Genomic DNA, 53,751 nt, shown 5'->3' with positions numbered 1-53,751 from the left:
GCCCCTCCCCCACCGGCATCCGCACCGGCCTCGCGACGGGCCTCACCCTCGTCCTCCTGCTCCTCGCCCTCCGCGCCGCCTCCCCGGCGCTCGGCGACGGCCTGCTGCCCGACCGGATCCAGGACCTCGTCACCCTCTCCGTGAGCGTCATCGTCGAGTCGCTGCCGTTCGTGATCCTCGGCATCGTGCTGTCGATCGTCGTGCAGGTGTGGGTGCCGCCCGGCGTCATCGAGCGCCGCCTGCCGCGGAACCCGTTCGCGCGCCGCGCCTGCATCTCGTTCCTCGGCATGGCCCTGCCCGTCTGCGAGTGCGGCAACGTGCCGCTCGCGCGCGGCCTCGTGGTGCGCGGCTTCACGGTGCCGGAGTCGATCACGTTCCTGCTGGCGGCGCCGATCCTCAACCCGATCACCATCATCACGACGCACGCGGCCTTCGGCTGGGACGGCTGGATCCTCGTGGCCCGCCTCGTCGGCGGCTTCCTCATCGCGAACGTCGTCGGCTGGCTGTTCAGCCTCCACCCCGAGCCCGACCGCCTCCTCACTGACGAGTTCCGCGCCGAGTGCGCCCTGCCGGATCCGCACGCCCACGCCGGCGGGCGCGTCCGGAAGTCGATCTCGCTGTTCGGCCGCGAGGCGACGACGATCATGCCGGCGCTCGTCGTCGGATCCCTGCTGGCCGGCCTCATCCAGGTCGCGGTGCCCCGCGAGGTGCTCGTCACGCTCGGCGGCAGCCCGATCCTCTCGGTGCTCGCGCTGATGCTCCTGGCGTTCGTCGTCTCGGTCTGCTCCAACGTCGACGCGTTCTTCGTGCTCTCGTTCGGATCCGTGTTCCTGCCCGGCGGCATCGTCGCCTTCCTCGTGTTCGGGCCGGTCATCGACGTCAAGATGCTCGCGCTCATGCGCACCACCTACTCGACCCGCACGCTCGTGATGATCACCTCGGTCGTCGCGCTGATCAGCCTCGCGCTGGGATGGGGTGTCAATGCGATCGCCTGACGACCGTGAGCCGCGCGACCGGGAGCTCCGCGACCCGCAACCCCGCGACCGCGCCGCGAGCCCGCTCCGCCTGGCCATCCGCCGACTGGCCGCGGGCGGCCGCGCCTCCTCCACCGTGGGGCTCGTGCTGCTCGCGGCCTGCATCGTCTCCACGCTGTGGCTCGCGGTCACCGGCCAGCTCGGCCTCTACATCCACCCGCGCTACTTCGTCTTCACGGGGATCATGGCGGTCATCGGCCTCGTCGCGACGGTCGCCGGCTTCGCGCTCCGCCCCGCCGACGCCGCGGAGGAGCACGACCACGACCACGGATCCGCCGAGCCGGCGCCCGGCCGCGCCTCCCTCCGCGCCCGCGCCTCCCGCGTCGCGATCGCGGGCGTCGTGACCGCCACGGTCGTCGCCGTCCTCGTCCTCCCGCCGCGCACGCTCACCACGAGCACCGTGACGCAGCGCGCCCTCAACTCGAGCACGGTCGCCTCCGACGCGGCGCCCGACGAGGAGCTCCTCGGCACGAGCGACTTCTCCACGCTGGGCGTCCGGGACTGGTCGCAGCTGCTCGCGCAGACCACGGATCCGACGTTCTTCACCTCGAAGTCCGTCGACATCACGGGCTTCGTCAGCGCCGACCCGGACGACCCCGACGACGTCTTCTACGTGACCCGCTTCGTCGTCACGTGCTGCGCCGTCGACGCCCAGCCCGTCGGCGTGCCCGTGTACCAGCCCGGCTGGAGCTCGACGCTCGAGACGGACGAGTGGGTGCGCGTCCAGGGCCCGTTCGCGTCCAATCCGAGCGCGAGGAGCCGGCAGCCGCTCGCGGTGATGCCGCAGGGCGTCCAGCAGGTCGACCAGCCCGCCGACCCCTACGTCTACTGAGCCGACCGTGACGAGCACCGCCGCCTCCCCGCGCGCCTTCCGCCGGGCGTTCACCGCCGTGATCCTCGTGCTCGTGCTGGCGTGCGGCGCCCTGCTCGCGATCGCCGGCAGCCAGGGGCCGCGGCTCGTGCGCACGGACGTGGATCCGCTCGCCGTCGTGCAGCAGTCCCGGCAGCGGCTCGTGCTGGCCGCGAACCGGCCGATCCAGGCCGTCGACGCGTCGCGCATACGGATGGAGCCCGGCGCCGACTTCACCGTCGACACGCAGGCCGACCGCATCATCATCGACTTCACCCGCCCGCTCGCGTACGACGCCGAGTACTCGGTCGCGATCGACGGCGTGCAGGGCGTCGGCGGCGGCCCCGCGTCCGACCTCCGCACCTCCTTCCGCACCGGCGATCCCGGCATGTACGTGCTCGTGCGCGGCGGCGAGCAGCAGGCCGACCGGATCCTGCGGCAGAGCGTGGCCGGCACGGGCGACGGCGCCAGCGGCGTGGTGTTCCAGGCCACGAGGATCCAGGAGTACGCGGTCGTCGGGAACTCGCTCGTCGTGGCGACCCTGCAGGACGACGGCACGAACGGCCTCGTGCTCGCGGCGCTCGACGGGAACGGCCAGGTCGACCTGCCGCTCCCCGGGGCCGGCACGCTGCAGGACCTGCACGCGGAGGACACGGGCACCACGGTCGGCTTCCGCTTCACGAGCGCCGACGGCGGACCCTACGCCGACACGCTCATGGTCGACGACGTGGCGGCCGGCGCCGCGCCCACGCCCGTGGTCGGGCTCGACGGGAGGGAGCTGAGCGTCCTCGCCTGGGGGTTCGTGCCCGGCCGCCCGCAGCTCGTCGCGCAGGAACAGGACGGCGACCTCTACCTCGTGACGGTCGACGGATCCGCTCCCATCGTCCCGCTCGGCCGGCACGGCACGCTCGGCCCGTTCTCGGCCGACGGCACCCGGCTCGCGGTCACCGATCCCGGCTCGACGATCGAGATCGACCTGCGCACGGCCCAGCAGACGGCGCTGCCCACCGAGGCAGGCGGCGCCGACCTCCGGTACGACGGCGCGATCTCGTTCGTGCCGGGCGATGACGGCGCGGTGCTCCGCGTGCGCACGACGCTGGATCCCGCGACCGGCACCGCGACGCAGCGCCTCATCGTGGCGCGCGACGGGACAGCGAGCGACGTCTACGTGCCCGCGGACCCGGCGACCCGCATCACGGGCCTCTCGGTCACCCCGAACGGCCGCTTCGCGCTGCTGGAGACGGTGCCGGATCCCGCCCGCGGCGCGAGCGACGGCTACCCGCGGGACCCGCACGACACCACGGCGACCACGCTCCTCGTCGAGCTCGCCACCGGCACGGTGACCCGCAGCGTCGCGGGCGTCGAGGTCACGATCGGCTGACGCGCGTGCGCTGACCCGTCGCCGCCCGCGTGGCGGAGGATGGGCGCATGACGCATCCCGCCGTGACCGACATCGCCGCCGAACTCCGCGAGGTGACCGCGCACTGGACGCCCCGGGTCGTCGGGCGGGTGAACGACCAGTACGTGAAGGTCGCGAAGCTGCTCGGTGAGCTCACGTGGCACGCGCACGACGCCGAGGACGAGATGTTCCTGGTCGTCTCCGGCCGGCTCCGGATCCAGCTGCCCGACGACCAGGAGGTCGTGCTCGGGCCCGGCCAGTTCCACGTCGTGCCGCGGGGCGTTCCGCACAACCCGGTCGCGGACGAGGAGGTGGAGATCGTCCTGGTCGAGACCGTCACGACCGCCCACACGGGCGACGTGATCGTGCCGGGCACCGTGCCGCTGGAGCGCCAGGTGGGCGACTTCCGCTGAGGCGAGGGGCGTCGGGCGACCACGACCGACCGGCACCCGACCCCGGACGCGCCGACGGCCCCGGCTCCCGGAGAGGGAGACGAGGCCGTCGATGCGTTCCGCTGTGATCGCAGGTGGTGCGTCCCGGCTGGGCCGGGTGGGTGCTACTTGGTGTTGACGGTGATCTTGGCGATGCCGACGACGAGCTGGTCGGTGACCGCGTCGGTGCCGAAGGTGCTGTTGAGCAGGGCGGCGGCGTCGGGGCTGACCTTGACGGTGGTGCCCTCGAGGACGGCGTTGTCGCCCTCCATCTGGAGGGGCTTCAGGGTCGTGCCGTCGAGGTTGAAGATGTAGACGTCGTTCATGACCGCGCCGTCGCCGACCTGGACCGAGCCGGTGAGGCGGCTGGTGCCGGGGTCGATGACGAAGTCGGTGAGCTTCACGACGGTGTCGCCGGCGGTGAGGCTGATGCCGGAGCCGGCGTGGTCGATCTCGCCCTGGACGTAGGGGCGGTAGGACTGCTCGGGGTCGAAGTACTTCACGTTGCCGCCGGTGATGGGGAACGCGAGGGTGCCGGTGGCGCCGTCGAGGGTCGCGCCGCCGATGACGCCGGGGGTCAGGCCGAGCGTCGTGAGGGCGCCGGTGAAGCCGGAGTCGAGGGTGACCTGCGTGTTCACGCCGGTGAGGGTCGGGATCGTCGCGAGCGGCGTCGGGTTGGCCTCGGTCGTCGCGGTCGCCGACGGGGCGGAGGACGCGGAGGACGAGGGGGTCTCGGCGGGGGTCGAGCAGGCCGCGAGGCCGACGACGAGGAAGCCCGCGGTGGCGAGGCCGAAGACGGACTTGGTGAGGTTGCGCATGGGATTTCCTTCGCTGTGTGGACTGGGGATCCGCCCGGTTCCCCGGGCGACACAGGGACTTCGGCGCCGCGGCGGAACGGGTTGGGGCGGGTTCTCCTTTCCCAGGTGAACGCCAGGTTGAGGACCCGATCCCCCGGGATCACGGGGATCGACGGTGCGGCACGACGGATCCGCCTGTTGACATCCGACAGTCGCCGATATATCGTCGCTACATCGCGACAGAACGCCGCGATCCCCGACATCTCCCGACCGGAAGGAGCGCTCATGCGCACCCACGACCACGACGACCACCTGTCGTCCCCCTCCTCCGACGGCGTCCCCGCCGACAGCCACGAGCCCCGCATGCAGCACCACCGCGGCGGGCGCCCGCGCATCATGCCCGGCCACCCCCTGGCCCGCGGCTTCCGCCCCGGAGACGGCCCGGGCTTCCCCGGGTTCCCGGGCTTCCCCGGCATGGGCGGCTTCGGCGGCCCCGGCTTCGGCCCGGGTCGCGGACGCGGCGGACGGGGTCGCGCCCGCCGCGGCGACGTCCGCCTCGCGATCCTCTCCCTGCTCGCCGACGCGCCCTCGAACGGCTACGGCCTCATCACCGGCATCGCCGCGAAGACCGAGGGCGCCTGGCGGCCGAGCCCCGGATCCGTCTACCCCACGCTCCAGCAGCTCGTCGACGAGGACCTCATCGTCGCCGACGAGACGGGCGCCAAGAGCGTCTACTCCCTCACCGACCAGGGCCGCGCCCACGTCGAGGAGAACAAGGACGAGATCGACGCCGCCTGGGCCGCCACCACCGACAAGTCCGAGGGCGAGGACGCGTTCCAGACGAGCCTCATGAAGCTCATGGGCGTGGTGAAGCCCCTCATGCACGACGCGACCGACGCCCAGCGCCAGGCCGCGGCGGCGAAGCTCGACGAGACGCGGCGCGCGCTGTACGCGATCCTCGCCGACTGATCCGCGCCGGCCTGCAGGCCCCCGCACGACGACGGCCCCCGCTTCTGCGGGGGCCGTCGTCGTGCGTGCGGGTGGGTCAGCGGATCGCCGCTCCCGTGTCAAGGTCGTCGCCGGCCTCGAGGTCGGGGCCGTCCGACTCGGTGATGTCGATGCCGAGGCCGCCGTCCGCGTCGTCGCCGCCGTCGTCGACCGGGTCGTCGTCGAGCGGCACGACGCGCTCGGCGTCGACGGCCTCCGACGCGTCCCGGGTGTCGGCCCCGACGAGCTCCTCCTCGTCGACGCCGGTGTCGTCCAGGTCGCGGTCCGCGGGGTCGCGGGGGTTCTCGATGTCGCTCACGGTTCACTCCTTCGCTCGTCGATGCGGCGCGATCGCGCCGTCCCTCGACGGTACGCGCCCCGGCTCCGCGCGTGCTGGCCGGCGGCATCCGGAGGCCGACGCGAGCCCGGCGGTGATCAGCCGACGGAGACGCTGATGCGGTGCCAGCCCGTCGCGCCGTCGGGGGCGGGCGGCGCCTCGTCGGAGGTCTGCGTCGCGCCCGTCGTGTCGGTGGCGCGCACCTCGACGCTGTGGGATCCGCTCGCCGCGTCCCACGCGTACGACCACTGCCGCCAGGTGTCGCTGCCCACGCCGTCGCCCAGCGTCGCCTCGGCCCAGTCGCCTTCGTCGACGCGCACCTCCACCTTCTCGATGCCGGTGTGCTGCGCCCAGGCCATGCCGGCGATCGCGGTGCGTCCCGCGTCGACGCGCGCGCCCGAGCGCGGGGTGTCGATGCGCGAGCCGGTCTTGATGGGGCCGCGCTCGGTCCAGCCGCGGGTCGACCAGTAGGCGACGTCCTCGGCGAAGGTCGTGACCTTGAGCTCGGTGACCCATTTGGTCGCGGAGACGTAGCCGTAGAGGCCGGGCACGACCATCCGCACGGGGAAGCCGTGCTGCTGCGGCAGGGGCTCGCCGTTCATGCCGACCGCGAGGATCGACGCGCGGTCGGGATCCGTGAGCGCCTCGAGCGGCGTGCTCGCGGTCCAGCCGTCCTGGCTCGTGGAGAGCACCATGTCGGCGTCGGCGGTCGGACGGGCGCGCTCGAGCAGGAGCCGGATCGGGTAGCCGAGCCACAGCGCGTTGCCGATGAGGTCCCCGCCGACCTCGTTGGACACGCAGGTGAGGGTGGTCACGTGCTCCTCGAGCGGCAGGGCGAGCAGCTCCGCGAACGTGATCTCGACCTCCTCCTCGACCATGCCCGTGATGCGGAGGCGCCAGGAGGCCGCGTCGACCGACGGCACCTGCAGCGCGGTGTCGATGCGGTAGAAGTCGTCCGCGGGCGTGAGGAACGGCGCGAGGCCGGGCACGCCGAGCTCGGCGGAGGCGGGGATCGCGGCGGCCGGCGTCGCGGCGCGCGGGAGCACGAGCGTGCGGCGGAAGTCGTCCACCCGGGCGGCGGCGGCGTTGAGTCCGCGCGCCACGGATCCTGCGACGACGGAGGCGACTCCCGCGACCACCGTCATGAGCAGGAAGGTGCGGCGCTCGACCCGGGAGCCTGCGCCCGGGGTGAGCGGGGCGCGCACGGCCGGGCGGACGATGCCGCGCACGGGCTCGGCGACCGCGGCCGACGCGGACGCGGCGCGGTCGGCCGCGTCGCGCCAGTCGCGGAGGCGCTCGGCGCCGCGGTGGAGGATGAAGACGCCGGCGACCATGCCGACGATCGTGGGGATCGCCGCGGCGCCCGTGGCCCCGGCGCGCGTGGTGGCCGCGAGCACGGCGACGCCGGCGAAGAGCGCCAGCACCACCACGCCGAGCGGCGGGCGGCGCACCTGCAGGATCCCGGCGAGCGCGGCCGCCGCGAGCACCACGAGGCCGAGCACGACGAGGAGCGCGACCTTATCGCCCGTGCCGAACAGGGCGATCACGGCGTCCTTGACGCCCGCGGGCACGAGGTCGATGACGAGCGCGCCGACCGCGAGCACCGGGCTCGCCGCCGGGGCCACGAACGCCGCGGCGATCTCGGCGACGGCCAGCACGGCGAGCGCCGCCACCACCCCGAGGAACGCGGACCACCAGCGGAGGGCCGCGCGGGTCACGGGACGACCGGCTTGCTGTACGGGAGGATCACGTCGAAGCGGCAGCCGCCGTCGACGTTCTGGACGGTGACGTCGCCGTCGTGGGCGCGCACGATGCCGCGGACGATGGCGAGGCCGAGGCCCGCCCCGCCGCCACCCGACGCGTAGCCGCCGTCGTGCGTGCCCTCGGCCTGCACCTGGGGATCCGGCGGCGTCGCCTCGACGGGCGGGGCCGGGAAGTCGGGGCCGAGCGCGGCCTTCGCGGCGGCGCTCTTCCCGTAGGCGCGCGGGGTGCGGGATCCCGTCGAGCGCCAGCCCGCGTCGAACACGCGCGGCAGGTCGTCCTCGGGGATGCCGCCCGCGGTGTCCTCGACCGAGAGGACGGCGAGGTTCCCGGAGTCGCGGTGCGCGGAGATGACGATGCGGCCGCCCGGGAGCGACTGCTGGATGGCGTTCATGACGAGGTTGCCGACGACGCGCGAGAGCTCGCGCGGATCGCCCTGCACCACGAGGTCGTCGTGCGCGGTCGCGCCGCGGAGGTCGACCTGGCGCGCCTGCGCGACCGGCCCGAGCTCGGCGACGGTGTCGCTCACGACGTCGTAGAGGGAGACGCGCTCGACGGCGAGCTCGAGGCTGCCCGAGTTGATGCGCGACAGCTCGAACAGGTCGTCCACCATGCCGTTGAGGCGGTTCGCCTGCACGCGGATCTGGCGGAAGTAGCGGTGCTCGTCGTCGACCATGCCGTCCTCGAGGGACTCGGCCATGGCGCGGATCCCGGCGAGCGGCGTGCGCAGGTCGTGCGACATCCACGCGATGAGCTCCCGGCGGCTGCGCTCCTGCGCCTCCACGTGGTCGCGGGCGTCGGCGAGGCGGCGGTTGGCGGCGCTGAGCTCGCGGGCGAGCTGCGCGAACTCGGTGCTGGTGGGGCGTCCGGGCTCGACGGCGGCCTCCTCGCCCATGGACGCGGCGTAGCGGCCGAGCTCGCGGCTGCCGCGCACGAGGGTCATGCCGAGCATCGCGGCCATGACGAGCGAGACGAGCGCGGAGACGGCGGCGACGGAGAGGAAGGCGGTGAGGCCGGCATCGTCGACGAGCATGCTCGCGGTGACGGCGACCATGCCGCCCACGACCGAGAGGACGGCGGCGAGCGCGACCACGCAGATCTGCAGCACGAGCGAGCGGCGGCGGAGCAGGCGCAGCAGGACGCTCGCCCCGAGGCCGACGACGGCGGCGCAGACGAGCGCCGTCAGCACGACGATGAGGAAGGAGTCGGCGGTCACGCGTCGCCCCCGGCGGGCGGGGCGGCGGGCAGGTCGCCCTCGTCGCCGGAGGCGGACGCGGGCGCGGGCGCGGGCGCCTCCACGGGCGTCGCGGCATCCGGGTCGAAGCGGTAGCCCACGCCCCACACGGTGCCGAGGAGCACGGGGTGCGCGGGATCCGCCTCGATCTTCTCCCGCAGGCGCCGCACGTGGACGGTGACCGTGGAGAGGTCGCCGATCTCCCAGCCCCACACGGAGCGGAGCAGGTCGTCGCGCCCGAAGACACGGCGCGGGTTCCGCAGCAGGAAGGCGAGGAGGTCGAACTCGCGCGAGGTGAGCGACAGCATGGCGCCGGCCTGGTGGATCTCGCGCGCGCCGAGGTCGAGCACGAACGGCCCCGCGACGAAGGGCGGCTCGGGCACGGCCTCGGGCACCGTGCGGCGGAGCACGGCGCGGACCCGCAGCACGAGCTCCCGCGGGGAGAAGGGCTTGGCGAGGTAGTCGTCGGCGCCGGCGTCGAGGCCGTTCACGCGGTCCTCGCCCTGGCCGAGCGCGGTGAGCATCACGACGGGGACGGGCGACTCGGGGTGGTGGGCGCGGATCCGGCGGCACACCTCGAGGCCGTCGAGGCCGGGGAGCATGCGGTCGAGCACGACGAGGTCGGGCATGCGCTCGGTGGCGACGCGCACGGCCTCGAGGCCGTCCGCGACCGTCTCCACCTGGAAGCCCGAGGCCTTGAGGTAGCGGCAGACCACCTCGTTGACCGTGGGGTCGTCCTCGACCACGAGGATGCGGCGGCCGCGCAGCGGATCCGGCCGCGTCGGGTCGGGCCGCGCGGCATCGGGGCGTCCGGCGTCGGCGCGCGCGGGATCGTAGGTGGGGCTCACCCGGTCAGACTATGCGCGGTCCCTGGCGGGGAGCCGCGGGGTGTCCGGCTTGCGAGCGAGCCGTCACCCCTCGGGGCCGCGCGGGGCGGGTGGCGGACGCTTGCAGGCGGGGCCTCCTAGGCTCGACGGATGACGCCAGCGCTCGTGGACGTGGTCCTGCCCTGCCTCGACGAGGAGGAGGCCCTCCCCTGGGTGCTCGGCCGCCTGCCCGAGGGGTACCGCGCGATCGTCGTCGACAACGGCTCCACCGACCGCTCGGCCGAGGTCGCGCGCGCCCACGGCGCCCTCGTCGTCACGGAGTCGCGCCGCGGCTTCGGGGCGGCGGCGCACGCGGGCCTCGAGGCGGCGACCGCGCCGCTCGTGGCGTTCTGCGATGCCGACGCGTCGATGGATCCGGCGCTCCTCCCGCGCGTGGTCGACCCGGTCCGCGACGACGAGCGCGACCTCGTGCTCGGCCGCCGAGTCCCGTCGGCGCGCGGCGCGTGGCCGCTGCACGCGCGGATCGCGAACCTCGAGCTGGCCCGGCGGCTGCGGCGGATCACGGGCGTGCCGCTGCACGACCTGGGCCCGATGCGCTGCGGGCGGCGCACCGAGCTGCTCGACCTCGGCATCCTCGACCGGCGCAGCGGCTATCCGCTGGAGATGCTCCTGCGGGCATCGGCGGCCGAGTGGCGCATCCTGGAGGTGGAGATGCCGTACGCGCCGCGCGTGGGGCGGTCCAAGGTGACCGGCACCGTGCGCGGGACCGTCACGGCCGTGCGCGACATGTCGCGCGTGCTGGCCGAGGCGCGAGCGGCCGCGGCCGGCGCCGACCGCACCCCGGGAGGAGCCGCGTGACCGCCGTCGTCGTCATCGCCAAGGAGTGCATCCCGGGCCGCGTGAAGACGCGCCTGCACCCGCCGTTCACGCTCGAGGAGGCGGCCGAGCTCGCGTCCGCCGCCCTCGCCGACACGCTCGCCGCCGTCGACGACGCGGCCCCGGCGCGCCGCGTCCTCCTCTTCGACGGCGCCAACCCGCCCGCGGAGGCCGCCGGCTACGACGTGATCCCGCAGACGGCCGGCGACCTCGACGAGCGGCTCGCCGCCATGTTCGACGCGCTCGACGGCCCCGTCCTCCTCGTCGGCATGGACACGCCGCAGCTCACCGCCGACCTCCTCCGCCCCGTGCTCGACTCCTGGGCCGACGGCGCACGCGGCCCCGACGCCTGGTTCGGCCCCGCGAACGACGGCGGCTTCTGGGCGCTGGGCCTCCGGGATCCGGACGGCGCCCTCGTGCGCGGCGTGCCCATGTCCCGCGACGACACCGGTGCCGTGCAGCTGTCGCGCCTGATCGACGCCGGGCTCGACGTCGCGATGCTGCCCGAGCTCACCGACGTGGACACGGTCGACGACGCGCGGGAGGCCGCGCTCGCCGCGCCCGCCCATCGCTTCGCCGCCGCGCTCCGAACCCTGGACACCGGCGCGGGAACCCGCGCCGCCACCACCGCACCCGCGACATCGCAGAGGGACCCCGCATGAGCCTGGCCGTCGACCACCCCGAGGACCGCGCCTCCGCGCGCGTCCGCACCTTCGGATCCGGTGGCGGCGAGCCCTACGCCCGGGCCCTCCGCGACTCCGGCGAGGTCCTCTTCCTGTCGCTGTCGTCCGAGGACGACACCGACGAGGTCATCGACATCAGCCGGTGGAGCGCCGACGCCGACGCGGTCGACGCGAGCCTCCTCGCCGACGCCTCGGGGCCCGTGCTCGACATCGGCTGCGGCCCGGGCCGCATGGTCCGCGCGGCGATGGACGCCGGGCTCGGCGCCCTCGGGATCGACGTCTCCCCCACCGTGGTCGAGATGGCGGCGGGCCTCGGCCTCCCCGTCCTCCACCGCTCCGTCTTCGAGCGCCTGCCGCGCGAGGGCGGCTGGGGCACGCTCCTCCTCCTCGACGGCAACATCGGCATCGGCGGCGACGCGGCCGCGCTCCTCGCGCGCTGCGGCGACCTGCTCGACGACCAGGGCGCGCTCGTGGTCGAGACCCACCCGGATCCCGCCCGCGACCGCACCTTCGAGTGCACGGTCGAGGACGGCCAGGGCCACGCGAGCGACCCGTTCCCGTGGGCGCAGGTCGGCCGCGACGCCGTCGCGCGCATGGCCGCCGACGCCGGGCTCGACCTCGTTCAGTGCTGGGAGACCGAGGGCCGGTCCTTCTGCCGCCTCGTCCGCGCGTAGAGCGTCGCGACCACGGCCGTCGCCACCGCGGTGGCGACCCACATGAGCGCGAGGCGCGGCGCGTAGTCCGCGATGAGGATCGTCGGGTTCGCGTTGCCGATGGCCCGTGCGCGGATCTCGGGCACGACCACCAGGGTCATCACCGCCATCACGACCACGCCGGCCTGCACGATCACGAGCGACCCGGGCGGGAGGCGTCGCCCCGCCTTCCGCAACAGCAGGCCCGCGACGAAGACGACGGGCGACAGGATCGCGTCGTGCACGAGGATCGCGATCAGCAGGAACACGGCGACGCCGATCACCTGGTCCATGCGCTGGGTCTCGAGGAGCGTGCGCGCGCCGACCGCGAGGCCGACGACGCCGATCGCGACGAGCGCGATCCGCGCGGCGACCATGCCGCGCGTCACGCGGGTGCCGTCGCCGGACGCGGGGGTGCGGGTGCCGGACATCACATGACCTCCAGGGTCGAGAGCCACTTGGTCTGCAGCACGCCGGGACGCCCGGGCGCGATCATGCGCGCCGGGTAGCCGTGCTGGATGTCGAGGGGCGCGCCGTCGAGCTCGAGCGCGACGAGGGTGAGCGGGTCGCGCACGTACTCCGGCCCCATCTCGGTGCGCCGGAAGCCGCCGCTCTGCTCGAGGCTCGTGATCCGGAGCCGGGCGCCCGCGTCGGCGCCGACCTGGTCCATCAGGTCCATGAGGCGGACGCCGCGCCAGGTCGCCGACTGGCTCCAGCCCTCGACGCAGGAGATGGGGAGCGTCGCGGTGACGAGGCCCATGCCGCGGAGGTCGTCCATCGTGAAGGCGCGGGAGGAGGATCCGTTCGACACGGTGAGCGTCCACCCGGCGTCCATCGCGCTCTCGGTCACGCCCGCGGCCTCGGCCGTGCGGTTGACGGGCAGCGCCTGCGGGCCGGTGCCCATGGCGCGCGGGCCGAAGGCGTTGAACGGGGCGAGGATCCGGAACGACTGCCCCGCGGTGAGGCCCACGACCGCGGCGACGGACGCGCCGACCGCCACGAGGAAGCCGCGACGGGCGACCGGGGTGGGCGTGACCGGGGTGTCGTCGATCCAGGCGAGCACCCGGCCGGTGACGCCGCGGGGCGCGCGGGCCGGGGCGGAGGCGTCGGCGGCCGCGGCGGGCGCGTCCTCCACGATGGGCGACTCGTCCGCCTGCCCGCGCCGCCAGTGCCGCGCGATGGCGGGCAGCTTGACGCCGATGTGGATCGCGAGCGAGCCGATCACGACGAACGCCAGCGCGAAGTGCGTCTGCCGGAAGTAGAACGGGAACGGCACCCACTGGAAGGTGTTGAGGAGGCCCATGGCCACCTCGAGCAGCGAGGCCCCGACGAAGACGGCGATGGACGCGCGCTCGAGGAACGAGACGACCCCGGTGACGGGCGGGTACGTCAGCAGCTCGGGGAAGACGATCCAGAGCTTGGCGAGCAGCAGCGGCACGCACGCGATGCCCGCGGTGATGTGGATGCCCTGCGTCACCCGGTAGAGCGACACGGGCGCGGTCGGGAAGCGCATCCACGGCAGCGGGTCCTGCAGGAAGTGGCTGTAGAGGCCCGTCGCGAAGCAGACCAGGAAGGCGATGCCCAGGAGCCGGCCGATCACGACCGCCAGCCGGGTCGTGCGCGCGGGCGACGCGAGCCGTCGCCTCGCCTCGTGCATCAGCGTCCGCATGGGGAACGTCCTTCGTCCGGGGAACGGCGGGTCGGGGCCGGTCGGCGGCCGTCGAGGCGCTCGCCGCCATGATGGAGTGTGCGCACCGCCCTCACCGCCTTCGTCCTGCTCGTCTTGGCCGCGCTCACCGGGTGGTCGGTGGTCGCGTTCGATCTGTTCGGCGAGGCCGACGACGAGGCGTTCTTCCGTCGCGAGGGTGCCGCGCCGTTCTTCTGGCTCGTGGTCGTCATCTGGGTGGTGTTCGGAGCGGCGGTCCTCCTGGTGCGGAAGCTGCCGGCCCGATCCGCCGCTGCGCTCATCATCCTCGGATCCGTGGGGCTCGGCGCGGTCGCCATGGCCGGGCCGCCGAACACCAGCACCGACTCCGCGCGCTACGCGTGGGACGGCATCGTGCAGAACGCGGGCGAGTCGCCGTACCGCTACACGCCGGCCGACCCGGAGCTGCGCGACCTCCGGCCCGAGTGGCTCTACCCGGCGACGGTCGTGGGATCCGACGGGGCCGCGACCTGCGAGGGCAGGCGGATCATGGGCGTCCGCGAGGAGGGGACGCACGAGCCGATGTGCACGGCGCTCAACCGCCCCCAGGTCCCCACCATCTACCCGCCCATGGCCGAGCTGTTCTTCGCCGGCGTGCGCGCGGTCGTCCCGGTGACGGCGGAGTACTGGGCGTTCCAGGCCGCCGGGGTCCTGATGATGACGGCCGTGACGCTCCTGCTCCTCCGCGCGCTGCGGAAGCGCGGCAAGCCCGTGTGGTGGGCGGCGCTCTGGGCGTGGTGCCCGCTCGTCGCGAGCGAGGTGGTCACGAACTCCCACGTGGACGCGCTCGGGGCCCTGCTCGCGCTCGCGGCGTCGCTGCTCGTGGCCGGCGGGATGCGGTGGCGCGGCGGCATCGCGCTGGGAGCCGCCATCGCGACCAAGCTCATCCCGGTGATCGCGGCGCCCGCGCTGCTGCGCCGGCAGCCGTGGAAGGTGATCGTCGCGGCGGTCGTCACGTTCGCCCTGCTCTACGTGCCGTACGTCGTGAGCACGGGGATCGCGGTGCTCGGCTACCTGCCCGGCTACCTGCAGGAGGAGGGCTACGAGGACGGCGGGCGGTTCCCCCTCATGGAGCTCGTCGTGCCCGGGCGCCTCGGGCTGGTCGCGGTGGCGCTCGTCGTCGCGGTCACGGCGGCGCTGGTGTGGTGGAAGACGGATCCCGCGGATCCGTGGGTCGGCCAGGTCGTGATGATCGGCGTGACGCTGCTCGTCGTGAGCCCGCGGTACTCCTGGTACGCGCTGCTCCTCATCCCGTTCATCGCGATGAGCGGCCGGGGCGAGTGGTTCGCGGTCGTGGGGGCGCTCGCGCTGCGGCTCTTCGCGCCGGACGAGTGGGCGTGGCAGATCGCGCTCGTGACCGCGCTCGTGGTCGTCGTGGTCGCGTCGCTCGTGCGCCTCGGGCCGGACGGGCGGGCGCGGCTCGTGCCGGCGGCCGTGCGGCGGCGGCTCGCGCGGGATCCCGCGCGCGCGCCGGCGGACGGGCCCGGCGCCGGCTGATCAGCGCCCGCGCGGGATCCGCACGGTGAGGAGCTCGCCCGCGACCGGCCGGAGCGCGGCGAAGGACGCGGCGTCCAGCTCGGCGGTGACGTCGGCGCCCGGGTCGACGACGCCCGCCGACGGATCGCGCGCGCCGTCGGCCGGATCGGGGGCGACCACGCGCAGCGCGACGCGCACGCGGCCGGCCGCGCCCTCCACCCGCTGCACCGCGCCGGTCACGACGACGTCCCGGGCGTCGTCGCGGGCCTCCGGCCGGCCGGATCCGCGGGCCAGCCGCACGTCGGCCGGCGCGGCGATCAGCACGGTCGGCCGCCCCTCGGCATCCCGCCCGGTCAGCCGGTTCATGCCCACGAGCCGCGCCACGTAGGCGGTCGCGGGCCGGGCGGCGATCTCCTGGGGCGCGCCCTCCTGCACCTGGCGCCCGTCCTCGAGCACGTGGATCCGGTCGGCCAGCGCGAGCGCGTCGACGGGATCGTGCGTCACGAGCACGGCCGCGCCGCCGAAGCGCCGCAGCTCGTCGGCGAGGAGGTCGCGCACGTCGAGCCGAGTGCCCGCGTCGAGCGCCGCCATCGGCTCGTCGAGGAGGAGCAGCGCCGGCTCGAGCACGAGGGCGCGGGCGAGCGCGACGCGCTGCGACTGCCCGCCGGACAGGCGCGCGGGACGGCGGTCGGCGAGGTGCGCGATCCCGAGCCGGTCGAGGAGGGCGCGCGCCCGCTCCTCCGCGACGGCGCGCGCGACGCCGTGCGCCCGCGGGCCGAACGCGACGTTGGCGAGGGCGGACAGGTGCGGGAAGAGCAGGTGGTCCTGGAAGACGACGCCGATGCCGCGGCCCTCGGCGGGGACGCGCAGGTCCGCGGATCCGCCCGCCGGAGCCCCGCCGCCCCCGCCGCCCGCGCGCTCCAGCTCGCGGCCGTCGAGCGCGACGCGTCCGGCCGTGAGCGGCGCGAGCCCGGCGAGCGCGCGGAGCAGCGTGGACTTGCCGGCGCCGTTCGGCCCGACGACCGCGGTCGTGGATCCGGCCGGCACCCGGAGCGCGACGTCGAGCCGGAACGCGGCGCGCTCCACGACGACGCGCGCGTCCAGCCCGTCGGCCTCCTTCCCGCGGCCCGCCGACGCGCTCACGCGTGCACCCCCGACGCCCACCGGTCACGCAGGCTCACGAGCACGACCACCGAGACGGCGAGGAGCACGAGGCTCAGCACGACGGCGGCGTCCGGATCCGTCTGCAGCGCGAGGTAGGCGGACAGCGGCACGGTCTGCGTCACGCCCGGGAAGCTGCCCGCGAAGGTGAGCGTCGCGCCGAACTCGCCGAGGGCGCGGGCGAAGCAGAGGACCGCGCCCGCGCCGATCCCCGGCGCGACGAGCGGCAGGGTCACGCGTCGGAGCACGGTCCAGCGGCTCGCGCCGAGCGTCGCGGCGGCGTCCTCGAAGCGGCGGTCGGCGCCCCGCAGCGCGCCCTCCACCGCGAGCACGAGGAACGGCATGGCCACGAACGTCTCGGCGATCACCACGGCGGGCGTCGTGAAGGGGATCGTGATCCCCGTCAGCGCCTCGAGCGGTCCGCCGACGAGCCCGCGACGCCCGAGCAGGAGCAGCAGGGCCACGCCGCCGATCACGGGCGGTAGCACGAGCGGCACGGTCACGAGCGCGCGGAGGATCCGCTGCACCACGGGCGGCCGGCCCGCCGATCGCGAGAGCACGAACGCGAGCGGCACCCCGAGCACGAGGCTGAGGGCGGTCGCGCCGAGCGCGCTGCCGAGGGAGAGGCCGAGGGCGCGGGCGATGCCCGGATCCGCCAGCCGCTCCCCCAGCGTCGCCCACGGCGCGCGCACCACGAGCGCCGCCAGCGGCAGCACGAGGAACGCGAGGGCGACGCCGGCGGGGATCCAGAGGAGGGCGGGGACGCGGTCGGCGCGGTCGCCCGCATGGACGCGAGCGCGGACGGGGACGCGGCTGCGGTCGGCGCGCCGATCAGGGCGCACGGAACCCCGCGCCCCGGAACACGGCGCGGGCCTCGTCGCCGGCCACGTAGTCGGCGAACGCCGCGGCGGCCGCGGGCGACGCGGATCCGGCGAGCGGCGCCACGACGCAGTCCGTCGTCACGTTCACCCCGTCCGGCAGCGGCACGCCCTCGACCCGGTCGCCCGCGGCGCGCACGTCCGTCTCGTAGACGACCGCGGCATCCACCTCGCCGAGCTCGACCCGGGTGAGGGCGGCCCGCACGTCCTGCTCGAGCGAGTCCGGCTGCGGCGTGACGCCCGCCGTCGCGAACGCCTGCGCCGCCGCGGCGCCGCACGGCACCTCGGGCGCGCAGAGGGCGAGGGTGCGGCCCGCGTCGGCGAAGTCGCCGAGGCCGGTGACGCGTCCGGGATTCCCGGGCGGCACCGCGATCTCGAGGGCGTTGCGGGCGAACACGCGCGGATCCGCCGCGGTCTCCCCCGCGTCGACCACCGTCTCCATCGTCGCGTCGGAGGCGGACGCGAACACGTCGGCGGGCGCGCCCTGCACGATCTGCTGCGCGAGCGTCGAGCTGCCGCCGTAAGACACCGTGACCGTGACGCCGGGGTGCGCGGCCTCGAAGCCGCGGGCGACGTCGTCCATGCTGCCGGTGAGCGAGGCGGCGGCCTGCACGACCAGGGTGCCGGTGAGGTCGTCGGGTCCCGCGGCGCCCGGTGCGGAGGTGGCGGGCGCGGATCCGGCCGCGGAGCACCCGGCGAGGAGGCCCGCCGCGAGGGCGCCGACGACGGCGAGGCGCGCGCGGGACCCGGAGCGGGAGGACGCGCGGATCACGCCCGCCCTCCTGTCAGCGTCTCGGGCGCGAGCAGCTCCACGCCCACGTTCGTGGCCTTGACGGTCGCGGCGGCGGGCGCGCCCACCTCGAGCCCGAGCTCGTCGGCGGCCTCGCGGCTGATGAGCGACACCATCCGGAACGGCCCCGCCTGGATCTCGACCTGCGCCATGACCCCGTCGCGCACGACGCGCGTGACGATGCCGGGCATCCGGTTCCGCGCCGAGGCGGTCGGGCGCCGGGCCCCGCCGCTCGCGGCGAGCGTGCCGTCCGCCGCCAGCTCCGTCGCGAGGTGCGCGAGCTGCGCGCCGTCGACCTGGATCAGCCGGCCCTCGCCGCGCACGAGGTCGAGGCGACCGGCGTCGGCCCAGCGGCGGAGGGTGTCGTCGCTCACGCCCAGGAGCGCGGCGGCCTCGCTCACGCGGTAGCGGAAGGGCCCGGAGGCCGCCGCGGCGGCGAGGGGATCCTCGGCATCCGCGGCGCGCGGAGGCGTGCGGTCCCTGTTCTGCGTCATGGGACGATCCTAGGCACCGCAGGCGCGGCGCGGGCGGATCGGGCGGATCCGGGCGGCGTCGGCCCCGCTCCGACGCGCGCGTAGCCTGGACGCATGAGCACCTCGCTGGGGATGCCGGCGATGCCGCGTCCCGCCGCCGCGCCGGGCCCCGCCCGGCCGGACGACCCGGCGCTCCTCGACCCCTTCGGCCGCCGCGCGACCGACCTCCGCATCTCGCTCACCGACCGCTGCAACCTGCGCTGCACCTACTGCATGCCGGCCGAGGGCCTGCCCTTCACGCCCGACCGTCAGGCGCTGCAGCTCGCCGAGATCGAGCGCCTGGTGCGCATCGGCACGCGTGACCTCGGGGTCCGGCAGGTGCGGTTCACGGGCGGCGAGCCGCTGCTGCGCCGCGACCTCATCGAGATCATCGCCGCCTGCGCCGCGATCCCCGACCGGCCCGAGATCTCGCTCACCACCAACGCGATCGGCCTCTCCTCGCGCGCGCAGGCCCTCAAGGACGCGGGGCTCGACCGGATCAACGTCTCGCTCGACTCCGTGCACGCCGAGACGTTCCGCCTCATCACGCGCCGTCCGTTCCTCGACCGCGTGCTCGACGGCATCGACGCCGCCGCGGCCGCGGGGCTCACCCCCATCAAGATCAACGCGGTGCTCGTGCGCGGCGTCAACGACGACCAGGCGGCCGACCTCCTCGAATGGGCCGTCGCGGGCGGCCACCAGCTGCGCTTCATCGAGCAGATGCCGCTCGACGCCGACCACGCGTGGGACCGGGCCGAGATGATCACGGCCTCTGAGATCCGCGCGCGCCTCTCCGAGCGCTTCACGCTCGTGCCCGACGAGGAGCCGCGCGACGGATCCCCCGCCGAGCTCTGGCGCGTGCACTCCCGGGAGGGCGGGGCCGGCACCGCGATGCTCGGCCGCGTCGGCGTCATCGCGAGCGTCACCGAGCCGTTCTGCGCCGACTGCCGCCGCACCCGCCTCACCGCGACGGGGGGCGTGCGCAGCTGCCTGTTCTCGCACGAGGAGACCGACCTGCTCACGCCTCTCCGCTCCGGGGCCTCCGACGCCGAGATCGCCGACCTCTGGCGCGGGGCCATGTGGGCGAAGCCGAAGGGCCACGGCATGGACGACGCCGACTTCATCCAGCCCGCCCGCTCGATGAGCGCGATCGGGGGCTGAGGTGATCGTCCCCGTGGAGCTGTTCGCCGCCGCCGCGGCCGCGCTCGGCCGCACGACCGACGAGCTCGACCTGCCGGATCCCGCGACGCTCGGCGACCTGATGGACGCGCTCGGATCCCGTGCCGCCGCCTCGGAGGATCCCGCCAACGCGGCCGCCGTCCTCGCCCGCTGCACCTACCTCGTCGAGGGCGTCGCGACCACCGACCGTGACGCGCCCCTCACCACCGGCAGCACCGTGGACGTGCTGCCGCCGTTCTCGGGCGGCTGATCCGCCCGCCCGCGCCGCTCAGGCGGAGCGACGCCCCGCGAGCAGCCCTTCGAGGACCGCGGCCCCGCGATCCGCGTCCGCCACGGTGACCAGGCGCGCGCGCCCGCCTCTCAGGCGGACGACGAGTCCGGGCCCGGACCGCGTGACGTAGGCGAGGCCGCGGCCGGAGAGGCGGAGGCCCCAGCCGCCCCACTGCCCCGGGGACACGTCCTCCCAGCCGGCCGACTCGATGCGGGCGAGCGGGACGCGCATGATCGGGATCCCCGTCCACGCCGACACGACGCGGAACCCACGGCGGTCGGCCGTGACCACGACGCGCGCGAGCGCCAGCATCGCGAGGCCGGCGACGAGCAGCGGGATCCCGGCGAGCGCGGCCGCGCCGGCGTCCCCCGCGGGCGCGCTGGCCGTGGCGACGACCCCGAGCACCGCGACCACCGCGCCGATGCCCGCGAACCAGGCGCTCCCCGCGCGTCCGCGCCAGGCGACCCGCGCCGTGGCGGACATCTCGAGCGGCGCCACGTCGTGCGCGGGGAGGGGCCCCGCGGTGCGCACCAGGACGGCCGCGGGGATCGCGGCCGCCAGCGCGCCCACGCCGAGCAGCAGGACGCTCCACCCGACGGGGAAGGTGCCGTCGCCGACGACGGCGGACGCGGCGATCGCGATCCATCCGGTCGCGAGGATGCCCGCCACGAGGTTCGCGACGAGCAGCACGGTGGCCGCCGTGCGCCGGTCGCGCGCCCGCAGGGCGGCCACGGCCAGCGCCACGGCGACGAGCGCGAGGCCCACCGCGACCGCGAGCATCACCCAGGGCGAGCCCCACCCGTCGGGCGTCCCGTCGGCGGCGAAGTGCACGGCGATCCGGCCGGGGAGCGTGGGCGCGAGCAGCACGGCCGCGACGCCGAGCGCCATCGCGATGACCGCCGCGGGGGCGACGACCGCGACGCGCGCGCCGGTCGGCAGGGACGAGGGTGCTGCGGTCGTCATCGTGCTCCCTTGATCATGGTGAACAGGTCGTCCATCGGCACGCCGAGGGTCTCCGCCTGCTCGCGCAGCTCCTCGACGAGCGTCCGCAGGCGGTCGAACGAGGCGTTGCCCGAGCGGATCACCGTCGCGCCTCGTCCGCGACGCAGCTCGATGAGCCCGTCGTCCTGCAGGGCGGCGTACGCCCGGAGGACCGTGTGCATGTTCACGTCGACGGAGGCCGCGAGGTCGCGCGCCGACGGCAGCCGCTCCCCGCTCGCGAGCTCGCCGCGGGCGATGGCGTGGCGGATCTGCGTGGCCACCTGCTCGGCGAGCGAGGCCCGCGCGGCCGGATCCACCGTGATGAGCATGTTCGCATTCTATGCGAACAATGCCCGTCGCGGGAAGCGGCCGCGGGCATCGCTACGAGCCCATCTGCCAGGGCACGATCACGTCGATGATCCACGTCACGCCGAAGCGGTCGGTGAGCTTGCCGTACAGAGGCGAGAAAGACGCCGGGCCGAAGGGCACGTGGATCGTGGCGCCCTGCGAGGCCGCGAGCGCGCGGCCGAATCGCTCGATCAGCGACGCGTCCTCGCTCCGGAGCGAGAGGTAGAACGGGTTCTCGCCGGGCGAGTACGGCAGGGCGTCCTGGATGTCGTACGCCATCACGTGGAAGCCCTCCGGCGAGCGCACCTCGCCCCACGCGATCTGCTCCTCCTGCCCCGGCGACTGGCCGGCCTCGATCTCGCCGTACGGCACGGTGACGAGGTCGCCGCCGAACACCGACTGGTAGAAGGCCAGCGCCTCCGCCGCCTGGCCGTGGAAGTTGACGTGCAGGGTGGTGGTGATGCTCATGGGTCCTCCTGGATGCGTGCTCGGGTTCGAGCGCCGGTCGACGGCGGATCCGCCGTCGAGGACAGCCCATCGCGCGTACAGGTCCGCTTGCGTCCTGTACGCGCGTCAAGATGGGGCCATGCCCACCGGATCCGCCGCCCTCACCTCCCGCCGGCTGCTCGCGCTCCTCTCGCTGCTGCAGTCGCCGCGCGAGTGGCCGGGACCGGTCCTCGCCGAGCGCCTGGGCACGACGCCGCGCACCATACGGCGCGACGTGGAGCGCCTCCGCGAGCTCGGCTACGCGATCGACACGACGCGCGGGCCCCTGGGCGGCTACCGGCTCGGGTCAGGATCCGACCTGCCGCCCCTCCTCCTCGACGACGAGCAGGCGCTCGCGGTCGCCCTCGCGCTGCGGACGACGGCGCTCACCGGCACGGCCGTGGAGGAGGCGGCGGCGCGCGCCCTGCGCACCGTCACGCGCCTGATGCCCGACCGCCTGGCGACGCGCGTCGCCCGCCTCGAGGTCGAGGCCGCGGCGGATCCGTCGCGCGGAGCGGCCGTCCGCGTCGACCCCGAGGCGCTGCTGCGGATCGGCGACGCGATCCAGCGGCGGGAGGAGATCCGCTTCGACCTCCACCCGGCGTCCGGCGCCGCGGAGACGACCGCGGAGCCGCGGCCGCCGCGGCGCATCGAGCCGCACCACCTCGTCCTGCGCGCGGGTCGCTGGTACGTGATCGGCTGGTCGACCGAGCGCGACGACTGGCGCGTGCACCGCGTCGACCGGATGGAGCTGAAGTCGCACGGCGGCCGGCGGTTCGACCGGCGCGCGCTGCCGGGCGGCGACGCGGCGGGCTTCATGACGGCGCGCTTCCGGGGATCGACGTCGGCGGACGGCCGCTGGCCCTGCGTCGGCACGGTCCTGCTCGACCTGCCCGCCGCGGCCGTCGCGCCGTACGCGGTCGACGGCGCGGTGGTCGAGGACCTCGGGGGCGGCCGGTGCCGCTACGAGGCCGGATCCTGGTCGTGGCACGCCCTCGCCGCCGAGCTCGGTCGCTCGGGCGCCGACTTCGAGGTCGTGGGCCCGCCGGAGCTGCGCGACGCGTGCGCGGAGCTCGCCGGCCGGTACGCAAGCGCCGCGGCCGCCCCGGCGAGCTGAGACGGGCGTCGGCGCCGCGCGCCACCGCCCGGCGTCACCGCCCGTCGTACGCCGCCTGCAGATCGGCCACGACCAGCCGGCCCATGCCCATCATCGCGGCCATCGCCCGCGCGGCGCCCTCGGGGTCGGGCCCGCCGATCGTGCTGCCCATCTCCTCGGGCACCACCTGCCACCAGAACCCCCAGCGGTCGCGCACCCAGCCGCACCGGCCCTCGGTCCCGCCGTCCGCGGCGAAGGCGTCCCAGTAGCGGTCGACCTCCTCCTGCCCGACGACCGAGATCGAGAGCGACACCGCCTCGGTCGCCTCCATGCCCGCGCCGCCGTTGAGCAGGCGGTACGGCTGGCCGTCGAGCTCGAGGTCGACCACGAGGGCCGTGCCGCGCAAGGCCGGGTCGGGGAAGTCGTCCGGGTAGCGGGACGTGTCCATGATCCGCGAGCCGGGGAACAGGTCGACGTAGAACCGGGCCGCCTCCTCGATCTCCTCGCCGAACCACAGGGTGGGGGTGATGCGCGGCATGGCTGCTCCTCGGGTCCGACGGCGGCCTCGTCGCGCGCCGTCGGGGCCACGCTAGCCACCGGCGGCCGCGCGGGCCAGGGCCGGAGCGCGCGGATCAGCGGGCGGGCGTCAGAGCGCCGGGTCCCCGGGCGGCTGCTCGTCGGCGTTCCGGATGACCGTGAGGAGCAGCGCGTTCAGCTGCGCGCTCTCGGCGTCGCTCATCCCGTAGCCGCTGAGGTCGTTCGTCCCCGTCGCGATCTCCTGCGAGGCCGCGAGCGCGCGCTCGCCCGCCTCGGTGATGCGGACGGGATTGCGGCGGCCCTTCGACCGGACGCCGACCCGCTGCACGAGCCCGCGGCGCTCCATGCCGTCGAGCACCTCGGACATGCTCTGCGGCCGCACGAAGACGGCCCGGGCGATGTCGGCCGACGTCATCTGCGTGCCGCCCGCCAGGCAGGAGAGCACGCCGAACTGCACGAGGCTGATGTCGTGCGCGGCCAGCTCCGCCGTGATCCGGGCCCCGATGATGCGCGCGACCTTCACCGCGTTCCACCCGAGCACCGCCTCGAGCGCCCCGTCGTCGTTCCTGACCATGTGCCGATCCTCGCGCATGATCGCGCCCACCTGCACCAACAGGGTCCTGCTGGTGCGTAACATGCAGGTACCTGCTTCTGCAGGATCTCGGAGCGCCCGCTCCGGATCGCATCGACCAGACAGGACACCGCACATGACCGCACCGACCACCGCGCAGCCCGCGCACTCCGCGCTGCCCGACGACCGCGGCCGCTGGGGCCGCGACGACGAGCTCGGCACCCTGAACCTCGTCGACGACCAGGCCCGCGCCCGCGCCGCCGCCGCGGTGCGGACCGGCCGCTGGGTCTCGCTCGCGCTGCCCGTCGAGCCCGCGTCGATGCTGGGCGGGCCCTTCGCTCCCCCGTCGCCGCCGTCGCCGCCCGTGCAGCAGGCGCTGCTGCACACCGGCACCCCGCCGATGGGCATGTCCGAGGTCCTCGTGGTGACGCCGCACCACCCGGCCATGACGCACATCGACGCCGTCGTGCACATGCCGGTCGACGGCGTCGCGTACCCGGGCCGGCCCCTCGCGGAGGCGGTGCCGGGCGGGCACGTGGAATCCGGATCCACGACGGCGTTCGCGGCGGGCGTCGTCACGCGCGGCGTGCTGCTCGACCTCGCGCCGGAGGGCAAGCTGCCGTCGGGCCACCCGATCACGGCGGCCGACCTCGACGCCGCGGAGGCGCGCGGCGGCGTGGCACTCGAGCCCGGCGACGCCCTGGTCGTCCGGAGCGGATGGGCGTTCGCCTGGGACGCCGCGGAGCCCGGACCCGGCATGACCGTCGACGCGGTGCGGTGGATGCACGCGCGCGGCGTCGCCCTCTACGCGGGCGACGTCAGCGACGGCTTCCCGCCGCGCGATCCCGACATCCCCATGCCGATGCACATGGTGGCGCTGGCCCGGCTCGGCATGCCGCTCATCGACAGCGCCGCCGTCGAGGAGCTCGCGGCCGTCTGCCGGGAGCTCGACCGCCGGTCGTTCCTGCTCAGCGTGGCGCCGCCGCGGATCCACGGCCTGACGGGCGTGCCCGTGAACCCGATCGCCGTCTTCTGACGAGGGCGCCTACGCCGACTCGCGCACCACCAGCTGGTGCCGCACCGTGCGGATCACCTCGGGACCGGAGCGCGGCAGGTCGCCCGCGATCATGGCGACCGCGAGGTCGAGCGCGTGGCGGGCGAGCTCGTCGAGGTCCACCGCGAGCGTCGTGAGGGTGGGCGCGAGCAGGCGGCCGAGCGAGAGGCCGTCGATGCCGACCACGCGGACCTCCCCCGGCACGTCGACGCCCGCGCGGCGGCAGGCGGAGAGCACGCCGAGCGCGCACACGTCGTTGAAGGCGACAATCGCGTCGGCCGTGCGCGGGCGGGCGACGACGCGCTCGGTCGCGACGGCGGCGGCCTCCGCGGTGGGCGCGGAGGCGCGGACGACGGACACCTCCATCGACCGGGCCTCGAACGCGCGCACGAGCAGCGCGGCGCGCGCGCTGGGACCCGCGACGACCGCGGCGTCGAGCACGACCGGGTGGCGCACGCCGACGGACTCCAGGTGGTCCGCGAGCGCCTCGATCGCCTCGGACGGATCCAGGAGGACGGCGGCGCGGATCGGGTCGGCGTGCGGATCCAGCTCGACGACCGGCACGGAGCCGAGCCGCGCGATCCACTCGGCCGCGCGGAACCCGAGGGTCCCGATCACCGCGTCGGTCTGCGCGCCGAGCGCCTCCACCATGCGGTCGGAGTCGGCGGCGAGGCCGACGTCGGCGAGCGACACGTTCCAGCCGCGGGCCGCCGCGACGCGCACGACCGCGGCCGCGAGCTCGGGCGACCACGGGTTCCTGAGGTCGTCGACGACGAGGCCGAGCTGGTGGTCCCCGCCCGTGACGAGCCCGCGCCCGAACCGCGACGGCCGGTACGCGAGCTGATCCGCGGCGTCGAGCACGCGGCGCTTCGTCTCCGCGCTGATGCCCGGCATGCCGTTCATCGCGCGCGTCACGGTCTGGCGGGAGACCCCCGCGGCGGCCGCGACGTCGTGGATGGTGGCGCGGCCGGCCGTGTCACGACCGGCCGCGCCCCTCCCCGCGTCGTCGGGGTCGCTCAGCCGCGCAGGTCCAGCCACGCCACCTGCTCCGGGGTGAGCTCGATCGACAGGCCGCGCATCGAGGAGCGGACCTCCGTGATGGTGCGGGGCCCGAACAGCGGGAACGTCGGGAACGGCTGCGCGAGCACGTAGGCCAGCGCGATCGCCGTGGCCTGCACGCCGTGCTCCGCTCCCAGCTGCTCGGCGCGACGGAGGCGCTCGAAGTTGTCGTCGCCGTAGTAGCAGCGCACGAGCTCCGGGTCGCTCAGGTCGTCGGGGCGGGCGCGGCCCGTGAAGAAGCCGCGGGCCTGCGACGACCACGGGAGCAACGGGATCTGCCGCTCCTCGAGCCACGCCTTGGACGCGGGATCCGTGACGTGCACGCAGCCCGCCCACGGCACGTCGTACGCCTCGGCCAGGCCGAAGTGGTCGCTCAGCGCCTGGAACCCCGCGCGGCCGTTCGCCTTCGCGTACGCCTGCGCCTCGTCGAAGCGCTCGGGCGTCCAGTTGGAGACGCCGTAGGAGCGGATCCGCCCGGCGCGCTGGTGCTCGTCCATCACGTCGACGAACTCCCCCACCGGCACCTCGAGGTTGTCGCGGTGCATGAGGTAGATGTCGGCGTAGTCGGTGCCCTGGCGCTCGAGGCTCTCGAGCAGCTGGCTCGTGAGCGACTCGGGGTCGCAGTGCGGGGTGTGGGCGCCCTTGGTGATGACGACCACGTCCTCGCGGATGCCGCGGTTCTGGATCCACTTCCCCAGGCGCCCCTCGAGCACGCCGCCGCCGTAGATGTAGCCGGTGTCGAAGGCGTTGCCGCCCTGCTCGACGAAGTGGTCGAAGATCGCGGATGCGTGCGCGAGGTCCGGCTGGTTGTCGACGCCCATGACGAGGCGCGACATGCGCTTGCCGACGCCGGGGATCTCGCCGTAGAGCATCGGGCTGTCGTCGCGGACGCGGAGGGGTCGGCCGGGGACCGTGGGGATGTCGGCGTCCTCGGACTCGAACGGGTAGCGCAGCTCGAGCGCGGCGCGCCAGCGGTCGAGCGTGCGGGCGGTGGCGAGCGTCTCGTCGAGCGTCATCTGCGCGGCCTCGCCGAGGCCGGCCGCGAGGGCGTCGGTCGTGGCGTCGGACTCGATGGCGTACGGCTTCGCGCCCGCGAACGTGAGCGTGCGCGGCTCCTCGCCGACGACGGAGACCTCGATGGTGGGCGCGTCGCCGAGGGTCCACGGGTCGCTGAGGTGGATCCGGCCCCTCGAGCCCAGGATCGTGAGCGCCTGCGGCTCGTCGAGCGCGACGCCCGTGCGGAGGGTCGCGGTGATCCCGCCGCGGTAGGCCACGCGCGCGACGGACCACTCGTCGACGCCCGTCGGCCCGACGGTGCCCTCGACCTCGAGGGTGAGCGGCTCGGCCACGGCGATCCCGGTCGCGGCCTGCACGACGGCGGCCGCGGCGGTGACGGTGTACCCGCCGACGTCGAGGATCCCGCCGCCCGCGGTCGCGGTGTCGTAGAGGCGGCCGGTGCGGGATCCGGTGCGGAACGAGAACGACGCGTCGACGTGGGCGACCTCGCCGATGACGCCCTCGCGCAGCAGCTCGAGGAGCGCCGCGGTCTGCGGGTGGAAGCGGTACATGTACGCCTCGACCAGCGGGAGGCCGGCCTCGCGGGCCGCGTCGACGACCGCCATCGCGGTGCCGTGGTTGACGGCGAGCGGCTTCTCGCAGAGGACGGCCTTGCCGGCCTCGAGGGCCCGGATCACGAGGTCGGCGTGGCCGGTGTGCACGGTGGAGATGTAGACGGCGTCGACGGCGGGATCCGCGAGGACGGCGTCGTAGTCGGCGCCCGTGACGTCGGCGAAGCCGTGGTCGGCGGCCGCGGCCGCGAAGGCACCGGCGCGCTCGGCGCTCGAGCTGCCGGCGGCGACGAGGCGGGCGTCCCGCTCGCTCGCGGGGAGCTGGGAGAGGAAGCGGCGGGCGATGGAGCCCGGGCCGAGGACCGCCCAGCCGGGTGCGGTCGGGGTGGTCGATGTGGGGTCGGTCATGGTGGTGCCCTTCGCGGCGTCGTCGGCGTGAACGTTCACGACGATGCTACGGGGCGGACGGCGGGATCGTCAAGGGATGGGGCGCGGGTGGCTCGTGAACGTTCACGAGCGGACGGCGTCGCGGACGCTCGCCGCGCCGAGGAACTGCCGCCCGGGACGGATCATCGGGATGCGCTGTCGCCCGACCCTCCGACGCGGTCCGCGCCCTCCGCCTCGATCTCCGCCACGAGCCGTCCGAGCAGCCGGGTCAGCTCGGTGCGCTCCCGCGGCGACCACTCCCCCACGAGCTCGCCGAGGAGCGCGCGGGCCGTCGCGGAGTTGCGGTCGAGCACCCTCGCGGCGTCGGGCGTCGCGCGCACGAGGACCGCGCGCCGGTCGCCGGGGTCGGGCTCGCGGATCACGAGGCCCCGCTCCTCGAGGCGCCGCACGTGCGCGGTCATCGTCGACTTGTCGACGCCCTGCCAGTCGGCGAGGACGCGCATGCGCACGGCGCCGTGCTCCACGAGATGGCCGAGGAGCCAGGTGTCGGTCGACGAGAACGCCTCGCCCTCGTCGGCGAGCATGCGCCGGCGGACGTCGGGCCGCGAGGCCCAGCGGGTGATCGCGAGGACCGCGCGCTCCATGGCCGCGCCGACCGCGACGCCGCCGGGGTCCTTCCCACCGCTCTTCCCTGGGAGCTCGCTCACCGTTCGATCCCCGTCCCCTCCGCGCTCGCCGACCGTTGGTATCCTCAAACCATATCGTCCGACCGGACGCCGCACGACCCGAGAGGAAGCACCCCATGTCCACCCCGAGCACCGACCCCCGCGCGCACGCCGTCCCGGCCACGCCCCGCGAGGTGATCGCGAGCTACACCGAGTACGCCGACGCGCAGGCCGCCGTCGACAAGCTGTCCGACCGCGAGTTCCCCGTCGCCTCGACGCAGATCGTCGGCCACGACGTGCGCACCGTCGAGACGGTCACGGGCCGGGTCACCAACGGCAGCGCCGCGGTGCGCGGGGCCGCGGGCGGCGCCTGGTTCGGCCTCATGCTGGGCGTGCTGTTCGGGATCTTCATCCCCGGCGTCGCGTTCCTCGGCGTGCTGCTCGTCGCCGTCGGCGTCGGCGCTCTCTGGGGCGCGCTGTTCGGCTTCGTCGGCCACTTCGCCACGCGCGGCAAACGCGACTTCGCCTCCGTCCAGACGCTGACCGCCGGCCGCTACGACGTGCTGGTCGACAGCGCGCGGGCCGCCGAGGCGTCGCGGATCCTGTTCGACACGTCGGGCGCGCCGCGCGCCTGACCCCGCCGCGAGGCGATCACAGGAGCGCGCGGGCACGAGATGCCCGCGCGCTCCTGCGCGTCCGGTGCCTCACGCCGGGAAGCGCACGCCGGTCAGCTCCTCCGAGATCGCCCAGACGCGCCGCGCGTCGGCCGGGTCCGCGACCCGGGAGAACGGCGCGATCTCCGCGGGCGCGCCGCCGAGGTGGCCGGGCCCGCGGGGTCCGAACATGCGGCCGCCGTCGCCGTCCGCCGTGGCCGCGCGGAGGGCCGGGAGGGCGGCGGTCTCGACGGTGCCGACGAGGATCCCGAGCCGCGACAGCAGCCGGATCGTGCGCACGTCGAGCCCGTCGCGGGACCGGCCCGTCGCCGCGCGCGCGGCGAGGAGGCTCGTCGGCGCGATCCCCGGGTGCGCGAGGTCGCTCGTGATCCCCCAGCCGCCCGCCGCGCTCCGCCGCTGGAGCTCGAGGCCGAACAGCCCCAGCGCGATCTTCGACGAGCTGTACGCGCGCATCGGCTGGTAGCTGCGCTCCCACTGGAGGTCGTCCCAGCGGACGGCGTTCTGGGCGGCGGAGATGCTCACCTGCGTGACGAGGCGCGCGGATCCCGCCCGCAGCAGCAGCAGCAGCCGGCCCACGAGCGCGAAGTGGCCGAGGTGGTTGGTGCCGAGCTGCAGCTCGAAGCCGTCCTCGGTCGTCCGTCGCTCGGGCGGCGTCATCACGCCGGCGTTCGCCACGAGCAGGTGCAGCGGCGCGCCCTCGTCGGCGAGCCGGTCGGCGAGCGCCGCCACCGAGTCGAGCGACGCGAGGTCGAGGTCGTGCAGGGCGATCCGCGCGGCCGGGTGCCGCTCGCGGATCCGGGCCACGGCAGCATCGCCCTTCCGGCGGTCGCGCACGGGCAGCAGCACCTCGGCGCCCGCGCCCGCGAGCCGGGTGGCGAGCGCGAGGCCGATGCCGTCGCTGCCTCCCGTGACGAGGGCGCGGCGGCCCGTGAGGTCGGGGACGGGGATGTCGATCGGACGACGGGGCATGGGGATCCTCCCGGGACGGCGACGCGGCGGTCCGCATCGGCTGCCCCGAGCCTGGGCGCGCGCCTAGACCGCATCCAGGGCGCGCCGAGACGTGGATCGGCGGGTCCTGGCTGAGCGCGCCGCCGCCCGGGAGGATGGACGGGACCGAGGAGGACGCATGCGCCAGATGGATCCCGCGGGGCTCGCCGAGTTCCTCCGCCGCCGCCGCGAGGCGCTCCAGCCCGAGGACGTCGGGCTCCCCCGGACCCCGCGACGCCGGACGAGCGGCCTGCGGCGCGAGGAGGTCGCGGCGCTCTCGAGCATGTCCGCCGACTACTACGCGCGGATCGAGCGCGGCAGCAGCCCGCAGCCGTCGGAGCAGATGCTCGCGTCGATCGCGCACGGCCTGCACCTCACTGTCGACGAGCGCGACCACCTCTTCCGGCTCGCGGGGCACCAGCCGCCGGCGCGCGGCGGATCCGGCGACCACGTCGGGCCGGGCCTGCAGCGGATCCTCGACCGGCTCGTCGACACGCCCGCCGAGGTCGTGAGCGAGCTCGGCGAGACGCTGATGCAGACGCCGATGGGCATCGCGCTGACGGGCGACACCGCGCACCACACGGGGCCGGAGCGGAGCATCGGGTACCGCTGGTTCGCGGATCCGGCCAGCCGCCGCCTGTACGCCGCGGAGGACCACGACGCTCTCGGCCGTCTCTGGGTCTCGGGCCTCCGCGAGGTCGCCACGCGCCGCGGACCCGGATCCCGCGCCGCCCGCTACGTCGAGCTGCTGCTGCCGCGGAGCGCCGAGTTCCGCGAGCTGTGGGGGCGGCACGAGGTGGGGCTGCGGCCCGGCGTCGTGAAGCGCTTCGAGCACCCGGAGCTCGGCCGGCTGGAGCTCGCCTGCCAGACGCTCACGGATCCGGACCAGTCGCACCACCTCCTCGTCTACACGGCCGCGCCCGGCTCCGAGAGCCACGAGAAGCTCCGGCTGCTCGGGGTGATCGGGGCGCAGACGATGGGGTGAGGTACCCCGATCGGGGGCGACACGAGCCGCGCGGGCGGTGGGAGGCTCAGGCCGTACCCGACCGGGCTGCCGGCCCACCCGAAGGAGACCCCGTGGATGACGACGTCCAGCTGATCAGCGACGGCGACGGCCTGGCCGTCATCGGCGAGCCGGCCGCGGTGGAGCGCTTCCTCGCGGCCAACGACCTGCCGAAGGGGCGGGACCTCGGGCTCGAGCGGTTGAAGCCGGTCGCGGGCATGGCGGCCGCGGCGATGCAGGCGGGATCTGTCGTCGCCGAGAACCACGGGCGGTGGGTGAAGCTGTCCGAGAAGTCCACCGAGCTGCTCAAGACCCACTCGGCGATGAAGGGGTCGCTCCCCGACCTCGAGCGCGGCGTGATCATGGACGGCAACAAGATCAAGGGCATCGTCGAGTTCGCGCGAGGCCCCGGGACGTACCTCACGAACCCCGCGGTCCTGTCGGGAGCCGCCGGGATCATGGCCCAGTACGCCATGCAGCAGGCCATGGACGAGATCAGCGACTACCTGGCTGTCATCGACGCCAAGGTCGACGACATCCTCCGCGGCCAGAAGGACGCTGTCCTCGCCGACATGATCGGCGTCGAGATGGTGATCGACGAGGCGCTGATGATCCGCGATCAGGTCGGTCGCGTCTCCGAGACGACGTGGTCGAAGGTGCAGGGCACGTCCATGACGCTCGGGCGCACGCAGGGCTACGCGCTCCGCCAGCTCGACGCCCTCGCGGAGAAGATGGAGAAGACGACCAAGGTCGACGACCTCGTGCGCGTGACGAAGGACGCGGAGTCCACCGTGCGCGAGTGGCTCGCCGTGCTCGCCCGCTGCTTCCAGCTCCAGGACGCCACCGGCGTGCTCGAGCTCGACCGCGTGCTCGACGCCGCGCCCGAGGAGCTGGACCAGCATCGCCTCGCGCTGCGCACCGTACGGCAGAACCGGCTCGCCGTGATCGGCCGGACGACCGACCGGCTCCTCGAGCGCATGGACATCGCCGCCGGCACCGCCAACGCGAAGGTGCTCCTCAACCCCTTCGACTCACGGGCCGTGGTGGGATCCAGCAACCGCGTCGCCACCGGCGTCGTGCAGTTCAACGGCCTGCTCGGCGTCGCCGATGAGCGCGCGTCGCTGGAGGCACGCCCCTGGCTGGCGGCGGTGGGCGACACCTGGGACTCGGCACGTGATCAGGGCGCCGAGGGCGTGGACGCGGCCCGCCGCCTCGGGGTGGCCGCGTTCGGACGCGGTCGCGCGGCGGCCGACGGCCTTCAGCTGAAGCTCGCGGCGGGCGCCCTCCGCCGGCGCAAGGGCGGTCAGGACCCGGACGCCACCGCCGACGACGAGGGCTGACCCGCGGCGGGCAGCACGACGCCGCCCCTCACGCCCGCCCCGCCACGCTCCGCCACGACTGGATCCCGCCGCGCAGGCTCACCGCGTCGCGGCCCGCCTCGCGGAGCGCCGCCGCGGCCGCCCGGGAGCGCACGCCCGAGGCGCAGTAGACGATGACGCGGTCGGTGATCGCGCCGGGCACCGCGCCCGGATCCACCGTGACGATGCGCACCGGCACCGCGACGTGGCCCGGGATCGAGTCGACCAGCCGCTCGTCGGGCTCGCGCACGTCGAGGAGCACGACCTGCTCGTCGGAGGCGAGGATCCGCTCCACCTCCTCCGCGTCGAGCTCGGTGCCGTCGGTGGCCGCGCCCACGCCGCAGAACAGGTCGTAGTCGGCGAGCGCCGTGACCCGCTGGCGGCCCTTCGCGCGCTTCACGCCGATGGTGCGGCTGGTGCCGGCGAGCGCGTCGAGCACGACGACCCGGCCGAGGAGCGGGGTCCCCGCCCCCGTGACGAGCTTGATGACCTCGGTCGCCATGAGCGAGCCGACCGTGCCGCAGACCGCGCCGAACACGCCGGCCTCCTCGCAGGAGAGCACGGCGCCGTCGGCGGGCGGCTCGGGGAACACGTCGCGGTAGTCGATGCCGCGGCCGTCGGGGGCCGCGTCCCAGAAGACGGTGACCTGCGCGTCGAACCGGTACACGGATCCCCACACGCACGGCACGCCCACGAGGGCCGCCGCGTCGCTGATGAGGTAGCGCGTGGCGAAGTTGTCGGTGGCGTCGACGACCACGTCGTATCCGCTGAGGATCCGGATGGCGTTGTCGTTCGTGAGGCGCTCGGCGTGCTCCACGACCTCGATGCCCGGGTCGGTGCGGCGCACCGAATCCGCCGCTGACGAGGTCTTCGGCCGCCCGACGTCGGGCGTGCCGTGGATGGTCTGGCGCTGGAGGTTCGAGAGGTCCACAGCATCGTCGTCTACGATTCCGAGGGTCCCGATCCCCGCCGCGGCCAGGTACTGCAGCACGGGGGAACCGAGGCCGCCCGCGCCGATCACGAGCACGCGCGCCTGGTCGATGCGGGACTGACCCCCCATCCCGATGCCGGGAAGGGCGAGGTGCCGGGAGTGGCGTTCGCGCCGCTCGTGCGCGTCCCGCCCGGAGCCATGACCACCCAGGCCCCGCCCCCCGGGGTGCGTGCCGTCCAGATCGACGAGCGGCAGAGACGACCCCATGACAGACCTCCGTACGGACGGCGGACGCGGACCCGCGTCGACCGGTCCCAGCGTACGACGGCCCGCCGACGGGACCCGCGGCGGTCGCCCCGCGGGCGGCCTCGGCCGCTTCCACCACCGCCGCTGGGGCGACGCCTGGCTCATCGGCCTCCTCGGCTTCCTGCTCGCGCTCCCCCTCGCCGGCGCGCCCTCGGTCTGGTACGACGAGGCGGCCACCGTGATCTCGGCCACGCGCGGCTGGGACGACCTCCTCCGCGAGCTCAGCACGGTCGACGCCGTGCACGGCCTCTACTACGCGGGCATGAAGGTGTGGTTCGAGCTCGTCGGCTACTCGCCCACGTCGCTGCGCTTCCCGAGCGCGGTGTTCATCGGCCTGGCCGCGGCCGGCGTTGTGCTGCTCACCCGCACGATCTCCACGCGCGCGACCGGCATCGTCGCGGGGCTGGTCTTCGTCGTGATCCCGCGCTCCGCGTGGATGGGCACGGAGGGCCGCTCGTTCGCGCTCGGCACGCTCATCGCGGTCGCGCTCACCGTCGCGTTCGTGCTCGCCGCCCGCCGCGCCGGATCCCGCTGGCAGGTGCAGGCGAGGTGGTGGGCGCTCTACGGGCTGCTCGCCTGGCTCGGCGCCTCCACCTTCGTGTACCTCGCGCTGCTGGTCGGCGCGCACGGCGTCGTGATCCTCTGGGCCATCGCCTCCGCGCGCGTCGGCCGCCGCAGCCGCCGGCCCATGGTCGTCTCGCTGCTCGGCTGGGCGTCGGCGTCCATCGTCGCGGGGCTCCTGTCGCTGCCGCTCGTGCGCGTGGTGACGGAGCAGTCGGGCCAGGTCGGCTGGATCAAGCCCATCGGCCCGAACACGATCACGCAGGTCGTCTCGACCCAGCTCTTCTACCAGAACGACGTCTTCGCGCTCCTCGCCTGGGCGCTCGCGCTCGTCGGCCTCGCGCTGCTGGTGCGCCGCGGGATCCGCCTGGTGCGCGCCCGCCGCGCCTCGCGCCTCGAGCCGGAGGGGGCCCTCGCCGAGTTCGAGTCGGCGTACCTGCACGCCGGGTGGTCGCCGACGATCCTGCAGCTCGCGGTCGTCTGGTTCGTCGTGCCGACGCTGCTGCTCATCGGCGCGTCCACCCTCATGTCGCCGCTGTACTCGCCGCGCTACATGGCGTACACGGCGCCCGCGTTCGCGATGCTCATGGCGGTCGGGATCCTCGCGCTCCGCTGGAAGCCGCTCGTCGCCGCCGTGACCGCCGCACTGGTAGCACTGTCGCTCATGCAGCTCGTGCACGACCGCACCACCACCGTGAAGGCCGACTCCGACTGGGCCGCCATCGCGCGCATCGTCTCGGAGGAGCGCGCGCAGGAGGCGCCCGGCACGACCGAGGCCGTGATCTTCGGGCCGGTCCGCCGCCACCCGAAGGCGACCTCGCGCATCGTCGCGTACTCGTACCCGGACGCGTTCCGCGGCATGGACGACATCCTGCTGCGCACGCCGCCCGGCGACACCGACGGCCTCTGGGAGGAGACGTACCCGCTCGCCGACCGCGTCGACGAGGTCGAGGGCTCCGACGTCGTGTGGCTCGTCACGAGCGACAAGCAGGACATCCGGCCCGAGGTCGCCGAGGCCCTCACCCCGCGCGGCTTCGCCAAGACCGACGACTGGCACGTGATGAACGCGAACGTCGAGCGCTACGAGCGGATCGCGGCGGGCTGATCCCGCGGCGGCTCACGCGACGGGGTGCCACTCCCGGATCGCGGTGACGACGCGGTCGAGGTGCGACTCGAGCAGGAAGTGCCCGCCGTCGACGAGCTCGACGCGCGCATCGGGTGCGTCCCGCCGGAAGGCCTCGGCGCCGGCTGCGGCGAAGATCTCATCGTTCCCGCCCCAGATCGCGAGCACCGGCACGCGGGACTCGCGGAGCCACGCGTGCACCGCCGGGTACAGCTCGCGGTTGGTGGCGTAGTCGCGGAAGAGCGCGAGCTGCACGTCGTCCTGGCCCGGGCGGGCGAGGAGCGCCAGGTCGTGCTCCCAGGCGTCGGGGTCGACGGCCGTCGGATCCGGCACGCCGTGCGTGTACTGCCACTCGACGGCCGCGCGACCGAGGGCGGGGCGGAGGGCATCGCGCGTCGCGTCGGTGCGCTCGGCGGCGTCGGCCCAGATCGGATCCCAGAACGACGGCACGAAGCCCTCCTCGTAGGCGTTGCCGTTCTGCGACACGACGCCCGTGACGGCGGACGGGTCGGCGAGCGCCAGGCGCCAGCCGACGGGGGCGCCGTAGTCCTGCACGTAGATCGCGTAGCGGGAGACCCCGATGGTCGCGAGGAAGCGGCCGGTCACCTCGGCGAGGGCGGCGAAGGTGTAGGCGAACTCGTCGACGGACGGCGCGGACGAGCGCCCGAACCCGACGAGGTCCGGCGCGATGACGCGGAAGCGGTCGGCGAGCGCGGGGATCAGGTGCCGGAACATGTGCGAGCTCGACGGGTACCCGTGGAGCAGCAGGAGCACGGGCGCGTCCGCGGGTCCGGCCTCGCGCCAGAAGACGTCGAGGCCGTCGAGGGAGACGGTGCGGTGGTGGACGGTGAACATGGCTAACCCCTTTGAGTTGTTTTGGTGGTTAGCGAGACGGTAGCATGGATCCATCGCGCCACCCGGGCGCGGAGGATCGAGGAGCCGTGGACCGCGACGAGGAGCTGCTGCTGGCCGTGCTGAACAGCGCGCCGGTGGTCGACGGCCACCGCGACGACCGGCTCGCCGGCGCATCCGGCCGCGAGCTCGCCCGCAGCTGGGGCGGCACCGGCACCGCGGCCGAGCTCGACCGGCTCCGCCGCACCCGCGACGCGATCCAGGCCGTCGTCCGGGGCGACGCCGCCGCACCCGCCGCCGTCGCGGATCTCGCGTCCGTGGTCGAGGGCGCCGTGCGCACGCCGCGCGTCACCGCCGACGGCGTGGTCTGGGAGCTCCGCGTGCCGCGCGACGACCGCCTCCCGGTGGACGCCGTGCTCGCCTGGTCGACCGTCACCGCGCGGCTGCCCGGCCGCCTCCGCCCGTGCGCCAACGACGAGTGCGAGCTGTTCCTCCTCGACCGCAGCCGCCCGGGCACCGCCCGCTGGTGCTCGATGGCGACGTGCGGCAACCGGATGAAGGCCCGCGCCCACGCGCAGCGGGTGCGCGACTGACCGACTGCGGAGCGCGGACGATGGACCGGTTCGCCGACGCCGACGTCGGCGTCGGCGGGGCGCGCGTCAGCCGGCGGCCGGACGGCCCCCGACGCCCTCGGCGGGCTCCGCGTCCCCCGGCTCCGGTCGCGCGCGCGGCTTCAGCTCGCTCACGAGCGTCCCCGCGACGATGAGCGCCGCGCCGACGATGGCCAGCGCGGGCAGCCGCTCGCCCGCCACGCGTCCGACGACGCCCGCCCAGACGGGCTCGCCCGCGTAGATGATCGTGGCGCGCGTCGGCGAGACGGAGCGCTGCGCCCAGTTCATCGTGAGCTGGATGAGGCAGCTGCTCGCCCCCAGCGCGACGGCGGCCACGAGCCACACCCACGAGAACGCGGGGACCGCCTCGCCCGCCAGGGGCATGCACGCGAGGGACAGCGCGCCGGCCACGAGCAGCTGCACGACGGTGACCCGGCCGACGTCGACGCGGCCGGCGAACAGGCCGATGAGGATGATCTCCGCGGCGATGGGGAGCGTGCTGACCAGCGTCGCCAGCTCCCCCGCGCCCAGCGCCACGCCCTCCTGCGGACCGGCGACGAGCAGCAGCCCGACGAAGGCGAGCGCCACGCCCACCAGGGCGAGCGCGCCCGGCCGCCTCCGGAACGCCGCCCACTGCAGCAGCGGCACCAGCGGCACGTACAGCGCGGTGATGAAGGCGGAGGTGCTGCTCGGGATGGTCTGCAGCCCGTACGTCTGGAGGCCGTAGCCGAGGAAGATCATGACCCCGATCGCCGCGCCCGCGCCCAGGTCGATGCGGCGCATCCCGCGGAGCGCCCGACGGAAGACGACCGCGCTGATCAGCCCGGCCGCGAGGAACCGGAGCCCGACGAAGAACAGCGGGCCGCTGTGCTCCATCGCGACGTGCACCGCGAGGAACGTGCCGCCCCAGATCGCGGTGATCCCGATGAGCGCCCACTCGGGGCGGGACGGCCGGACGGCGCGGGGCAGCATCGTGCGCATGGTGCGGAGCGGGCCGGGTCAGCCCGTGATGATGCGGGCGCCGTGCACGGGCCCGGTGGCCCGGATGACCGTGAGGCGGGCGGCGCTCAGCGCGATCTGCAGCTCGAGCGCGCTGTCGAGGTCCGCCGCGAGGAACGCGACCGTGGGGCCGGATCCCGAGACGATGCCCGCGAGCGCACCGTTCTCCTCGCCGAGCTGCAGCACCTCGCCGAGGCCGGGCGCGAGGTGGAGGGCGGGCGCCTGGAGGTCGTTGTGGAGGACCTCGGCGAGCATGTGCGGATCCCCCGCCCGCAGCGCCTGCAGCACGCCCGAGTCGACCTGCGGGATCTGCTGCGCCGGGAAGATGTCCTGCGCGTGGCGCTCGCGGTGCCGGTCGAGCTCGCCGTAGACGTCGGGCGTGGAGACGCCGAACTCGGCGATGGCGAGCACCCACTGGAACGTGCCCTTGGCGAGCGCGGGGCTCAGCCGGTCGCCGCGGCCCGTGCCGATGGCGGTGCCGCCGGCGAGGGCGAACGGCACGTCGGCGCCGAGCTCCGCGCCGAGGGCGAGCAGCTGGTCGCGCGTGCGCTCGGTGCCCCACAGGGCGTCGCAGGCGAGGAGGGTGGCCGCGGCGTCCGCGGATCCGCCGCCCATGCCGCCCGCGATGGGGACGTTCTTCTCGATGCGCAGGTGCACGCCGCCGCGGTAGCCGGTGCTCCGGGCGAGGAGCCGCGCCGCGCGGACGGCGAGGTTGTCGGCGCCGGTCGTGAGGTGCGACGTGTCGATGGATCCGCCGAACTCGACCGAGAACCCGTCGGACTTCGTGGCCCACACGTCCTCGTAGAGGCTCACCGCCTGGTACGCGGTGGCGACGTCGTGGTAGCCGTCCTCCTGCAGGGCGCCGACCGTGAGCGAGACGTTGATCTTGCCCGGGGCCCGCGCGTGCACCACGTCGGAGGTGGCGGCCGGGGCGGTCATGTGCTCCAACCTAGCGGAGGCTGGGAGGCACTCCGTCCCCGTCGCGATCGGCCCAGGCACGGGCCACGCGGAGGTAGTCGTCGACGCTCAGCTGCTCGCCCCGCGAAGTGGGGGCGACCCCTCCGGCCTCGAGGAGGGCGGACGCGGCCTCGCTCCCGCCGAGCAGCTCGGCGAGCGCCTGGCGGAGCATCTTGCGGCGCTGCTGGAAGGCGGCGTCCACGATCTTGAAGGTGCGCTTCCGCAGCTCCTCCGACGCGAAGGGCTCCGCGTGCCGCTCGAAGGCGACGAGCACGGAGTCGACGTTGGGCACCGGCCAGAACACCTGGCGGCTGACCTGGCCGGCCGTGCGCCACGCGCCGTACCAGGCGGCCTTGACGCTCGGGGATCCGTAGACCTTGGATCCGGGTGCCGCGGCGATGCGGTGACCGACCTCGGCCTGCACCATCACGACGCCCGTGCGGATCGCCGGGAAGTGCTCGAGCAGGTGCAGCAGCACGGGCACCGAGACGTTGTAGGGCAGGTTCGCGACGAGCGCCGTGGGATCCCCGGGCAGCTCGGCGACGCGGAGCGCGTCCTCGTGCACGACGGTCAGCGCGGCCTCCGGCTGGTAGAGCCGCACCGTGATCGGCAGCTGCTCGGCGAGCCGGCCGTCGATCTCCACCGCCACGACGCTCGCGCCGGTCTCGAGGAGGCCGAGGGTGAGGGATCCGAGTCCCGGCCCCACCTCGACCACGTGCGTGCCGGCCTCGACGCGCGCGACCCGGACGATGCGGCGCACCGTGTTCGCGTCGATGACGAAGTTCTGGCCGAGCTTCTTGGTGGGCGCGACGCCGAGCAGCTCGGCGAGGTCGCGGATCTCGGCGGGGCCGAGGAGCGTCGGGGCGGCGGGCGCGGCGGGTGCCGTGTCGTCGCTCACGCGCGGCCCGCCGGATCGATCTCGGCGGGGTCCTTGGCCGGCGACGTCACGGGCTCGTCGTCCCAGCGCCCGTAGACGAGCTCGGTGTTGGAGGAGATCTGCGCGGCGAGCATCGACACGTCGGTGCCGAGGTGCGCGGCCATCGCGCGGAGCGTGTGCGGGATCAGGTACGGCGCGTTCGGCCGGCCGCGGAACGGCACGGGCGTGAGGAACGGCGCGTCCGTCTCCACGAGCAGCAGCGAGCGCGGCGCGAAGGCGAGCGCCTCGCGGAGGTCGTGCGCGTTCTTGAAGGTGACCGTGCCGGAGAACGACATGTACCAGCCGTTCTCGGCGCAGATCCGGGCGAGGTCCTCGTCGCCGGAGAAGCAGTGGAAGACCGTGCGCTCGGGGGCGCCGACGCGCAGCAGGGTCGCCACGACCTCGTCGTGCGCGTCGCGGTCGTGGATCTGGAGGGCGATGCCGCGCTCCTTGGCGATGCGGATGTGCTCCTCGAACGAGCGCTGCTGGGCGGCGCGGCCCTCCTCGCCGGTGCGGAAGAAGTCGAGGCCGGTCTCGCCGACGGCGCGCACGCGCGGGCGTCCGGCGAGCTCGTGGATCTCGGCCAGCGCGTCGTCGAGCGTGCCCGCCTCCTCGTAGGCCGGGGCCTCATTCGGGTGGATCGCGACGGCGGCCAGCATGCGCGGCTCGTGGGCCGCGGTCTCCGCGGACCAGCGGGAGGTCTCGAGGTCGCCGCCGACCTGGATCACGCCGCGCACGCCGACCGAGCTCGCGCGGTCGAGGTGCTCGGTGAAGTCGATGGGCGACTCGCCGTCCGCGATCTCGAGGTGCGTGTGGTTGTCGTAGACGGGGACCGTGAGCGCCTCGGGCAGCGGCGGGTACGTGAGGTCGCGCGTCTGGCCGTGGACCGCGGTGGTGTCGCGCTGGCGCACGTAGTTGGAGTCGGACATCGCGCTCACTCTACCGACGGGCGGGTGCCGCGCCCGGCGGGGCGCGGCACCCGGATGCACGACGGCGGGTCAGGCGGCGGGCGTCGCCGGCTCCTGCTCGATGCGGGGGAAGAGCGGCGCCTCGAGCGGGGTGACGGTGCCGGATCCGGTCCACTCGTCGGCGAGGTCGATGCGCTGCTGGCCGACCGTGCCGGTGCCGCCGAGCGCGGTCCAGAGCTTCGCGGTGGCGCCGGGCAGCACGGGCGCGAGCAGCACGGCGAGCGTGCCGAGTCCGCGGACCGCGGTGTGCAGAACGGTCTCGAGGCGCGCGCGGTCCTCGTCCTTCTTCGCGAGGGCCCAGGGCTCCTGGCTCGTGATGTAGCCGTTGAGCTCGTCGACCAGGGTCCAGACGGCGGCGAGCGACTCGTGGATCGCGAGCCGCTCGATGGCGTCGTCCGCGGTGGACGCGGCGGCGCGCGCGACGGCCAGCACGCGCTCGTCGGCCTCGGTGAGCTCGTCCGCCTCGGGGATCCGGCCGTCGAAGTAGCGGCCGACCATGGCGATCACGCGGGAGGAGAGGTTGCCGAAGCCGTTGGCGAGCTCGGCCTGGTAGCGGGCGCTGAGGTCCTCCCAGCTGAACGAGCCGTCCTGCCCGAAGGCGAAGGCGCGCATGAAGTAGTAGCGGAACGCGTCGATGCCGAAGGTGTCGGTGATGGTCTGCGGCACGATCCCCGTGAGCTTCGACTTCGACATCTTCTCGCCGCCGACGAGCAGCCAGCCGTGGCCGAAGACGCGACGGGGCGGCTCCTCGCCGAGCGCCATGAGCATGGCGGGCCAGATGACCGCGTGGAAGCGGAGGATGTCCTTCCCGACGAGGTGCGTGGCGGGCCAACGGCGGGCGAACTGCTCGTCGTCCACGCCGTAGCCGATGGCCGTGACGTAGTTCATCAGCGCCTCGAACCACACGTAGACGACGTGGCTCTCGTCCCACGGGATGGGGATGCCCCAGTCGAAGCTGGAGCGCGAGATCGACAGGTCCTCGAGGCCCCGGCGCACGAACGACAGGATCTCGTTGCGGGCGCTCTCGGGCTGGATGAAGTCGGGGCGCTCCTCGTAGAACGCGAGGAGCCGCTCGCCGAAGTCGCTCATGCGGAAGAAGTAGTTCTTCTCCTCCAGCAGCTCGACGGGCTTGGAGTGGATGGCGCAGACGAGCTGCCCCTCGAACGGACCGGTGCCCTCGAGGAGGTCGGAGGGCTGCTTGTACTCCTCGCAGCCGACGCAGTAGTAGCCCTTGTACTCGCCCGTGTAGATGAACCCGGCGTCGTGGAGGCGCTGCAGGAAGATCTTGACGCTCTCCTCGTGGCGGGCGTCCGTGGTGCGGATGAAGTCGTCGTTGGAGATGTCGACGGCCTCGAGCAGCGGCTGCCAGCTCTCGGTGACGAGGCGGTCGGCCCACGCCTGCGGGGTCGTGTCGTGTGCCGTCGCGGTGCGGAGGATCTTCTGCCCGTGCTCGTCGGTGCCGGTGAGGAACCAGGTGTCGTCGCCGCGCTGGCGGTGCCAGCGGGCGAGGACGTCGGCGGCGACCTCGGTGTACGCGTGCCCGATGTGCGGGACGTCGTTCACGTAGAAGATCGGCGTGGTGATGTAGAAGGGCTCGCCGCGGGACATGGGCTCCATCCTAACGATCGGCGGGAGCGCTCCCGGTCGTGTGACCGGGGCCCGCGGGGCGGCTCCGGCGGCGGTCAGGACAGGTGGCGCTCCGCCGGTCCGTCGTACTCCGAGAGCGGCCGGATCAGCGAGTTCGCGGCCCGCTGCTCCACGATGTGCGCCGTCCAGCCGACCACGCGCGCGGCCACGAACAGCGGCGTGAAGGCCTGCGTCGCGAAGCCGAGGAGCGCGTACGCCGGGCCCGACGGGTAGTCGAGGTTCGGCAGGATCCCCGTGCGCTCGGCCATGCCGCGCTCGAGCGCGTCGTACAGCTCCATGGTGCGCCGCGCGGACTCCCCCGTCTCGCCGCCCGCCTCGACCCGCACGGCGACGAGGTCGTCGAGCGCCTGCTTCATGGTGGGCACGCGGGAGTCGCCCGCGCGGTAGACGCGGTGACCGAAGCCCATGACCTTGCGCTTCGCGGCGAGCGCCTCGTCGAGCCACGCCTCGACCCGCGACGCGTCGCCGATCTCGTCCAGCGTCTCGAGCACGGCCTCGTTGGCGCCGCCGTGCAGCGGGCCCTTGAGCGCGCCGATCGCGCCCGTGACCGCGGAGTGCAGGTCGGCGAGGGTCGAGGTGATGACTCGGGCCGTGAACGTGGAGGCGTTGAAGGAGTGCTCGGCGTAGAGGATCAGCGATACCTCCATGGCCTTCGCGTCCGCCTCGGTGGGCCGGTCGCCGTGCACCATGAGGAGGAGGTTCTCGGCGAGGCCGAGGTCGTCGCGCGGCTCGACCGGGTCGAGGCCCTGGCGGCGGCGCTGGTCGTAGGCGATGAGCACGGGGATCTGCGCGAGCAGCCGCACGGAGCGCTCCAGGTCGGCGTCGGCCGAGTGGTCGTCCGGGGTGGGATCCGCGGCGCCGATCGCGCTGACGGCCGTGCGCAGGACGTCCATCGGGTGGGCGTCGACGGGCAGGGCGTCGATGATCCGCAGCACCGCGTCGGCCGGCCGTCGCTCGGCGCGCTCCTGGTTCTCGAAGTGCGCGAGCTCCTCGTCCGTGGGCAGCTCGCCGTGCCACAGGAGGTACGCCACCTGCTCGAAGGAGCAGTGCGCCGCGAGCTCCTGCACGGGGTACCCGCGGTAGAGGAGGGAGTTGGTGGCCGGCTCGACCTTGCTGATGCGGGTCGTGTCGACGACGACCCCGGCGAGGCCCTTGCGGATGTCGGTCATGGTGCTCCTTCGCGTCATGCCGCACCCACGTGGTCGGGCGGATCGGGTCGCCTCCGGGTGCGCTCGTCACTGTATCGGGGCGGATGGCGCGGGGGCGAGGGTCGCCGGAGGTCGCCACGTGGACGGACGGCGACGGGCTGGGGAGGGACGGGCATGACGGGCGGCTCCGCTCCCGGGTCGGCGGCCGCTCCGCTCGGTAGCCTCACCAGCAGGCGCTCCCGAGGCGCCGCCCGCACCACCGCGCCGACCCGGAGGACGCCATGCCCGAGAGCACCGACCACGCCGATCCCGCCGCCGAGGCCGACGCCGCGCGCGAGCCGCAGACGGACGCCGGGACCGAGCCGGAGCGCTACGACGTCGCCGTCATCGGCGCCGGGCCCGCGGGCACCGCCGCCGCCCTCCGCGCCGCCGAGCTGGGCGCGTCCGTCGTCGTGCTGGAGGCCGGCCGCGTCGGCGGAACGTGCGTCAACACCGGCTGCGTGCCCACGCGCGTGCTCGCGAAGACCGCGCGGCTCGTGCGCGAGGTGCGCTCCGCGGGCGAGAACGGGATCGGCGTGGACGAGCCGACACCGCACTGGCCGTCGATCGTCGCGCGGGTGCACGAGCAGGTCGACCGGGTGCGCTCGCTCAAGCGCGAGGCCGAGCGGTTCCGGGAGGCGGGCGTGACGCTCGTCCACGAGGGCCGCGCGCGCTTCGTCGACGACCGCACGCTCGAGCTCGACAGCGGCCGGCGGATCACCGCGGGCGCGATCATCGTGTGCGTCGGCGGCCACTCGAAGCGCCTGCCCGTGCCCGGCGCCGACCTCGCGACCGTGCCCGAGGACGTGCTCGCGCTGCCCGGGATCCCGCGCCGCCTCGCCGTCATCGGCGCCGGCAACACGGGCGCGCAGCTCGTCACCGTCTTCCGCTCGTTCGGCTCCGAGGTGACGCTGCTCGACGTCGCGCCGCGCGTGCTCACCGCGTCCGACGAGGCGATCTCGGCGGCCGTCGCCGACGCGTTCCGCGCGCAGGGCGTGCGCGTGCGCACCGGCATCGACACCGTCACGGGTCTCACCAGGACGGGCGACGGATCCATCACCCTGCTCTGGCGCGACGGCGACCGCCCGCAGTCCTCCAGCTTCGACGCCGTGATCATGGCCACCGGCTGGCCCGCCGACGTCGACGACCTGGGGCTCGAGCACGCAGGGCTGGAGGCGGAGCGCTCGGCGATCCCGGTCGACCGCTACCTCCGCACGCGCGTGCCGCACATCCTCGCGGTGGGCGACGCCAACGGGAAGGACATGCTCGTCCAGGCGGCGCAGTCCGAGGGCGAGGCCGCGGCCGAGAACGCGGTGCTGGGGGTCAACCGGCGGATCCCGCTGCAGCTCCTCCCGGCCGGCGGCTTCACCGACCCCGACTACGCGGGCGTCGGCCTCACCCAGGCGGAGGCGCGCGAACGCGACAGCGGATGCGTGATCGCGCGCGTGCCGTTCGCCGAGGTCGACCGCGCCGTGATCGACGACCGCGAGGCCGGCTTCCTCCTCCTCATCGCCGACCGCCGCCGCGAGCTCATCCTCGGCGCGCACGCCGTGGGCGAGAACGCGGTCGAGGTCATCCAGTCGGTCACCACCGCGATGGCCGCGGGCGTCGACGTCGCGACCCTCGCGCACGTGCGGTTCGCGTACCCGACCTACAGCGCGATCATCGGGATCGCTGCGCGGCGCCTGCTGCAGGACGAGGCGCTGGCGGGCGAGCTGGACTGACGCGGCGTCCGGGCGAGAGCAGTCGCCTCTCGAGCGAGTCGTCCCCGAGGTGGTCGTGCCGCCCCATCAGACCGCGTCGTCCATCCCCGCCATGTCGAGGACGAAGCGGTAGCGGACGTCGTTGCGGCGGAGCCGGTCGATCGCGGTGTCCACCTCGGCGGCGGGCAGGACCTCCACGTCGGCCGTGATCCCGTGCTCGCCGCAGAAGTCGAGCAGGTCCTGCGTCGCGGGACGCCCGGCGCTGCCGGAGGACGCGAGCCGGCGGCGGCCGGTGAGCAGGTCCATCGCCGGGACGGAGAGCTGACCCAGGAAGCCGAGCACGCAGAGCGTGCCGTCGAGGTCGAGCACGCGGAGGTAGGGGGCGAGGTCGTGCGCGACGGAGACCGTGTCGAGCACGAGGTCGAGGCTGGAGGCGGCACGGGCCATCGCGTCGGCGTCCGTGGAGACGACCACCCGCGTGGCGCCCAGACGCTCGGCGTCCGCGGCCTTGGCCGCGCTCGTCGTGAACACCGTGACCTCCGCGCCGAGGGCCCGCCCCAGCCGCACCGCGAGGTGGCCGAGACCGCCGAGGCCGACGACGCCGAGGCGCGTGCCGGGCCCGACGCCCGCGGACCGCAGCGGCTCCCAGACCGTGACGCCCGCGCACATGAGCGGCGCGACAGCGGCGGGATCGAGCGACACCGGGCGGCGGTAGACGAAGGACTCGCGGACCACGTAGCGGCCGGACCAGCCGCCGCGGGTCGTGGATCCGTCGAGGCGGTCGCGGCCGCCGTAGGTGAGGGTCGGGAACTCGACGCACATGTTCTCGTGGCCGCCGCGGCACATGGCGCAGACGCCGCACGAGTCGACGATGTTGCCGATCGCGACCGGGTCGCCGGGCGCGAAGGCCGTGACGGCGGATCCGACGGCCACCACCTCCCCCACGAACTCATGGCCGGGGACGAGCGCGTCGTCGCGGCCGTGCTGGTCGAGGGCGTGCAGGTCCGAGTAGCAGACGCCGCAGTGCGTGACGCGGACGTCGACGTCGTCGGGGTGGAGGTCGCGGCGGTCGATCGAGGTCGGTCGGAGGGGCTGGCCGGAGGCCGGGGACAGGAGGGCTGTGGTGCGCATGCCGTCACTCTACCTACTGGTTGGTAGCTACGTACGATGGATGCATGACCTCCAGCGCCGACCGCACCCGGCAGCGCATCCTCGACGCGGCGACGGAGGAGTTCGCCGCCCGGGGCATCGCGGGGGCACGCGTCGACCGCGTCGCCGCGGCGTCCGGCATGAGCAAGCCGATGCTGTACTCGCACTTCGGCGGCAAGGACAGGCTGTTCGACGCGGTGTTCGCCGAGCACGTGATCGCGAACGGCGACCGCGTCCCCTTCACCGCCGACGACCTGCCCGCCTACGCCGCCCTCCTCTACGACGACTACCTGCAGGATCCGGCGCTCGCCCGCCTGGTGATGTGGAAGCGCCTCGAACGGGACGCGACCGGCTTCCTCTACCCGGGCCTCGAGGGGTTCCAGGCCGGGAACATCCGCGCGATCCAGGCGGCGCAGGCGGCCGGGCGGATCCGCGCGGACCTCGATCCCGAGGACGTCTGGTCGCTCCTCATCGCGACGGCCGCGAGCTGGGCGCAGGTCTCGATCACGACCGTCGCGACCGCGCCCGAGCCGGACGCGGTGCACGCACGCCGGCGCACGGCGCTCGCGGCATTCGTGCGCGACGGGCTCTGCGCGGTCGGGTCGACGGCGGGCTGATCCGGGTACCGTGGCTCCGCAGCCGCTACGGCCGGACGGCCGCCCGCGCGTCGCGCCGCCGCTCGACCGCCGTCATCACGAGGAAGAGCGTCGTCCAGAGCACGAGGCCCGCGGCGAGGAAGATCCCGACGACCGCGAGCCCTCCGCCCACCGTGTCCACCGGGAACCAGCCGCTCATCAGGAGCGCCGGGAGGACGGTCACGAGCATGAGCGCGAAGTGCGTGACCGACTGCCGGGTGAGGGTCCAGCGGTCCACCTGGTAGATGAGCGAGCCGGCGGCGGTCGCCGCGACGATGACGCCGACCGCGAGGGTCGAGCGGCCGTCCTCCGTCTGGCCGCCCGCGAGGAGGTAGGCGCCGATCGCGGACATGAGCACGAGCGCGATCCCGCCGAGGAGCGCGGCGCGGAGGAGCAGGCGCGGACGGCGCGCGGCGGCGGCCTCGCCGGCGTCGCGGGTCATCCGGCGGCCGGCTCCCGCGGCGGCCCGGCGAGCCACGCGTACTCGGTGCTGCACGCGTCCGGGATCCCCTCCATGCCGGAGAGGTCGTCCGGGGACGTCGGCTCGGAGGACACGCCGCCGCCCAGGCTGACCTCGTCGCCCACCCGGTGCGCCTCGTCGCCGAGCGTGAGGGTCGTCCCGTCCCACCGGGTCGTCCGCTCCGGGAGGATCGGCAGCCAGTAGGCGGAGCCGCCGTCGGGCGCGTAGCCCGGCGTCTCGAGGTAGAGGCAGCCGTCACGCTCGACGAGCGTGCCGGTCAGGAGCGCCTCCATGGCGCCGCCGTCGTCGCGGTAGGTGGCGATCTCCGCGGAACCGGGAGAGGCCGCCGCGTCGGCACGGACGGGGTCCGCGGCGGGGCCGGTGGAGCAGCCCCCGAGGCTGGTGCCGAGGACGGCCGCCGCCGCGAGCGCGCCCGCGACGGTCCGCGCTGGTGCTGGTGCTGGTGCTGGTGCTGGTGCTGGCGCTCGTCGCATGGGTCTCCGTCGTCGCGCCCAGTCGACCACGCCCGCCCACGGCTGCGGAACCCCCGTTCCGGGTGGGGCGCGTGTGCACGCTCCGACCGCCCGAGTCCGACTCGCGGCTAGCCTCGCCGGATGCGCGCCGCCCCCGCCGCCCGATCTGGCGGGGCGCGCGCGGTCATCCGTGCGGGGAACGTCCTCGCGTCGGTCGGCGAGGGGATGCTGCTGGCCGTGCTCGCCCTCGGCCTCGCGCTCGACGGGACGCTCCACGGCCTCGACGAGCGCGACTAGGCATCACGCCCCGCCGCGGTTCCCCTCCAGCGTGAAGGTGAAGACGTCCTCGTCGAACGCGCTGTAGCCCGCGTAGTCGAGGAGCTCGTAGAGGCGGGCGCGGGTCTGCATCTCCGGCACCTTCGACGCGAGCGTGCCCTCCTCGAGGATCGCGTCGAGGCCGCGCTCGGCGGCGCCCATCGCGAGGCGCAGGAGCGACACCGGGTAGATGACGATGTTGACGCCCACGTCGCGCAGCTGCGACGTCGTGAACAGCTCGCTCTTCCCGAACTCGGTCATGTTGGCGAGGATCGGCACGTCGACCGCGGCGCGCATCGCCTCGAACTCGGCGAGGTCCGCCATCGCCTCGGGGAAGATCGCGTCGGCCCCGGCGTCCACCAGCGCGCGAGCGCGGTCGACCGCCGCGGCCATGCCGTCCACGCCGCGCACGTCGGTGCGGGCCATGACGAGCAGGTCGGGATCGCGTCGGGCGTCGACGGCCGCGCGGATCCGCTTCAGCGCCGTCGACTCGTCCACCACCTGCTTGCCGTCGAGGTGGCCGCAGCGCTTGGGGTTCACCTGGTCCTCGATGTGGAGGCCCGCGACGCCGGCGTCCTCGAGCATCTGCACGGTGCGGGCGACGTTCATCGGCTCGCCGAAGCCCGTGTCCGCGTCCACGAGGCACGGCAGGTCGGTCACGCGCGCGATCTGCTGGGAGCGCCCGGCCACCTCGGTGAGCGTGGTGAGGCCGATGTCCGGCAGGCCGAGATCCGCCGACAGCACGGCGCCGGAGATGTAGACGCCGTCCATCCCCTTGTCCTGGATGAGGCGCGCCGACAGCGGGTTGAACGCGCCGGGCATCCGGAGCAGCTCGCCCGACGCGAGGCGCTCGCGGAACGCGCGGCGCTTGGCGGCGGAGGTGAGGTCCGAGTGCAGCACTAGAGGAGTCCCTTCGGGGAGCCGGCGCCGTCGAGGAGGCCGGGCCGGGCGGTCACGGTGAGGCCGGCGAGCTCGTCGGCGGCGAGCTCGGGCAGGCGCTCGACGAGCGCGAGGAAGCGGTCGACCTCGCGATCCTCGAGCACGCCGTCGGCGAGCGTGCGCAGCTTGGCGACGTAGTCGGCGCGCGCGAACGGCCGGGCGCCGAGCGGGTGCGCGTCGGCGACGGCGATCTCGTCGACGATGGTCGAGCCGTCGGTCAGGCGGATCTCCACCCGGCCGCCGAACGCCTTCTCGGCCGGGTCCATGGAGTGGTACCGGCGGGTCCACTCCGGGTCCTCGGTCGTGGTGACGCGGCGCCAGAGGTCGACCGTGTCGGGGCGGCCCGCGCGCTCGGGCGCGTACGAGTCGACGTGGTGCCACGCGCCGTCCTGCAGCGCGACCGTGAAGATGTACGGGATCGAGTGGTCGAGCGTCTCGCGGCTGGCGCGCGGGTCGTACTTCTGCGGGTCGTTCGCGCCGGATCCGATGACCACGTGCGTGTGGTGCGACGAGTGGATGAGGACGCGGTCGATCGCGTCGGCGTCCGCGAGCACCGGGTGCGCGTGGTGCAGGCGGCGGGCGAGGTCGATCCACGCCTGCGCCTGGTACTCGGCCGAGTGCTCCTTCGTGTACGTGTCGAGGATCGCCCGCTTGGCCTCGCCGGGCGCGGGCAGCGGCACGTCGTAGGAGGCCGCAGGGCCGTCGAGCAGCCACGCGATCACGCCGTCCTCGCCCTCGTAGATGGGGGTGGGGCTGGTCTGGCCGCGCATCGCCCGGTCGATCGCCTCGACGGCCATCTTCCCGGCGAACGCCGGCGCGTGCGCCTTCCACGTGCTGATCGCGCCCTTGCGCGACTGGCGCGTGGCGGTCGTGGTGTGGAGCGCCTGGCCGATGGCCTGGAAGACCGTGCCCTCGTCGAGGCCGAGGAGCGTGCCGATGCCGGCCGCGGCCGACGGGCCGAGGTGCGCGACGTGGTCGATCTTGTGCGCGTGCAGGCTGATGGCCTTCACGAGGTCGACCTGGATCTCGTAGCCGGTCGCGATGCCGCGGATCACGTCGGCGCCCGTGAGCGCGCGGCCGTCGGGGCGGCCGGCCGCGGCGGCGTGCTGGGCGGCGGCGAGGATCGGCGGGATGTTGTCGCCCGGGTGCGAGTACTCGGCGGCGAGGAACGTGTCGTGGTAGTCGAGCTCGCGCACGGCCACGCCGTTCGCCCAGGCCGCCCACTCGGCGCTCACGCGGTCGGCGGGATCCGCGCCCACGACGGTCGCGCCCGCGCCGCCCATGGACGGCCCGTGCGCGAGGGCCTGCGCGCGCGCCGAGACCACGGGCGCCCGCGTGAGCGAGGCGGTCGCGACGGCCGCGTTGTCGATGATGCGGTTGACGATCATCTCGGTGACGTCGGCGTCGACCTCGACCGGGTCCGCGGCGACGGCGGCGATGCGCCCCGCGAGCTGCTCCCCGGGAGGCAGGGCCTCGTCGCTGCGGTGGACGCGGACGCGGTGGATCTGCATGCTCTTCCTCACGGTCGGGCGCCTGACGCGGAGGGCTCGTGACCCCGTCCGCGCGGCACCGGTCCAGCGTATCCACCGCCGGGGCCGCCATACGCTGGGGCGTGCTCACCGTCACCCCGGAGTCCCCGCGCCAGGACGACGTGCTGCCGCTGCTGCGGCAGGCCGACGACTTCGCGCTCGCCCTCTACCCGGCCGAGAGCTACCACGCGCTCGACGTCGCCGACCTCGAACGGCCCGCCGTCACGTTCCTCGTCGCGCGCCACGACGGCCGCGCGCTGGGCACCGCGGCGGTCGTCGACCGGGGTGACGGATCCGCGGAGCTGAAGCGCGTGTTCGTCACCGACGCGGCGCGCGGCCTCGGCCTCGGACGCGCGCTCCTGGTCGCCGCCGAGGACCGGGCCCGCGCGCTCGGCGCCCACGTGATGCGGCTCGAGACCGGCCTGCCGCAGACCGCCGCCATCGCGATGTACGAGCGCGGCGGCTACCGGCACGTGCCGCGCTTCGGGCCGTACGCCGAGGATCCGACGAGCGTCTGCATGGAGCGCGACCTGCGCCGGGATCCCGGGCCGGTCCCGCGCTGGATCCTCCGACCCGCCCTCCCGGACGACGCGACGTGGATGGCCGAGCTCCGCGCCGTCGCCCTCCGGCCCGACCTCGAGCGGCTCGGCCGGTGGGATCCGGTGCGCGTCCGCCGCCGCTTCCTCGACGGCTGGGCGCCCGCGCGCACCTCGGTGATCCGCGTCGGCGGCCGCGACGCCGGCCTCATCGCCTGCCGCGACGAGCCGGACGCGCACTGGGTCGAGCACTTCTACCTGGATCCCGCGCTGCAGGGACAGGGCATCGGCGGCGAGGTGCTGCGCGACCTCATGGCGCGGCACGACGACGGCCACCCGTTCCGCCTCGACGTGCTGCAGGGCAGCGCGGCGCGGCGGCTCTACGAGCGGGCGGGGTTCCGGGTCGAGCGGGAGGACGCCGTTGACGCGTGGCTGGTGGCGCTGCGCCGCCGGTGACCCGCCTCCCGCCGGGCGGACCGCGCGGCCCGGCTGATCCGCGTGCGTCACATGCGGATGCGCTCGGCCATCACCGCGGCCCACGACCGGTAGACCCGGCCGTAGAAGGTGTCGTGCCCGTCGGACGTGGTGAACTCGTGCACCATCGCGGTCGGGAACGGGACGCTCACGGTGCCCCGGAACCCCGCGACGACCGACCGTGTCTCCTCGTTCAGCAGCCGGGCCTGCTCCCCGACCCGTCGCGCCATGCGGGCGGGCGTCTCGGAGGAGAGCTCCAGCGGCGGCACCTCCGCGACGAGGATGACGGCGGACTCGCCGAGGTGCGCGCGGAGATCCGCGAGCAGGATCCGCAGGTGCTTGCGCCACACCCACGGCGGCGTGAAGCGGAACGAGTCCCCGATCCCGAGCAGCACCACGACGACGTCCGCGAGGATCAGCTGCGGGTTGTCGCGGAACAGCTTCTGCGCCGTCCGGATCGAGTAGTCCGACGTGGTCAGGGCCTGCCAGCGCACTCCGCGGCGGCTGTCCCGGTCGATGCGTCGGGCGAGCTGGGCTCCGAGCGTCAGGTCCGACGTGAGGGTCTGATAGCCGATCGCGGTGGCCTCGCCGATGACCGTCACCAGGACGGGCCAGTCCCCCGGGAGGGAGCCCTCCGATGCTCCCTCCGGGAACGGTGCCTGCCTCAGCTGCCGGCGCATCACGTGATACGGGAGGAAGCCGAGCGCCGCACGCCCGATGTCGCGGACGGTCGCGAGGCTCACCGCCATCGCCGGGCCGCCGACCGGGCTGCCGATGCGGGACATGACCGCAACCTCGTGGGGGCGCTCATGGACCGGTGGTCGCCGGGTAGCGGAGCTGCATGGTCACGCCGTCGACCGTGCCGGTCCAGGACATGTCCGGGCCGACCAGGTGGATCGGCTCGTGCGTGCACTCGAACGCGTCCGCGAGGCCGAGGTGCACGATCCACGCCTCGACGATCTCCCCGCGCCCGGCGACGGGATGCGCGTCGGCATGACCGGAGACGTGGATGCCCTCGTCGAGGGATCCGAGGCTCCACGCCATCGGGGCGAGTCCTCCTTCGGCTCCGGCGGCGTTGAGGCTCTGCGCGATGGCCGCGTCGATGACCCGACGCTCGATCCATCGCGGGACAGTCGACGTCTCCGACGCATGGGACACGGCGGACCCCCATTCGGGTCATGGAGCACGGGTCACCGTGACGCGCATGGATGACGGGGGGATTCATGACTCGGGGCCGAGGAGGAGCGTCGTGCGAACAGCCCGGGGTCTGGGAGCGTGATCGAAGGCTAACCGCCGGAGTCGCGGCGGACGAGAACACAGGAAGCCATAAGGGCGCCCGCGCATCGGGCGCGTGCCCGGCGCCCTCGACACGTCCCGCCGACGTGCCGGCTCCCGCCCGTGGGCAGGGTGCCGGCGCCGGACGTGGAGCGAGCCCGCCGCGGGTGGCGGCGGGCTCGTGCGTGTGCATCGCATTCGGGTCGACGCTCACGTGAATCGACACGTGCCGGCCGGATCCCGCGCTCGTGGGGTCGAGGGACGGGTCCGAGGGACAGTGCGGGCACCGGCCCGGGAAGACCGGGTGCCGCATCGACCATAAGCTCCGGTCCCCCTAAATGAGGACAACCTCGCGCACGGCGTCGCTGGATGGATAGGGGCGACGCCGGAGCCGAGCGGCGAGCCCGCCGGCGGCGCGGGTCGCCGTGGGGACGTCGGAGCCGCCACCCGCGGAACAGGGCCCGGGAGCGGGGTCAGTCGACCCGGCGCTCGGCCTTGATGCGCTTCCGCGCCGCGCGGACCGTGAGCACGGAGAGGTAGTCCTGCACGGT

General features: G+C 74.7%; 58 protein-coding genes (1 of these 58 cut by a window edge). 22 read left to right on the top strand and 36 right to left on the bottom strand.

What is annotated here, in order from left to right; all coding sequences use genetic code 11:
* The first annotated feature begins 101 nt into the window (after positions 1-101).
* From FGI33_RS01630 to FGI33_RS01615, 4 genes are read left to right on the top strand one after another with little or no spacing between them, the layout of a single operon-like run.
* Entirely contained in the window at positions 102-995 is an 894-nt protein-coding gene (locus FGI33_RS01630; RefSeq protein ID WP_119435093.1) for a permease, read from the top strand.
* On the top strand, positions 982-1,866 hold the full coding sequence (locus FGI33_RS01625) for a TIGR03943 family putative permease subunit (RefSeq protein ID WP_237582158.1): 885 nt from the start codon (positions 982-984) through the stop codon (positions 1,864-1,866). Before FGI33_RS01630 ends, FGI33_RS01625 begins: the two co-directional genes overlap by 14 nt.
* A gap of 7 nt (positions 1,867-1,873) precedes the next feature.
* The gene (locus FGI33_RS01620) at positions 1,874-3,265 is read left to right on the top strand and encodes a hypothetical protein (RefSeq protein WP_119435091.1); all 1,392 of its coding nucleotides are present in this window, start codon (positions 1,874-1,876) and stop codon (positions 3,263-3,265) included.
* 47 nt (positions 3,266-3,312) lie between these two features.
* Positions 3,313-3,696 (top strand): cupin domain-containing protein, encoded by a 384-nt coding sequence (locus FGI33_RS01615; RefSeq protein ID WP_119402971.1) that lies wholly within the window; start codon positions 3,313-3,315, stop codon positions 3,694-3,696.
* A gap of 143 nt (positions 3,697-3,839) precedes the next feature.
* Here FGI33_RS01615 and FGI33_RS01610 read toward each other — a convergent pair whose 3' ends face one another.
* Positions 3,840-4,532, bottom strand: a complete 693-nt coding sequence (locus FGI33_RS01610; RefSeq protein ID WP_237582157.1) for a hypothetical protein — start codon at positions 4,530-4,532, stop codon at positions 3,840-3,842.
* Between the two features lie 264 nt (positions 4,533-4,796).
* Here FGI33_RS01610 and FGI33_RS01605 point away from each other — a divergent pair, with 264 nt between their 5' ends.
* Positions 4,797-5,480: a PadR family transcriptional regulator gene (locus tag FGI33_RS01605; RefSeq protein ID WP_237582156.1), complete on the top strand. Its 684-nt coding sequence runs from the start codon at positions 4,797-4,799 to the stop codon at positions 5,478-5,480.
* A 76-nt stretch (positions 5,481-5,556) separates the two neighbouring features.
* Here FGI33_RS01605 and FGI33_RS01600 read toward each other — a convergent pair whose 3' ends face one another.
* The 4 genes from FGI33_RS01600 to FGI33_RS01585 form a co-directional block, all read right to left on the bottom strand.
* Positions 5,557-5,817, bottom strand: coding sequence for a hypothetical protein (locus FGI33_RS01600; protein ID WP_119435572.1), 261 nt, complete (start codon positions 5,815-5,817; stop codon positions 5,557-5,559).
* 116 nt (positions 5,818-5,933) lie between these two features.
* Positions 5,934-7,553: a molybdopterin-dependent oxidoreductase gene (locus tag FGI33_RS01595; protein ID WP_237582155.1), complete on the bottom strand. Its 1,620-nt coding sequence runs from the start codon at positions 7,551-7,553 to the stop codon at positions 5,934-5,936.
* The gene (locus tag FGI33_RS01590) at positions 7,550-8,812 is read right to left on the bottom strand and encodes a sensor histidine kinase (protein WP_119435403.1); all 1,263 of its coding nucleotides are present in this window, start codon (positions 8,810-8,812) and stop codon (positions 7,550-7,552) included. Before FGI33_RS01590 ends, FGI33_RS01595 begins: the two co-directional genes overlap by 4 nt.
* Positions 8,809-9,678, bottom strand: coding sequence for a response regulator transcription factor (locus FGI33_RS01585; RefSeq protein WP_272930245.1), 870 nt, complete (start codon positions 9,676-9,678; stop codon positions 8,809-8,811). The genes FGI33_RS01590 and FGI33_RS01585 overlap by 4 nt, the downstream gene beginning before the upstream one ends.
* 129 nt (positions 9,679-9,807) lie before the next feature.
* Here FGI33_RS01585 and FGI33_RS01580 point away from each other — a divergent pair, with 129 nt between their 5' ends.
* From FGI33_RS01580 to FGI33_RS01570, 3 genes are read left to right on the top strand one after another with little or no spacing between them, the layout of a single operon-like run.
* Positions 9,808-10,515: a glycosyltransferase family 2 protein gene (locus FGI33_RS01580; protein ID WP_237582154.1), complete on the top strand. Its 708-nt coding sequence runs from the start codon at positions 9,808-9,810 to the stop codon at positions 10,513-10,515.
* On the top strand, positions 10,512-11,195 hold the full coding sequence (locus FGI33_RS01575) for a TIGR04282 family arsenosugar biosynthesis glycosyltransferase (RefSeq protein WP_119435367.1): 684 nt from the start codon (positions 10,512-10,514) through the stop codon (positions 11,193-11,195). The genes FGI33_RS01580 and FGI33_RS01575 overlap by 4 nt, the downstream gene beginning before the upstream one ends.
* Entirely contained in the window at positions 11,192-11,890 is a 699-nt protein-coding gene (locus FGI33_RS01570) for a class I SAM-dependent methyltransferase (protein ID WP_119435368.1), read from the top strand. Before FGI33_RS01575 ends, FGI33_RS01570 begins: the two co-directional genes overlap by 4 nt.
* Here the strand turns inward: FGI33_RS01570 and FGI33_RS01565 are convergent.
* Entirely contained in the window at positions 11,839-12,339 is a 501-nt protein-coding gene (locus tag FGI33_RS01565; protein ID WP_119435369.1) for a hypothetical protein, read from the bottom strand. The two genes, FGI33_RS01570 and FGI33_RS01565, sit on opposite strands and share 52 nt — an antisense overlap.
* Complete coding sequence (locus FGI33_RS01560; protein ID WP_237582153.1) at positions 12,339-13,577, bottom strand: molybdopterin-dependent oxidoreductase; 1,239 nt, start codon at positions 13,575-13,577, stop codon at positions 12,339-12,341. Before FGI33_RS01560 ends, FGI33_RS01565 begins: the two co-directional genes overlap by 1 nt.
* 78 nt (positions 13,578-13,655) lie before the next feature.
* On the opposite strand from FGI33_RS01560, the gene FGI33_RS01555 reads away from it, so the two are divergent.
* Positions 13,656-15,110 carry a glycosyltransferase family 87 protein gene (locus FGI33_RS01555; protein WP_119435529.1) on the top strand — a complete coding sequence of 485 codons (1,455 nt, stop codon included), beginning with the start codon at positions 13,656-13,658 and terminating at the stop codon, positions 15,108-15,110.
* On the opposite strand, the gene FGI33_RS01550 is transcribed toward FGI33_RS01555, so the two are convergent.
* The 4 genes from FGI33_RS01550 to FGI33_RS01535 form a co-directional block, all read right to left on the bottom strand.
* Positions 15,111-16,232: an ABC transporter ATP-binding protein gene (locus tag FGI33_RS01550; protein ID WP_237582152.1), complete on the bottom strand. Its 1,122-nt coding sequence runs from the start codon at positions 16,230-16,232 to the stop codon at positions 15,111-15,113.
* Positions 16,229-16,996, bottom strand: coding sequence for an ABC transporter permease (locus FGI33_RS01545; protein WP_237582449.1), 768 nt, complete (start codon positions 16,994-16,996; stop codon positions 16,229-16,231). Before FGI33_RS01545 ends, FGI33_RS01550 begins: the two co-directional genes overlap by 4 nt.
* A gap of 85 nt (positions 16,997-17,081) precedes the next feature.
* The gene (gene modA, locus FGI33_RS01540) at positions 17,082-17,900 is read right to left on the bottom strand and encodes a molybdate ABC transporter substrate-binding protein (RefSeq protein WP_315850443.1); all 819 of its coding nucleotides are present in this window, start codon (positions 17,898-17,900) and stop codon (positions 17,082-17,084) included.
* Entirely contained in the window at positions 17,897-18,412 is a 516-nt protein-coding gene (locus tag FGI33_RS01535; RefSeq protein ID WP_237582151.1) for a TOBE domain-containing protein, read from the bottom strand. The genes modA and FGI33_RS01535 overlap by 4 nt, the downstream gene beginning before the upstream one ends.
* Positions 18,413-18,505: 93 nt before the next feature.
* On the opposite strand from FGI33_RS01535, the gene moaA reads away from it, so the two are divergent.
* Entirely contained in the window at positions 18,506-19,591 is a 1,086-nt protein-coding gene (moaA, locus tag FGI33_RS01530) for a GTP 3',8-cyclase MoaA (protein WP_391510301.1), read from the top strand.
* A gap of 1 nt (position 19,592) precedes the next feature.
* Positions 19,593-19,859 carry a MoaD/ThiS family protein gene (locus FGI33_RS01525; RefSeq protein ID WP_119435543.1) on the top strand — a complete coding sequence of 89 codons (267 nt, stop codon included), beginning with the start codon at positions 19,593-19,595 and terminating at the stop codon, positions 19,857-19,859.
* Between the two features lie 18 nt (positions 19,860-19,877).
* Here the strand turns inward: FGI33_RS01525 and FGI33_RS01520 are convergent, their stop codons facing one another.
* From FGI33_RS01520 to FGI33_RS01510, 3 genes are read right to left on the bottom strand one after another with little or no spacing between them, the layout of a single operon-like run.
* The gene (locus FGI33_RS01520; protein WP_237582150.1) at positions 19,878-20,843 is read right to left on the bottom strand and encodes a DUF1648 domain-containing protein; all 966 of its coding nucleotides are present in this window, start codon (positions 20,841-20,843) and stop codon (positions 19,878-19,880) included.
* Complete coding sequence (locus FGI33_RS01515) at positions 20,840-21,190, bottom strand: GntR family transcriptional regulator (RefSeq protein WP_119403128.1); 351 nt, start codon at positions 21,188-21,190, stop codon at positions 20,840-20,842. Before FGI33_RS01515 ends, FGI33_RS01520 begins: the two co-directional genes overlap by 4 nt.
* Positions 21,191-21,242: 52 nt before the next feature.
* Positions 21,243-21,677 (bottom strand): VOC family protein, encoded by a 435-nt coding sequence (locus FGI33_RS01510; RefSeq protein WP_119435620.1) that lies wholly within the window; start codon positions 21,675-21,677, stop codon positions 21,243-21,245.
* 118 nt (positions 21,678-21,795) lie between these two features.
* Here FGI33_RS01510 and FGI33_RS01505 point away from each other — a divergent pair, with 118 nt between their 5' ends.
* Entirely contained in the window at positions 21,796-22,812 is a 1,017-nt protein-coding gene (locus FGI33_RS01505) for a helix-turn-helix transcriptional regulator (RefSeq protein ID WP_237582149.1), read from the top strand.
* Positions 22,813-22,846: 34 nt separating this feature from the next.
* On the opposite strand, the gene FGI33_RS01500 is transcribed toward FGI33_RS01505, so the two are convergent.
* On the bottom strand, positions 22,847-23,329 hold the full coding sequence (locus tag FGI33_RS01500) for a VOC family protein (protein ID WP_204585753.1): 483 nt from the start codon (positions 23,327-23,329) through the stop codon (positions 22,847-22,849).
* A 108-nt stretch (positions 23,330-23,437) separates the two neighbouring features.
* Entirely contained in the window at positions 23,438-23,902 is a 465-nt protein-coding gene (locus FGI33_RS01495; protein WP_182478482.1) for a MarR family winged helix-turn-helix transcriptional regulator, read from the bottom strand.
* A gap of 133 nt (positions 23,903-24,035) precedes the next feature.
* On the opposite strand from FGI33_RS01495, the gene FGI33_RS01490 reads away from it, so the two are divergent.
* Positions 24,036-24,935, top strand: coding sequence for a cyclase family protein (locus tag FGI33_RS01490; RefSeq protein ID WP_204585752.1), 900 nt, complete (start codon positions 24,036-24,038; stop codon positions 24,933-24,935).
* A 9-nt stretch (positions 24,936-24,944) separates the two neighbouring features.
* On the opposite strand, the gene FGI33_RS01485 is transcribed toward FGI33_RS01490, so the two are convergent.
* The 3 genes from FGI33_RS01485 to FGI33_RS01475 all read right to left on the bottom strand — a co-directional run bounded on the left by FGI33_RS01485 (position 24,945) and on the right by FGI33_RS01475 (position 28,674).
* On the bottom strand, positions 24,945-25,991 hold the full coding sequence (locus FGI33_RS01485; protein ID WP_237582148.1) for a LacI family DNA-binding transcriptional regulator: 1,047 nt from the start codon (positions 25,989-25,991) through the stop codon (positions 24,945-24,947).
* Positions 25,970-27,988 carry an aldo/keto reductase gene (locus FGI33_RS01480; RefSeq protein ID WP_119434795.1) on the bottom strand — a complete coding sequence of 673 codons (2,019 nt, stop codon included), beginning with the start codon at positions 27,986-27,988 and terminating at the stop codon, positions 25,970-25,972. Before FGI33_RS01480 ends, FGI33_RS01485 begins: the two co-directional genes overlap by 22 nt.
* 161 nt (positions 27,989-28,149) lie before the next feature.
* Positions 28,150-28,674 (bottom strand): MarR family winged helix-turn-helix transcriptional regulator, encoded by a 525-nt coding sequence (locus tag FGI33_RS01475; protein ID WP_119434794.1) that lies wholly within the window; start codon positions 28,672-28,674, stop codon positions 28,150-28,152.
* Between the two features lie 95 nt (positions 28,675-28,769).
* Here FGI33_RS01475 and FGI33_RS01470 point away from each other — a divergent pair, with 95 nt between their 5' ends.
* Entirely contained in the window at positions 28,770-29,267 is a 498-nt protein-coding gene (locus FGI33_RS01470) for a YflT domain-containing protein (protein ID WP_119434793.1), read from the top strand.
* 69 nt (positions 29,268-29,336) lie between these two features.
* Here the strand turns inward: FGI33_RS01470 and FGI33_RS01465 are convergent, their stop codons facing one another.
* On the bottom strand, positions 29,337-30,275 hold the full coding sequence (locus FGI33_RS01465; protein ID WP_237582147.1) for an SDR family oxidoreductase: 939 nt from the start codon (positions 30,273-30,275) through the stop codon (positions 29,337-29,339).
* Positions 30,276-30,432: 157 nt separating this feature from the next.
* Here FGI33_RS01465 and FGI33_RS01460 point away from each other — a divergent pair, with 157 nt between their 5' ends.
* On the top strand, positions 30,433-31,278 hold the full coding sequence (locus FGI33_RS01460; protein WP_119435451.1) for a helix-turn-helix transcriptional regulator: 846 nt from the start codon (positions 30,433-30,435) through the stop codon (positions 31,276-31,278).
* A 92-nt stretch (positions 31,279-31,370) separates the two neighbouring features.
* Positions 31,371-32,636, top strand: a complete 1,266-nt coding sequence (locus FGI33_RS01455; RefSeq protein ID WP_119435450.1) for a hypothetical protein — start codon at positions 31,371-31,373, stop codon at positions 32,634-32,636.
* A 28-nt stretch (positions 32,637-32,664) separates the two neighbouring features.
* On the opposite strand, the gene FGI33_RS01450 is transcribed toward FGI33_RS01455, so the two are convergent.
* Positions 32,665-33,852 carry a ThiF family adenylyltransferase gene (locus FGI33_RS01450; protein WP_474198163.1) on the bottom strand — a complete coding sequence of 396 codons (1,188 nt, stop codon included), beginning with the start codon at positions 33,850-33,852 and terminating at the stop codon, positions 32,665-32,667.
* Here FGI33_RS01450 and FGI33_RS01445 point away from each other — a divergent pair.
* Positions 33,851-35,557, top strand: coding sequence for a glycosyltransferase family 39 protein (locus tag FGI33_RS01445; protein WP_119434199.1), 1,707 nt, complete (start codon positions 33,851-33,853; stop codon positions 35,555-35,557). The genes FGI33_RS01450 and FGI33_RS01445 overlap by 2 nt on opposite strands.
* A 12-nt stretch (positions 35,558-35,569) precedes the next feature.
* Here FGI33_RS01445 and FGI33_RS01440 read toward each other — a convergent pair whose 3' ends face one another.
* A complete protein-coding gene (locus FGI33_RS01440; RefSeq protein WP_119434200.1) occupies positions 35,570-36,430 on the bottom strand; it encodes an alpha/beta fold hydrolase in 861 nt (286 codons plus the stop codon).
* 86 nt (positions 36,431-36,516) lie between these two features.
* Between FGI33_RS01440 and FGI33_RS01435 the strand changes: the two genes are divergently transcribed.
* The gene (locus FGI33_RS01435; protein WP_182623277.1) at positions 36,517-37,020 is read left to right on the top strand and encodes a CGNR zinc finger domain-containing protein; all 504 of its coding nucleotides are present in this window, start codon (positions 36,517-36,519) and stop codon (positions 37,018-37,020) included.
* A 66-nt stretch (positions 37,021-37,086) separates the two neighbouring features.
* Here FGI33_RS01435 and FGI33_RS01430 read toward each other — a convergent pair whose 3' ends face one another.
* The 6 genes from FGI33_RS01430 to FGI33_RS01405 all read right to left on the bottom strand — a co-directional run bounded on the left by FGI33_RS01430 (position 37,087) and on the right by FGI33_RS01405 (position 43,712).
* The gene (locus FGI33_RS01430; protein WP_237582145.1) at positions 37,087-38,010 is read right to left on the bottom strand and encodes a DMT family transporter; all 924 of its coding nucleotides are present in this window, start codon (positions 38,008-38,010) and stop codon (positions 37,087-37,089) included.
* A gap of 27 nt (positions 38,011-38,037) precedes the next feature.
* Positions 38,038-38,976 (bottom strand): 4-(cytidine 5'-diphospho)-2-C-methyl-D-erythritol kinase, encoded by a 939-nt coding sequence (locus FGI33_RS01425; RefSeq protein ID WP_119434203.1) that lies wholly within the window; start codon positions 38,974-38,976, stop codon positions 38,038-38,040.
* Positions 38,977-38,986: 10 nt separating this feature from the next.
* The gene (gene rsmA / locus FGI33_RS01420; RefSeq protein WP_119434204.1) at positions 38,987-39,892 is read right to left on the bottom strand and encodes a 16S rRNA (adenine(1518)-N(6)/adenine(1519)-N(6))-dimethyltransferase RsmA; all 906 of its coding nucleotides are present in this window, start codon (positions 39,890-39,892) and stop codon (positions 38,987-38,989) included.
* The gene (locus tag FGI33_RS01415; protein WP_119434205.1) at positions 39,889-40,839 is read right to left on the bottom strand and encodes a TatD family hydrolase; all 951 of its coding nucleotides are present in this window, start codon (positions 40,837-40,839) and stop codon (positions 39,889-39,891) included. Before FGI33_RS01415 ends, rsmA begins: the two co-directional genes overlap by 4 nt.
* Positions 40,840-40,908: 69 nt before the next feature.
* Positions 40,909-42,486 (bottom strand): methionine--tRNA ligase, encoded by a 1,578-nt coding sequence (gene metG, locus FGI33_RS01410; RefSeq protein WP_119434206.1) that lies wholly within the window; start codon positions 42,484-42,486, stop codon positions 40,909-40,911.
* Positions 42,487-42,560: 74 nt separating this feature from the next.
* Positions 42,561-43,712 (bottom strand): bifunctional 2-methylcitrate synthase/citrate synthase, encoded by a 1,152-nt coding sequence (locus tag FGI33_RS01405; protein WP_119434207.1) that lies wholly within the window; start codon positions 43,710-43,712, stop codon positions 42,561-42,563.
* A gap of 242 nt (positions 43,713-43,954) precedes the next feature.
* Here FGI33_RS01405 and FGI33_RS01400 point away from each other — a divergent pair, with 242 nt between their 5' ends.
* A complete protein-coding gene (locus tag FGI33_RS01400) occupies positions 43,955-45,436 on the top strand; it encodes a dihydrolipoyl dehydrogenase family protein (RefSeq protein WP_237582144.1) in 1,482 nt (493 codons plus the stop codon).
* A 66-nt stretch (positions 45,437-45,502) separates the two neighbouring features.
* Here the strand turns inward: FGI33_RS01400 and FGI33_RS01395 are convergent, their stop codons facing one another.
* Positions 45,503-46,546, bottom strand: a complete 1,044-nt coding sequence (locus FGI33_RS01395; protein ID WP_119434248.1) for an NAD(P)-dependent alcohol dehydrogenase — start codon at positions 46,544-46,546, stop codon at positions 45,503-45,505.
* Between the two features lie 44 nt (positions 46,547-46,590).
* On the opposite strand from FGI33_RS01395, the gene FGI33_RS01390 reads away from it, so the two are divergent.
* Positions 46,591-47,181, top strand: a complete 591-nt coding sequence (locus FGI33_RS01390) for a TetR/AcrR family transcriptional regulator (protein WP_119434247.1) — start codon at positions 46,591-46,593, stop codon at positions 47,179-47,181.
* Positions 47,182-47,206: 25 nt separating this feature from the next.
* On the opposite strand, the gene FGI33_RS01385 is transcribed toward FGI33_RS01390, so the two are convergent.
* A complete protein-coding gene (locus FGI33_RS01385; RefSeq protein ID WP_119434249.1) occupies positions 47,207-47,641 on the bottom strand; it encodes a DUF3021 domain-containing protein in 435 nt (144 codons plus the stop codon).
* On the bottom strand, positions 47,638-48,153 hold the full coding sequence (locus tag FGI33_RS01380; protein ID WP_147359332.1) for a hypothetical protein: 516 nt from the start codon (positions 48,151-48,153) through the stop codon (positions 47,638-47,640). Before FGI33_RS01380 ends, FGI33_RS01385 begins: the two co-directional genes overlap by 4 nt.
* Before the next feature lie 120 nt (positions 48,154-48,273).
* Here FGI33_RS01380 and FGI33_RS01375 point away from each other — a divergent pair, with 120 nt between their 5' ends.
* On the top strand, positions 48,274-48,429 hold the full coding sequence (locus FGI33_RS01375) for a hypothetical protein (protein ID WP_182623280.1): 156 nt from the start codon (positions 48,274-48,276) through the stop codon (positions 48,427-48,429).
* 3 nt (positions 48,430-48,432) lie between these two features.
* On the opposite strand, the gene prpB is transcribed toward FGI33_RS01375, so the two are convergent.
* Positions 48,433-49,347, bottom strand: a complete 915-nt coding sequence (prpB, locus tag FGI33_RS01370) for a methylisocitrate lyase (protein WP_119434245.1) — start codon at positions 49,345-49,347, stop codon at positions 48,433-48,435.
* Positions 49,347-50,897, bottom strand: a complete 1,551-nt coding sequence (locus tag FGI33_RS01365; protein WP_119434244.1) for an MmgE/PrpD family protein — start codon at positions 50,895-50,897, stop codon at positions 49,347-49,349. The genes prpB and FGI33_RS01365 overlap by 1 nt, the downstream gene beginning before the upstream one ends.
* 101 nt (positions 50,898-50,998) lie before the next feature.
* Here FGI33_RS01365 and FGI33_RS01360 point away from each other — a divergent pair, with 101 nt between their 5' ends.
* Complete coding sequence (locus FGI33_RS01360) at positions 50,999-51,907, top strand: GNAT family N-acetyltransferase (protein ID WP_119434243.1); 909 nt, start codon at positions 50,999-51,001, stop codon at positions 51,905-51,907.
* A gap of 47 nt (positions 51,908-51,954) precedes the next feature.
* On the opposite strand, the gene FGI33_RS01355 is transcribed toward FGI33_RS01360, so the two are convergent.
* From FGI33_RS01355 to FGI33_RS01345, 3 genes are all read right to left on the bottom strand, one after another.
* On the bottom strand, positions 51,955-52,710 hold the full coding sequence (locus tag FGI33_RS01355; protein WP_119434242.1) for a GDSL-type esterase/lipase family protein: 756 nt from the start codon (positions 52,708-52,710) through the stop codon (positions 51,955-51,957).
* Between the two features lie 22 nt (positions 52,711-52,732).
* The gene (locus FGI33_RS01350; protein ID WP_237582143.1) at positions 52,733-52,969 is read right to left on the bottom strand and encodes a hypothetical protein; all 237 of its coding nucleotides are present in this window, start codon (positions 52,967-52,969) and stop codon (positions 52,733-52,735) included.
* A gap of 704 nt (positions 52,970-53,673) precedes the next feature.
* Positions 53,674-53,751, bottom strand: the end of a protein-coding gene (locus FGI33_RS01345; RefSeq protein WP_119401529.1) for a three-helix bundle dimerization domain-containing protein. It continues 132 nt past the right edge of the window; only the last 78 of its 210 coding nucleotides appear in the window; its start codon lies off the right edge, out of view; the stop codon is at positions 53,674-53,676.

The organism is Clavibacter phaseoli, from assembly GCF_021922925.1.
Taxonomy (GTDB): domain Bacteria; phylum Actinomycetota; class Actinomycetes; order Actinomycetales; family Microbacteriaceae; genus Clavibacter; species Clavibacter phaseoli.
This window is presented reverse-complemented; position numbering and strand designations above follow the sequence as displayed.

Excerpts from the sequence above, each read along its gene's own strand:
- metG (WP_119434206.1), bottom strand. The coding sequence starts at position 42,486 with ATGTCCCGCGGCGAGCCCTTCTACATCACCACGCCGATCTTCTACGTG.
- FGI33_RS01430 (WP_237582145.1), bottom strand. The coding sequence starts at position 38,010 with ATGCTGCCCCGCGCCGTCCGGCCGTCCCGCCCCGAGTGGGCGCTCATC.
- FGI33_RS01510 (WP_119435620.1), bottom strand. The coding sequence starts at position 21,677 with ATGAGCATCACCACCACCCTGCACGTCAACTTCCACGGCCAGGCGGCG.
- FGI33_RS01355 (WP_119434242.1), bottom strand. The coding sequence starts at position 52,710 with ATGTCCCGCATCGGCAGCCCGGTCGGCGGCCCGGCGATGGCGGTGAGC.
- FGI33_RS01440 (WP_119434200.1), bottom strand. The coding sequence starts at position 36,430 with ATGTTCACCGTCCACCACCGCACCGTCTCCCTCGACGGCCTCGACGTC.
- FGI33_RS01465 (WP_237582147.1), bottom strand. The coding sequence starts at position 30,275 with ATGCCCCGTCGTCCGATCGACATCCCCGTCCCCGACCTCACGGGCCGC.
- FGI33_RS01580 (WP_237582154.1), top strand. The coding sequence starts at position 9,808 with ATGACGCCAGCGCTCGTGGACGTGGTCCTGCCCTGCCTCGACGAGGAG.
- FGI33_RS01490 (WP_204585752.1), top strand. The coding sequence starts at position 24,036 with ATGACCGCACCGACCACCGCGCAGCCCGCGCACTCCGCGCTGCCCGAC.
- FGI33_RS01515 (WP_119403128.1), bottom strand. The coding sequence starts at position 21,190 with ATGCTCATCACGGTGGATCCGGCCGCGCGGGCCTCGCTCGCCGAGCAG.
- moaA (WP_391510301.1), top strand. The coding sequence starts at position 18,506 with ATGAGCACCTCGCTGGGGATGCCGGCGATGCCGCGTCCCGCCGCCGCG.
- FGI33_RS01625 (WP_237582158.1), top strand. The coding sequence starts at position 982 with ATGCGATCGCCTGACGACCGTGAGCCGCGCGACCGGGAGCTCCGCGAC.
- FGI33_RS01445 (WP_119434199.1), top strand. The coding sequence starts at position 33,851 with ATGACAGACCTCCGTACGGACGGCGGACGCGGACCCGCGTCGACCGGT.
- FGI33_RS01400 (WP_237582144.1), top strand. The coding sequence starts at position 43,955 with ATGCCCGAGAGCACCGACCACGCCGATCCCGCCGCCGAGGCCGACGCC.
- FGI33_RS01460 (WP_119435451.1), top strand. The coding sequence starts at position 30,433 with ATGCGCCAGATGGATCCCGCGGGGCTCGCCGAGTTCCTCCGCCGCCGC.
- FGI33_RS01395 (WP_119434248.1), bottom strand. The coding sequence starts at position 46,546 with ATGCGCACCACAGCCCTCCTGTCCCCGGCCTCCGGCCAGCCCCTCCGA.
- FGI33_RS01450 (WP_474198163.1), bottom strand. The coding sequence starts at position 33,852 with ATGGGGTCGTCTCTGCCGCTCGTCGATCTGGACGGCACGCACCCCGGG.
- FGI33_RS01380 (WP_147359332.1), bottom strand. The coding sequence starts at position 48,153 with ATGCGACGAGCGCCAGCACCAGCACCAGCACCAGCACCAGCACCAGCG.
- FGI33_RS01495 (WP_182478482.1), bottom strand. The coding sequence starts at position 23,902 with ATGGTCAGGAACGACGACGGGGCGCTCGAGGCGGTGCTCGGGTGGAAC.
- FGI33_RS01520 (WP_237582150.1), bottom strand. The coding sequence starts at position 20,843 with ATGACGACCGCAGCACCCTCGTCCCTGCCGACCGGCGCGCGCGTCGCG.
- FGI33_RS01605 (WP_237582156.1), top strand. The coding sequence starts at position 4,797 with ATGCGCACCCACGACCACGACGACCACCTGTCGTCCCCCTCCTCCGAC.
- FGI33_RS01565 (WP_119435369.1), bottom strand. The coding sequence starts at position 12,339 with ATGTCCGGCACCCGCACCCCCGCGTCCGGCGACGGCACCCGCGTGACG.
- FGI33_RS01500 (WP_204585753.1), bottom strand. The coding sequence starts at position 23,329 with ATGCCGCGCATCACCCCCACCCTGTGGTTCGGCGAGGAGATCGAGGAG.
- FGI33_RS01480 (WP_119434795.1), bottom strand. The coding sequence starts at position 27,988 with ATGACCGACCCCACATCGACCACCCCGACCGCACCCGGCTGGGCGGTC.
- FGI33_RS01535 (WP_237582151.1), bottom strand. The coding sequence starts at position 18,412 with ATGACGCAGAACAGGGACCGCACGCCTCCGCGCGCCGCGGATGCCGAG.
- FGI33_RS01610 (WP_237582157.1), bottom strand. The coding sequence starts at position 4,532 with ATGCGCAACCTCACCAAGTCCGTCTTCGGCCTCGCCACCGCGGGCTTC.
- FGI33_RS01375 (WP_182623280.1), top strand. The coding sequence starts at position 48,274 with ATGCGCGCCGCCCCCGCCGCCCGATCTGGCGGGGCGCGCGCGGTCATC.
- FGI33_RS01365 (WP_119434244.1), bottom strand. The coding sequence starts at position 50,897 with ATGCAGATCCACCGCGTCCGCGTCCACCGCAGCGACGAGGCCCTGCCT.
- FGI33_RS01615 (WP_119402971.1), top strand. The coding sequence starts at position 3,313 with ATGACGCATCCCGCCGTGACCGACATCGCCGCCGAACTCCGCGAGGTG.
- FGI33_RS01570 (WP_119435368.1), top strand. The coding sequence starts at position 11,192 with ATGAGCCTGGCCGTCGACCACCCCGAGGACCGCGCCTCCGCGCGCGTC.
- FGI33_RS01390 (WP_119434247.1), top strand. The coding sequence starts at position 46,591 with ATGACCTCCAGCGCCGACCGCACCCGGCAGCGCATCCTCGACGCGGCG.
- FGI33_RS01405 (WP_119434207.1), bottom strand. The coding sequence starts at position 43,712 with ATGACGCGAAGGAGCACCATGACCGACATCCGCAAGGGCCTCGCCGGG.
- FGI33_RS01505 (WP_237582149.1), top strand. The coding sequence starts at position 21,796 with ATGCCCACCGGATCCGCCGCCCTCACCTCCCGCCGGCTGCTCGCGCTC.
- FGI33_RS01560 (WP_237582153.1), bottom strand. The coding sequence starts at position 13,577 with ATGCGGACGCTGATGCACGAGGCGAGGCGACGGCTCGCGTCGCCCGCG.
- FGI33_RS01470 (WP_119434793.1), top strand. The coding sequence starts at position 28,770 with ATGTCCACCCCGAGCACCGACCCCCGCGCGCACGCCGTCCCGGCCACG.
- FGI33_RS01425 (WP_119434203.1), bottom strand. The coding sequence starts at position 38,976 with ATGACCGCCCCGGCCGCCACCTCCGACGTGGTGCACGCGCGGGCCCCG.
- FGI33_RS01350 (WP_237582143.1), bottom strand. The coding sequence starts at position 52,969 with ATGGCGTGGAGCCTCGGATCCCTCGACGAGGGCATCCACGTCTCCGGT.
- FGI33_RS01415 (WP_119434205.1), bottom strand. The coding sequence starts at position 40,839 with ATGTCCGACTCCAACTACGTGCGCCAGCGCGACACCACCGCGGTCCAC.
- FGI33_RS01385 (WP_119434249.1), bottom strand. The coding sequence starts at position 47,641 with ATGACCCGCGACGCCGGCGAGGCCGCCGCCGCGCGCCGTCCGCGCCTG.